Raw genomic sequence first — 57,671 nt, 5'->3', positions numbered from 1 at the left:
ACTTGATAAATGTAAGCAAGTGACTACTTATTTACAGGATAAATCGGACGAAATGGAGGATAACTTTCGGGTACTTGTTCAGTGTCGATTGAAGTTCGAAAAAAGCCGCACTTCACCCGGCTTGATAGCTGTACTTTTTTCTTATCTCTTGATGCCTTTCTGTTTGGGTGCTTCTTTCATTAACCTTTTTACCAAAGGTACGCAGCGTGCCTATGATGAGGCGTGTAAGTATTTCGAAAGTTTGAATGAGAAAGCCATTGTGAATACAAATGTATGCGCTAAGGAGAGTCTTTATATTTCGATAATTAAACGCCTTAATCCTGACTTGAGCAAGTTAATAGCTCCAAAGGGGAATAAGGTTTTAGAACAAAAAGACTGTTGGGCAGGATGGAGCACTCCAAGTCGCGATTTACCGACATGGCCGTTCTCAGTTGTTTACTTAACGGTGCTGTCGATATTACTTTTTTCAGTAGCGGATTTTATCTATGCATGCTTTCCATCCTGGCTTGTGCCATCGGAATCCATCGTGGCAGCTCTACAGGCCCTTTCATTCGCACCTTCTAAATCAATGTTTTATGGTCTTCTCGTCTTATTATTGCCATACTTTTGGGGGCAATTTAGTTTTTTTAAATTTGCCTGTAGCAAGCTGGCTTTTTTATTTTTAGCACCTCTGCTAGGATTGCTTTTACTACATGCCTTACATTATTTAGCTTTTGGCGTAAATGCAGTTTACTACTTAATTGCTGGCTTATACCTAGTGGCCGTTTTGATTTATTGTAGCGGATCTTCGTCTGACACCCCGTTCGGCATATGGCGCGCCAATCGAAGTACAATAAAGATTAAATCCCAATACGGTTCCGAAGATGAAATCTATGGGCTTATTCGCGATGCGCTGGCAGCAGAAATAAATTGGTGGAATGTTGAGATTGAGGATACAAAGATTTTGATCGAATCAAGTCAGCACAGGGATATACCTAGGATTCAAAATAAGATCGAGAAACTACAAAATGAAATTGATATGGAAAATGCTCGATGGAAAGGTCTAAATGAGGTTGATAGATTGGCTGAGATTAAAGCGGTAGAGGAAATAAAGACTCTAAAAAATAAACAAAAAAATGACGACTTAGTCGCTCAAGAATTATTAAATTCAGCTAGGCGTCAGGCTAATGCAGCTGAGGCGTCTGCGAAAAATAAGCAAAAAAATGACGACTTAGTCGCTCAAGAATTATTAAATTCAGCTAGGCGTCAGGCTAATGCAGCTAATGCAGCTGAGGCGTCTGCGAAGGCATCTCCCAAGGCTCGCGAAATGAGATGTATTTACTGTCTTGTCAATGAGATAGGGTCTGCCAAAGGTAGTTGCCATAAAAGCCCGCATGGCAACCACGAGTGGCGCTAAATTCATTTTATCATGCCCCATCTTTATTAAAATGTTTTGGATTATAAGAGATAAACACCTGCTCCAGTAGATTTTACCTCGTCTCTAATCGCTTAAGCCCCCAAAGCTCGCCAAAGGAAACCCAAAAACTACCTATCCTTTTTAAAGGGTCACCCTGTCCCCAAAAACCATATATAATAAAAGTAAATAATTATGAAAAAAATATCATCTCTAAAGTATTTATTTGTCGTCGCGGCCATGACGGGCTCTGCAGTGTTCGGGCAAGGGCACATGGCCAAGCCAAACATCCTATTCATTTTCTCAGACGACCTGTCATACCGCGATTTGAGCAGCTACGGACAAGAGCAGTTTCGGACTCCCAATCTCGACCAGCTGGCGATGAACGGCATCCGCTTCACTCAGGCATATAGCGGTTCGTCGGAATGTGCGCCATCCCGGGGAAGCCTGATGACCGGAATGCACATGGGACATTGCCGCATTAGAGCAAATAGTTCAGTCCGGGGACAGGATCACCTCTTGAGTGAGGATATCACGGTGGCCGAGGTGCTCAAAGGGGCCGGGTACACCACAGGTTTTATCGGCAAGTGGGGCATTGGTTTGCCCGGCACCGAGGGAGCTCCTGACAAGCAGGGATTCGACTTTTCGTACGGATACTACGATCAGGCACGGGCTCATGGCTTCTTCCCTCACTACCTGATGAGAAACGGGAAGCCCGAGCCGATTCCTGAGAATTACGGATTCAACATGAAGCGTGTTAGCACCTACAATGGGCGTCCGGTAGATCGACTCGACGACGTGAAGAACGTATATGACGAGAACGGGAACCTCGTCCCCGACGGTGTCCCGGTCGCCGCTGCGGCAAAATATTCCGAAGACCTATTTCAGGATGAGGCTCTTTCCTTTATTAAAAAGAACCGGGACAAACCTTTCTTCCTCTATTACGCAACCCAACTTCCCCACGGCCCGTGCATCACACCCGATCTTGGAGCCTACAAAGACAAGCCTTGGGACCTGAAACACAAGGAATGGGCAGCCATGCTCGGCCACCTCGACCGCGGCGTTGGAAGGATGCTTGACCTTATGGAGCAGCTTGAGATCCTGGATAACACTATAATCTTCTTCGCCGGTGACAATGGATACAGCCAGTGGGGATACTTCGGTAGATCTCGAAATGAGGATGATTATCTGTTCAAAAACAAAGGTCCATGGCCGAAAGGGAAATTCACCTCCACCCATGAAGGCGGCGTGCGAGTTCCTTTCTTCGTCTATTGGAAGGACAAGATTAAGGCAGGAGAAAATGACCACATCTGCGCCCTGTATGACGTATTGGCAACGCTAGCCGACCTAGCAAGTATCACTCCCCCGAAAAACGATGGGATCAGCTTCGCCCCGATACTGCTCGGCAAACCGGATGAACAAGAGACACATCAATATCTCTATTGGGAGAATGGAACCATGTCACGGCATGCTCAAAGTATTCGCTTGAATCAGTGGTGGGCATACCGGGATCACCCTTCCAAACCGATAGAGCTATATGATATCACTGAGGACTTTGCGTGCAAGAATGATCTAGCAAAAAGCAATCCGGAGCTCATCGACAGAATCAGGCAGATCTTTACCGAAGCCCATATCGACAGTGAGTGGTATGTGAACCCGGGCGAGAGCAAGAAGCAGACATCTGCGAAACGGGACAAAGCAATATCCATGAAAAGCATGCAACGTTCAACCGGGGCAAACACCGCCTACAGAGGACGAACCGAACCAACTCCTGCAGGCGAGGTCCTAAAGGTCGCGCCTAAGGAGTGACCTTAGTTTGTAAAAAAATTAAAAATAAATTGTTGAAGAAAATGGGGACAGCTTAAAAGTATCCTGTCCGCAAAAACTGCAAAAAACCTGGGTTCGCCAAGCTCCTGCTTGGCATTGGTTAAGAGTAGCCTGTCCCCATGGTTAAGAGTAGCCTGGTTAAGAGTAGCCTGTCCCCAAAACTCTCTGGTTAAAAGCCTGTACCCAAAACTCTCCAAACTCTTAGGGTTTTATAATGACTTCAAACTTTGATTTCAGTTCTTGAACTTCGATATCGGAAAATTGTCCTTGATGTATAAAGATTTTTTCCAGAGTAGTGAGTTCCTTTAAAGTATGAGTAGTTCTTACCGCGGAATGACTGAGGTCTAAAATACCTAGTGACATCTCTCTTAATTTATGTAAGTTAGAAATGCCCGTGTGAGAAATATTAAGCTCAATTAGACCGAGATTATGTAAGCTATTAAGTCCAACAATTGCACTGAAACTGACGTTTAAAGAGCGTAGAGGCTGTTTTTTAAAGCAACTAAAATTTTTGATGCCTGTATTAGAGAAATCGGCACTATGGGCAGGGAAGTGCTGGAGGATAAGCGCAGTGCGTATCCAAGGGTTATTGGATAAGTCTAAATGTTTACTCGTGGAGTCATAATGAAAGTTCATTTTCACACTTCCCTTGAAACGCCGGTCAATATTTTTTTTATTGTGCAGTAGGATAACTTGCTTACATAAGTCAATCCGCTCTTGAATAGGAAGACTAGATTCTGACTTGCGATGCGCAATACCGCCAGTTAAATAGTAGATTTTTTGATCTAAGGAACGTTGGTATAATTGCAGAAAATCCGGAAGACTTAGAGCTTGGGTATCATCCTTTTTTATCAAATAGTAATCCTTTGCTAATTGATATAAAAGTTCTTTTGATTGACTCTTCTCGAGGGATTTAAGAGCTGCGCCAAATTGCTCATGAATAATATGCAGAAGCCCCTTGAGTTCCCAAGCATCTATCAAAGCGGGGTCGAGTTGAACCGCACTATCGACAAAATTGAGTGCATCCTCAAAGTTATAAGAACTGAAGGCACTTTGAGCTCTTTTAAAAAATCGTGGGGCAGACTCTTTATTGAATTTTTTGTGGAATTCATTTTCGAGTTTTAGTTTAGATGCTTCGAGTTCTGACTTTTCGGCTTTTTGCAGGGCATTGATTTTTTCGAGCTTGAGGTTATTGACTGCAAACCAAGAAGTGAAAAGACTAATGGCGAGGATTATAATCGCCGCAAAGCTTAAAGTTTTGTGGCGTATTAACCAGAGCTTTATAATTTTAATTAAGGGTGCATTTTCGGCTTTGGTGGCAAAGCCATTGCGATAATTTAAAATTTCTTTTTGAAGGCTAGCTACATTTAAATAGCGTTTTTCGGGGTCGACTTCCATGGCTTTTATGCAAACAGCCTCTAAGGAAGGGGGGATATCGCTATTGATTTCGGAAGCTTTGCGGTAGTTTCCACTCACTGTATTTTGCATAATTTCAGCTACATTACTTCCACCAAAGGGCTTCTCGAAAGTAAGGATTTTGTATAAGACGCAGCCTAAAGAAAAGATATCGGTATAAATGCCCTTTTTGGACTTGGATAGGGATGTTTGTTCAGGTGCCATATAGCAAGGCGTTCCCTTAACTAAGCCATCGAGGGTTAAATCAATATCTTTTGGGTTGAAGGAGTAGCACTCTAAAAGTTCTTCATCACATTCCGCGGCCATGACTTTGGCTAAGCCCCAGTCACATAAAAGCACGTCGCCATATTCACTGATTTGGATATTATCGGGTTTTATGTCGAGGTGGAGGATACCTCGTGAATGAGCGTAGGCTACGGCATCGCAAACTTTAATAAAGATATCTAGTCGGATATTGAGATCCTCGGCTTGTTGAGATTCGCCTGCTTTGACTTGCGAGATCAACTTTTCTAAAGAGGTTCCAGATACAAGCTTCATGGTGAACCATGGCTGTTTATCTTTAAGGCCCAGATCGTAGAGTGGAATGATATTGGGGTGCTGTAAGGCCGCCGTGAGCCTGGCTTCTTTCAAAAAAGCTTCTTTTTGATTGTCACGGGCTTTATTCTTGAGGCTGGCCATGGCGACAGTACGACCCGTTTGAAGATCTCTGCAAGTTTGGATGAGTTTCAAGCCACCTTCATCAATGTATTCAAAATCACAATAACGATCTTCAATGGTGGAAATCATATCTAAAAGAGGGACTGGGTCTAAGTCTTTAAGATCATCAAAAAAACCGACGAGCTTTTTGTCGAATGACTTCACCCTTTTGCTCATAAGAAAATTTTACCCACCCAATTCTTCGTTGAGGCGAGACATTTCTCTTAATAAAACTTTTCGAACACGAGATTTATAGACGCGAACGGAGGACACGCTAATAGCGAATTTTTTTGCGATGAGCGCATTATCATCTTGCTCTAAAGAAAGTTCAAAAACTTCAATTGTACTTGCATTAAATTCACTTTTGATATTCTCCCAGGCCATACTTGAGATATAGCTTTTCCATTCGAGTTCGGCAATTTTGTCAATTTCGGGTTCAGTAATGGATTCCAAGTTATTGAGTAATTCCTCGTGACTAATATTTTGATTTTGGTTTTTTGTAGATCTTTTTCGAAAGTGATTAAAGACAATGCTTTTGATCACTAAGCATAACCAAGTTCTAAAAGTACATTCTCCTTTGCGATACTCATATTTGGGCAAAGATTTCCAGATTTTTAACAGCACATCCTGCAACAAATCTTCGGCAGTATCCTCATCAACATTGAAATTACAGATGACAACATAGATGTAGCCTTCATAATATTTAACAAAATCATCCCACGACTTCTCATCATTGCTGTCAATGAGTTTACATAACAGCGTTTGTCTCGTGTTGTATTCTTTTGACATGTACTTCCCGCATTGATTATTGACTCATAACTTTAATGCTTAGGTCCTAATATTACTATGTTAAACTGACTATTAGCTAGTACCCTGCCCCCAAAACTCTGAGATAAATACCTGATCAAATCGCTTTTATGTTGTAGCTAATCGCGCAAAATCTCAAAGATCACCAAGGGAAAGCCAAAAACACTCATCCTTTTTAAAAAGTAACCTGTCCCCAAAACTCACTATATGGAATATTAAGTTCATATTCTCTAAGAATGGGTTTAAGTTTTTTAACCCAAATCAGGTAGCCTTCGGCACTCAAATGTAAGTCATCACGGGAATAAAACGGTTTATTGATAGAGCCTTTTGAATCGAGGGGAAATTTGCTAAAATCGCGATTGGCCACCATTTTTATTATCGACAATTTGTGGGTTGAGTTTTTTGAGGGCTTTAACGCGCCCATTTTCAGGTTCCCGCCACGGCAAAGCATCTTGTGATCCTCAGGCTTACTTATAATTAATATTCTTCATTAATTGCTAAACCCACTTAAAGCCCCGAACAACACTGTATAATAATTCGAAATTAATGTACAATTATATTAAAACTCAAGAATGATCCCTAATGAAAAAATGGCTGAGGCCAAGAATGCCGCTAGTTAAAAACAACCTAGGCAAGTAGCTCACTCTTTAGAATTAAAAAATAAAACATCGGGGCGGCTACAATTACGTCATTGCTAGTGCATGAATAAATCCAGGATTTTATTAATCATGTTTTTTGATTAATTCAATAGATTTTTCAGCAAAACGCTCGCCTAATTGTTTGTAACCTTCTATGGAATAGTGAAGATTATTTTTCAATTTTCGGCCATTTTCCCCTTTCCCATCATTTAAATCATCTGTGTTTACCCAGGCACTACGTGGGTTAGACTCGGCTACTTCCATTTGAATATCACGAATCATTGTCCAATGAGGAAAGCGTTTATTTGTTAGATCACAATCACTTAATCGTCCAATAACTACATTAAGATCTTTGCGACCTAAATCATTGCTGAGTTGCTCTATTAAACCAATCAAACTCTTCTTATACACGTCTCCATGCTTCGCTTGAGCATCAGCCTCTCCCTGCATCCAAACAAAGGTCACAGAACTAAATTTATGCTTTTTCACAATCGGTAAAATCTTCCTCATCATTCGTTTATAAAGCATACCAGTTGATGTGGGTTTCTCTCCATTTGCAGGCTCCCAGTCCTTATACCAACGACGTATGGGCTGCCCTCCTTGAGCATCATGAATAACAACAACATTCTCTTTTCCAAAAGCTTTCTCTACAGCTGGTATAAAAGCAATATTAGGATCCATATATTTCATATTTGACTGACCCGAGAGTATAAAAAGATGCTTACCTTTGTCGGCAGCATTAACAGAGGATAGACTAATTAGTACGACGAAAATAGCTGTATAGAGAGATTTCATTTTTTATACCTTTCATATTTTATTTATTTGAAATTGTGATGTGATTATATGCGGAATCACTTAAACTTAAGTTGATCAATATCCTGAATTTTTAGACCAGCTAAAGTAGTATGGAGTTCTTATTGGAACTTCAATAAAACCTTGATTTTGAAAACCTTGCCCGACATGCCCATCAATGAATAAACGGTTATTAAGTCCATCATGATAGAGACTATTTGTCAGATTAGCATCTCCTCCATTTAAATAATACTTAAGGTCTGTTTCTCCAAGAAGCATTGCATGTGAAGGCTCCGAAACATTAGTGGTTTTAATCGGAGAATACAGGGCACTTTGGCCTCCCCAACCTGCCCATTGAGGCATTGCATAACCAGTAATATTTGTACTAGTTCCATACACAGGGACATTAAGTGAATCATTACTAGGACATTTAAAGATATTGCTATCAATACTTACCTCAACCTCGCGCATGGGGCCCGTCTCCTCTCGGTCTATGCTTAAATAAGGTGCTAAAGTCCAATACCATGGTCGTGAATGCGCATTAGGAGTATTACCACGAACCTCTGGTAAGAACTGATCATTGTCGAGCTCGTACATAGTCATCGCCAAATGAATTTGCTTAAGTTGGCTCTTGCATACTGTTTGCTTTGCTTTTTTGCGGGCTTTTCCTAAAACGGGCAAGAGTAAGCTGGCCAATATCCCGATAATCGCTACCACCACGAGTAATTCAATTAAAGTAAAAGATTTATTTAAGATAACTCTTTTCTTTTCATTATTTTTGCCACCTAAAATTCTCATAGAAACCTCAATATTAAATTTCAAAAACTTATGTTCCTATGATAGTGAACCCGCAGCATAAGAGCTTGATACAGTAAAATTGTTTTTTTTTGGAAAAATCTCAAAAAGTATCCTGCAAAAAAAACCTGGGTACTTTCCACCTGCTTGGCATTTGCTCACTCCCGTCAAAACCCTGGGTTCGCTTGGCTTACCCAAGTCCTATCTTTTGCGGGAGAAAAGGTGGAATTATGCTTTCATACTGCATTTAGTAGTATCAAGCTTCACAAACTCTGGTTAATTAGTTCCAAAGATCTTTATATAACTATTTCAAAGCCCACGGAGATTCAAAATGCCCATTACCCTTCCACCGATTAGTCGCCGTCAATTCATCAAGAATTCAATCGCTCTGGGTGGCACCGCTTTTATAGCGCCTAGTGCCTTGGCCTCCGCAGAAAGTGAAAGCATCCCCTTAGACCCAAACCGCGTCGCTTTGTTTTCAGACACTCACATCAGTGCCGACCCCAAGCAATCCTACCCAGGAACCAAATGGCCGGGTTCGCCAGTCAAAGATGGCGATCATGAATGGGTGAACATGGCCGATGCTTTTACTCAAGCAGCCAATAGCGTTATTGCTCTCAATCCTCGCCCAGCTCATCTCATCATCAATGGTGATTGCGCTCTCAGCAATGGCAAAGAAGGCGAGTACAAAGAACTCTTCAGGCTCATTGAGCCACTGCGTGCGGCCGGCATCACTGTACATGTCACCATTGGTAATCACGACAATCGCGAGAAGTTGTGGAAATTGCTTCCCTTCCTCAAGAAGCAGCAAATGGGGATTCATGCTGATGTAATTGAACTGCCCCATGCCAACCTCATACTTTTGGATTCAAAAACCCGTTCCTTAGGTGGAAATCAGTTAGCTTGGCTCAGCCAACAACTCGACCAACGTGCGGATAAGCCCGCCCTCATTTTCAGTCACTATAATCCCTATGCTAACCGTGGCGTACGTCCTATCCCAGGCTTGCGTGATGGCAAAGCGCTCTTGAAACTTCTGGCTAAGCGAAAGCACGCAAGGGCCTACATCAATGGACATACTCATGAGTGGCAGCACGATCAACAGGATCATCTCCATATCGTCAATCTACCCGCGGTCGCCTACTACTTTGGCAAAGGTCACGCCAATGCTTGGGTTGATATGAAACTTACAGAAACTTCCGCTGATCTCGAGTTACAATGCATCAACTCCAAACACAAGCAGCATGGTGATCGAAGACAGCTCATTTTAAAAAACATCTAGAATCCAAGGAACTTAGAATGAACTCCATTAAATTATTAGCCCTTACTTTTGCCTACTTGTGCATATTCACAAGCAATCTCACCGCTTCAGAGCCTGACAAATCCCTTACCGTACGCGTTGCTTCTTATAACGTGGAATTCGGCAAAAGCGCCACTCCCGAACAAATTGGCGAAATGTTTAAGCCCTACAATTTGGATATCATCGGTTTTGACGAAGCTCCCGATGGTGATTGGACCGCTCGCGTCGGCAAAGTACTGGGCATGAAGTACAGCTTTGTGGGCAAAATATCTTCGGCCAATCACAAGGATAAATACAAGACGATTCTCAGCCGGACACCATTAGAAAGAAAAGTCGAGCATGATCTAAGTGTTGACCGCAGACGCTGCTGGAATCCTGCATCGGCAGTGAGGGCGGTGACTAAGATTGATGGTGTTGCCATCGCCTTTTACTCACTTCATATCTGTAGTACGCGCGACCGTGAAAAGATTGGGCATGCCTACAAACTTGTCGGCGAAGTTTTACGGAAAGAGACGACGGAGAGGGTGATCGTCGTCGGCGATTTTAACAACAATATTGGCGACGCGGCCATGAATACCTTCAAGAAAGCGGGTTTCAAAGCAACGTGGAAAGACCTAAAGATTGACGTCTCCAAGGAATACACCTACAACGCCTTCGACCCAAAAAAGAATCTCGGGGTCATCGATCACATCCTCTGCAAGACCTCGGCTGGAGCCAAGGTAACAGCGGGCGGCATCATCGAACTCAAAAAGCCCCTATCGGATCACAAACCCATCTGGGCAGAAATCATCTTCCCCCGCGAACTCAAAACTAAAAAGACCTTATAAAAATTCAAAGATATATGAATAATCTATTACTTATTAACATAATGATCATGACTTGCTGCTTTGCGAGTCGCCCTGAAAAACCGAATGTCATCCTGCTCTTGACCGACGACCTCGGCTGGCAAGATGTTAAATGCTACGACATCGATGCGCCCTCGCCAATGGAGACCCCCAACATTGATAAATTGGCAAAAAAGGGTATCCAGTTCTGGCAAGGCTATTCACCCGCACCGAGCTGTGCCCCGTCACGAGCAGCGATCCTCAGTGGAATCCATCCCGCGCGGGCTCAGCAAACACATGTCTCCGGAGGAACTCCTCCAGCTCCCTACCACAAGACTCTGCATCGCATGATGCCTCCTTGGTATAGATCAAGTATGCCTATCGAAACCTACACACTTGCACAAGCACTGCGAGACAATGGCTACACCACCGGCCATAGTGGCAAATGGCATTTGTCTAAGGTTTATGGTGGCTACCCACAGCCACAGGATCACGGTTTTGATTGGAGCCGTAATAACCATGGAATTCTTAAAGCCATGAAACCTCATCGCTTAACGGGCTTTGCCACAAATCAAGCCGACGACCCCTATCGACTTGACGAAAAGGGCTTCTGCACCCACCAGAATAGCGAAGATGCCCTCACTTTTGTACGGGAGAACAAGGAAAAGGCCTTCTTTCTCTATTACGCCACTTTTCTCGTTCACACCCCAGTTCAAACACGTAGTGAACGGCTCCTAAAAAAATATTGTGATAAACTGGGCGTCGAATTACCTGAAAATCCCAAAGAGTGGAAGGGAGAGGGACAGACCAATCCCTTTTACTGTGCCATGGTTGAGGAGCTGGACTATTACGTCGGCAAGCTCTTCGATTATCTCGACACCACCGAGGATCCGCGTTGGCCGGGGCACATGCTAAGCGAAAACACCTATATCATTTTTACCTCCGATAACGGTGGCATGGAAAAAATCCCTGGCGAGATTATCACCGATAACTACCCCCTGCATCGCGGCAAAATTTCGGCCATGGAGGGCGGGGTCCGCGTACCACTCATCATCACCGGCCCTGGAATTACTCCAAAACAGCAATCCGATGTCATGATTAACGGACTCGATTTTTACCCCACCATTCTTTCCTTGACGGGAACTCAGAAACCAAAGGATAAAATCTTCGATGGCTGCGACATTTCCACGCTACTCGCAAAAAATCCTGCGGACCCATTGCTAGTCCAAGAGCAGGATGGCTCCGTTCGCGATACCATGCTTTGGCATTTCCCCAATAGCGTTGCACTCGAAAGTACAATCCGTATCGGCGATTATAAACTGATCCGTAATTATGACCACATCAACAATAAACACGCACCCGAACTAGAGCTCTAACAACTCTACGAAACCCGCGAGGGCAAGCAAGTCCGCGGTGATATTGAAGAATCGAAAAACCTGGCAAAGATCATGCCGGAAAAAGCGCAAGCAATGAATCAGAAACTTACTAAAACTCTAGAGGGGATGAAGGCCAGCTATCCCTATTATAATCCCCATTACAAAAATGATCTGCCGGACAAAGAAAAAGTTCCCACCGTTCTCTCGCATAGCCAGAAGGGCTCCATCGTAGAATGTACTTATCAGGAAAATGGAGCTAGGGTGCTGCGAGCCAATTTGCTCTATACCCTTAATGGTGGCGAGCCTGCAGAAGAATGGTTTCGAACGCCTGCCAAATTGCTCCCCGGCTCGAAGTTAAGCGCCACACTTCCAAAAGGAACAAGTCATTACGTCATTAGCCTCATTGATGAAAATAATTTCCTCGTCTCTTACCCAGAGATCAATAAGCCAACAAACAATAAGCCTACATCACTCAAAGCACTTCGAGTGACTAAGAAAAAAACAAAATCACAATGAAGTGCGTATTAAGAATACTTCTTTCTCGGATAAGTGCCTTAGGTTTGTAGTTCACTCTTTAGAGTGCCAAATAACAAATTTTTCCGCAGGCTAAAAGCTTAAACTACGTTCCTTTTTTTGGTAGGTAGTACACTCTTTAGAGTGCCGACATAGCGTTATGGAGACCATAATAAATCATATCCGGTCGTCGAAGATGGCCAATCGAGTCCCTGCTCTGCAATGCTCAAAATTTCATTGTATTTTTTGTCAAAAAACATCAGCACGCTTTAAAAAATCGGGTTTAGCAGTTCGAGAGAGTACAAGCTCGATAATGACTGGAATAGAAGAAGGATAATATGAAAAAATTTATAAAAATCATCTTGAGTATGGCTTTCGTGCTTACCCTCCTTCCTAAGTTAAACGCACAGTCTGAAAAGCCTAATATTGTCATTATTCTGACGGATGATTTAGGCTATGGCGACGTCTCTTTCTTGAACCCCGAATCCAAAGTGCGGACTCCGCACATGGATGCCCTCGCCAAAGAAGGCGTCTGGGCGAGCGATGCCCACGCGCCCAGCACCGTCTGTAGCCCCAGTCGCTATTCCTTACTCACAGGACGTTATGCCTGGAGAGGATCACTACGTGCGGGCCGCTTGAACCCATGGAAAGAATCGGCAATTGAAAAAGATCGCGTCACACTACCCAAAATACTGAAAGAAAAGGGCTATCATACTGCACTCATCGGCAAATGGCATCTCGGTTTCGAGTGGCCATGGATGGGTGGGGGAAAACCGTCAGAATCCATCATTGGCAAAGGAACGAGTACGGCAAGCTGTGAGATGTTTGATTGGAGCAAGCCTATAAAAGGAGGTCCTCTCGGAGCTGGATTTGATTACTACTTTGGCGATGATGCTCCCAATATGCCTCCCTATGCCTTCATCGAAAACGATCGTTTAACTTGCGAGCCCGTTAATATTGACGGACGAAAACTCATGAAGCAACAAACAATGAGGGGTGGCTATATTCACGGGATTGGTCCAGGTGAAAAAGGATGGCAATTGAACAAAGTCATGCCAACGATCACGGCTAAGGCTATTGACTTTATTGATCAAGAAAGTAAAAAAGAAAAGCCCTTCTTTCTCATGTACGCTCCCACATCACCCCACTCTCCCATTGTCCCCTTGGACAAATATAAAGGAAAGAGTTTAGCCGGTCCCTACGGTGACTTCATCATTCAAACGGATGAGGCTATCGGACAAGTTGTTAAAGCCCTCAAAAATTCTGGAGTTTATGAAAACACCTTATTAATTATCTCTAGTGATAATGGCCCTGCCCCCTTCATGCGTGAACGCATTCAAACTCATGGTCACAATCCCTCTGGACCTCTACGAGGGCTAAAGCGTGACCTGCTTGAAGGTGGTCACCGCGTCCCCTTTATTGCCTCTTGGCCCAAAGGTGAAATCAAGGGAGGAAAAGAAATTGATGCACTACTTTCTCAAACTGACCTCTTTGCCACCATTGCGGGGATCATTGATTACAAGCTCGAAGACAGCATCGCAGAAGATAGCCTCGATATTCTAGCTACACTTCGTTCAAACCAAACTGTACGCCAAGAACTCGTTTACCATGCCTCCAATGGCAAACTCGGACTTCGCCAAGAGAATTGGGCCTACCTCCATCCTAAGGGTATTACTAGCGAACCCGATTGGTTCAAACAAATTTGGAACGGCGACTCAATTGATGGTCCGGCCCTATTATTCGATCTCTCCACTGACCTAGCTCAGCGAAACAATTTGTATAAAAAATTTCCCGAACGCATTCAGCAGATGGAATCCCGTCTAAAGAAAATCCAAAACGGAAAATCCACTCGCTAAACAATTTCAAAAGTAATTAACTAATACCTAAGGAATAAAATGAATAAAATAATCGCGCTACTAAGCTTCTGTTTAGTCTTCTCATCTTGGGGGGATAATACAGCAAGAACTTACGAACTTTGGGAATTAAATCCTCCGCCCAATAATGGCAGAACCAAATGGGAATCAACAAAATCCAGCAAAAGACCCAATTCCTATGATCGAGATTGGGAGCGTTGGTCATACCCTATTGGCAATGGCTACACTGGGGCCAATATTTTTGGGCGCACCGATACAGAACGAATTCAAATTACTGATAAGACGCTCCATAACAGGGGGAAATATAATAAGGGTGGTTTGACTAGCTTTGCGGAAATCAAGCTTGATTTCAGACATCATAAGTTTAGTAAATACCGTCGCTCACTTAACTTGAACGAGGGCATTGCTCATGTTGCTTATAACTACCGTGGCGTCAACTACACGCGTGAGTATTTTGCCTCCTACCCCGATAATGTGATTGTTATTCGTCTTACAGCTGACAAGAAAGCCGCGCTTTCATTTGAGATTCGCCCCGAAATCCCCTACCTCGAACGCAAGGAACGCAGCGGTTCCATCAGCGCCAAAGACGACCTCCTCACTCTGAAAGGTTCCATTGCTTTATTCAGCTGTAATTTTGACGGTCAGATCAAAGTCTTAAACGAGGGCGGCACGCTCAAGGCTAATGCTAAACAGGGAAGCATTGAAGTCAGCAAGGCGGATGCCGTCACTATTCTCATTGCCACTGGCACCAATTACCGTCTCCATGAAGATACTTTCCGCAATACCTCAGCCAAAAAACTCAATCCTAAAGAATTTCCTCATAATGAGGTCTCGGCTCGCATTCAGGCAGCTCAAAACAGAGGATATGAGCAGCTCAAAGAAAGACACCTCAAGGATTATCAGAACTTATTTGGCCGCGTTGCCGTCAATCTTAATTCAAGACCATCAAATGACCCCACACACATCCTCTTAGAAAAATATAAAGCGGGTAAAACGAATAACTGGCTCGAAGAACTGATGTTTCAGTACGGCCGTTACCTACTCATTTCCAGTTCGCGCGAGAAGAGTCTGCCCGCCAACCTACAAGGCGCTTGGAGTCAGGATTATTACACGCCGTGGTCAGGAGGCTTTTGGCATAACATCAATGTGCAGATGAATTACTGGGGGTCGATGAGCACCAACCTCGCCGAGTGCTTCCAATCGTACACTAATTTTTACAAGGCCTACCTGCCCATCGCACGAGAACATGCCACCGACTACGTGCAAAAATACAACCCCAGTCAAGTGACCAAAGGCGGTGATAATGGTTGGATTATTGGCACGGGAGCCAATGCCTATTATATCCCTAGTGCCGGTGGTCATTCCGGTCCGGGCACTGGTGGCTTCACCGCTAAACTTTTGATGGATTATTATCTCTTTACTCAGGATAAGCAATACCTCGAAGAAGTCGCCTACCCAGCCATGCTCTCCTTGAGTAAGTTTTACTCAAAAGTTTTGATCCCCCATGGCGATAAACTTCTCGTCGAGCCTTCCGCCTCACCCGAACAGCTTGCCAAGCCGGAACAAGTCAAAAATATGCCCGGCAAACTCAAAGGTGGAAAATATTACGTCACCGCTGGTTGTACCTTCGATCAAGGCTTTGTCTGGGAAAGTTTTGCCGACACGCTCACACTCGCTGACGCACTAGGTAGCGAAGACCCCTTCCTCGATACCATCCGCGAACAAATTACCAAGCTCGACCCCATCCTCATTGGTGCCGATGGCCAGATCAAAGAATACCGCGAGGAAAATAACTACAGTGATATTGGCGATAAAAAGCACCGCCATATCTCGCACCTTTGCCCCCTTTTCCCGGGCACACTCATCAGTCAGAAATCAGACTGGTTGCAGGCAGCAAGTAAAACCTTGGACCTACGTGGCGATAAAACTACGGGCTGGGCACTGGCACATCGCATGAATAGTCGTGCTCGCCTCGGTGAAGGCGAGAAAGCCCACAAAGTCTACCAACGCTTTATTAAAGAACGCACCGTGCAAAATCTTTGGACCCTTCATCCCCCTTTCCAAATCGATGGTAGCCTCGGCACTATGGCGGGCGTCGCTGAAATGCTTCTGCAGAGCCATGAGGATACGATAAAAATTCTCCCTGCCCTACCAAAAGCTTGGGAAGATGGCCATTTTGATGGCTTAGTGGCGCGTGGTAATTTTGCGATTTCCGCAAAATGGAACAAGGTCAGAGCAAGTGAATTTTCAATTGAATCCAGAAGTGGCGGTCAATGTAGCCTATCCTATCCTGGAATCGGCAATGCAATGATCTCTGATAGTCAAGGCAAGCGGTTGACACTTACTAAAGTGAGTGAAGACCAAATTAACTTCACGACAAAACTTGGCGAAACTTACCAAGTGAAATTTGATCAAGACCTGAGCGCAAGCAGCAATCAAATCGAATTATTTGTCAGTCCACAAGGCAATGACACTTTCGAAGGCACGAGCAAAGACAAAGCCCTTGCATCACTCGCCAAAGCTCGCGACCTCGCTCGCAGCTATGCCGGGAAACAAGCCGTCAGCATACAGCTTGCCGACGGCATTTATTACTTGCCCGAGACTTTGGTTTTTTTTTCCAAGGATTCAGGAACGGCCGAGTTCCCCATTGTTTACCGCGCCGAAAATGAAGGTGGTGCGATCCTGAGTGGCGGCGTCAAACTCGATCTCAAATGGACGGCCTTTAAAGACGGCATCTTTCAGGCTCAAACTCCCGAGAGTTTAGCCATTGATCAGGTATTCATCAATGGCAAGGCTCAGCGCATGGCGCGTTACCCAAACTATGATGCCAAAAAGAAGACGGATGCCTACCAGGGCTATAGTGCCGATGCCTTTTCAAAGGAGCGTGCTAGCAAGTGGGCCGATCCTGCAGGTGGCTATATTCACGCCATGCACGTTCACCGCTGGGGCGGTTATCACTACCGTATCACAGGCAAAGATGCTAAGGGTGAAGTGACCTATGAAGGCGGCTGGCAGAACAATCGTCAGATGGGTATGCACAAGAACTACCGCATGGTTGAGAATATTTTCGAGGAACTCGATGCGCCAGGCGAATGGTTCCACAATGCCAAGACCTCCACACTCTACTACAAACCTGCTCCCGGCGTGGACTTAGCAAAGGCGAAGCTCGAGGTGGTACGCCTTCGTCATCTCGTCGAATTCCAAGGAAGCCAAAAAGCCCCTGTAAAGCATATCAAGCTCCAAGGCTTTACGCTTCGTCACACCGCAAGAACTTTCATGGATTGTAAAGAACCCTTACTGCGCTCGGATTGGGCCATCTACCGCGGCGGTGCCTTCCTACTGACGGGAACCGAGGATGTGAGTATTCTTGATTGCGAATTCGATCAAGTGGGTGGCAATGCGATTTTTGTTAACAACTACAATCGCCGCACGCTCGTTAAAGGCTGCCACATTCACGATGCCGGTGCTAGTGGAGTGTGCTTTGTCGGCGACCCCAAAGCAGTTCGCAACCCGCTTTTTGAGTACAAAGAAGTCAATGACTTATCAAAAATTGATCTCACTCCGGGCCCCAAAACCGATAACTACCCCGCCGACTCAATCGTCGAAGATTGCCTCATTCATGGCATCGGAACAGTTGAAAAGCAACCTGCTGGGGTTCAAATTTCCATGGCACAGGGCATTACGGTGCGCGATGTCTCGATCTACGACTGCGCTCGATCAGGTATAAATATAAGCGAAGGCACCTGGGGTGGACACCTCATCGAAGGCTGCGACGTTTTTGACACGGTTTTAGAAACTCATGATCATGGCTCATTCAATTCTTGGGGACGCGATCGCTTCTGGCACCTTAGAAATGCCCCTGCAGAAAAACTCCCCGAACTCGCCTTACTCGATGCGGTAAAAACTTCTGTGATTCGCAATAGCCGTTGGCGCTGTGACCACGGCTGGGACGTCGATCTCGATGATGGTTCAAGCAACTACAACATCTACAATAACTTGCTCCTTGCAAAAGGTCTCAAATTACGCGAGGGCTTCCGTCGCCATGCATGGAATAATGTCATGGTAAATAATGGTCTGCACCCCCATGTTTGGTATCTAGGCAATGGGGACGAAGTTCACGGCAATATCCTCATGGGCCGACATCGTCCCGCACGTATGAAGCGACCTAACGCCGATGCTGCCCAAGTTGATAAAAACTTCTTTTATGTTGCCAATGAAGCTCCAGTTAAAGCGACTTCAAAAACATTAGGTTGGGACAAAAATTCGCTCTTCGGGGATCCACAATTTATTGATCCAAGCAAGGGGGATTTCCGTGTCAAAGAAGACTCACCCGCTTTTTCTATTGGTTTCAAGAACTTTCCCATGGATCAATTCGGAGTCAAAAAACCTTCACTCAAAAAAATCGCTCGCACGCCAAAACTGCCTAAGGTTTCATCTCCAACAGTTACCACAAAAGAAAAGCCTCAGAAAATAGTTTCTCCTACGGAAAGTTCCTTAGCCGTATTCTTGGGCGCGAGCCTGCAAAACTTAACTGGCGAAGAGTTCTCCGCCTATGGCGTAAGTAAAGAAGTTGGTGGCGTGATCTTAGTTGAGGTACCAAAAAATTCTGAGGCGGCTCGTCATGGTTTCAAAGAAGGCGATGTGATTCAGCAGATTAATGGCAAGGCAACACCCACAATTAAAGCACTGCTGCAAACATACCTGAGCGCAGGAAATAAAGCCCTCAAAATCAAATTTGTACGTCAACAACAAGCTCAAGAAACTCTCATCAAAAAGCAGACTTGGATCGATTTAGAAAGTTCCAAAAACACCGAAGGCTTTAAGCAAATCCCAAAGGCTCATCATTTCACACTCACATCGAATATCAAAACGAATAACGCCCCCCTCACAAGCTTAAGTGATGGTCAACTTCTCCGCAGCTATGGCCCCGTTTTTGCCAATGGTACAAAAAACACCGCCTATAAAATGGATCTCGGCAAAGTGAGAACTCTAACAGCCATTAGCACTTGGTCTTGTGGCTTGGGCAGACGTGGGGCTCAAAACTTCACCCTCTATGCAAGTTCAGCCAATCAAGACCCAGGCTGGGATAGCAGCAAGTGGATGCCTTTAGCAACGATTGATACCCGTGCCTTCAAGGGAAGTGACTTCAATGCCAGCTCACTAAAAGCCACTGATGGTGAATCACTCGGAGAATTCCGTTGGCTCATGTGGAAAGTATCTCCAATTAGCAGCAAGGGTGGTGGTGAGCATAGCGCTTTCCAAGAATTCAATGTGGAATATAAGTAAACTTATCTGTTATGAGGAGAAGGTTTTATATGTTTTTTTAAGCAAGCTGAAGCTTGAACTACGTGCCTTTTTTAGCCCCCTGTTTGCCAAGCAAGTGCTTGGCGATCCCAAAAGACCTTTTTGTCCACATTTTTAATGCACACTGAAGAGGCTATGAAAAAATAAATATAAGCTGATTCAGGGCTGGAAGCCCGACATAATGTAGCGTGTGGCGTGAGCCACACGAACTGACGTGATTAAACGAAGGAGGGCTGAAAGTCCGACACCTACGGGGCACGTAGTCTGCGATTTCCAAGCTGGTTCTTGGCGATCCCAAGAGACCTTTTTGCCCGCATTTTAGGAAAAACAAAGAGACTGTGGAAAAAACATAAGCTGATTCAGGGCTAGAAGCCCGACATAATGTAGCGTGTGGCGTGAGCCACACGATCTGACGTGATTAAACGAAGGAGGGCTCACCTGTGAGTCCGGCATATTATTCCGGACCCAAGCCTGGGCCCTAAATTAATGAAAAAACCGTTTCCATGCCCCTGACGGATCATGCTACATTTTAGCGGGCTCACAAGTGAACCCTAGTAAAAAACGGCGACAGGATCTACGTAGTTCACTCTTCAGAGTACCGTAATGAGGAGAAGGTTTTGGACGCATTTTTCAACAAGCTGAAGCTTGAACTACCTGCCTTTTTTAGCCCCGTGTTTGCCAAGCAAGTGCTTGGCGATCCCAAAAGATCTTTTTGTCCGCATTTTTAATGCACACTGAAGAGGCTGTGAAAAAATAAATATAAGCTGATTCAGGACTGAAATCTCAACAAATTTCAGGTAGTAACGTGCGTCGGACACCCGTACCCAAGAAATAAGAACATAATGTGAGGCATGAGTTTAAAGCAAGCTAAAGCTTGAACCACATAAAAAATAGAAACGCGATGATTACTAATGCTATTATTTTACCACTATAAACTTTTTAAAGCTTATTTGTACGCATCCCACATACTGCCATTAGATCTCCAATAATTAGCACCATAAGGTGCTAAGGTTGCGTTAAAGTCCAAGCTCTCAACATGCCCGTCGACAAAAAGATAGTTCACCTCATAGAAGTCGTGCATCATGCCATCACTTTGTAGTGTTTCAAAATTTCGAAGATCTGTCGCTCTAACTACATTATCGACATTTCTGCCCATTCGGGTGAAGTTACTTGAACGGTTATAGTCAAAAAGCATTATCGATTCATTAGGCACCGTTACATCGCTAAGATTTGCGGCATAACCAAATCCCATGACCCCTTGGCCAGTGAACCATTGTGTATTGGGCTCAGGCGCTGTAAACCGTGAGGTAGCATAGGACATTTCTACATTAGCAGTAGTCGTGTCCTCAAAAAGTGGGCAGCGGTATAATTGACCATAGTCGTCCCCAAAAGTACTTTTAGCGAGAGAGCGCGCAGTTTTTTGCGCGTCTGTTAATGTCTCACGGCCATCATAACCAGAAAGGTGATCATCCCAGCTCACATCAGGATTACCAGAAGGTTTCGGGACATAGCCATCATTATCATCCGTAAACATAAGTAGGGCTGAATTTATTTGCTTTTGATTGCTGGTGCATACGGCAATCCTAGCTTTTTTCCGCGCCTTACTTAAAGTTGGCAGCAAGAAACTGGCCAAAATTCCTATAATGGCCACTACCACCAAAATTTCAATCAGCGTGAAACGCGTAGTCAATCTACGATTGCTCTTCTTTCTAAACTCTATTTTTCTCATAAAATCCTCAGGCTTACTGCAATTAGTATTCTTCTTTAAGTGAATAACCCGCTTAAAACCTGAGATGCTACTGTATAATACTTTTAATTTACTGTATAATTATATTTTCTATTTATTCCTTATTGCTCTACTTGCAATAACTTAAAAACATTTAACTGAGCAGCTACCTGCTTGCTCTGAATAAAAAAGTTTTGCACAGTGTGCTGCGCCTACACCAAGGTTCTTTATGAAAATAACAAAAAGCTCTCGACTTTACCCACTCGATTAAGAAGGACTGAGTTACTTATTAAGCATGCTCTTTTTTAAGTTTTTTGTGACTTTTTCTTCAACGCTGGTGAAACTACTTTTGCTAATGATCAAGCGGTCATTTTTAGCATTTTCACTTTCTAAATATCCAAGGTAAATAAAGGAGTAAATACTCAAACTCAAACTTAAGAAGGCTAGGTTGATTAATTGTCCTTGCGCTAGGCTGCAAAGAGCGATACTGGAAGCTTTAAGCCATTTCAGCAGCATGATTAATAATGCGAAGAACGCAAAGATTACATAAAACCATCCACTGAAAATGACAGGATTAATGCTAAAAACCATCTGAACAATTTCGCTTAAGGCGGCCTCTTGTAGGACTTGGATACACAAAGCTACAGTCACTAGACTTATTGGCAAGACGAGGCATACAGTTAATAGGCTCACCTTAAATTTGTGTAAAGATTTTTTATCGGCTAAATCAAAGATGATCAATTTTTTGCTATACTTGCAAAACAAACTCCAAGAAGAAAGGATAAAGAGTAAAAAAGTTAGAGTCAACAACTCAATGGAGTAGAGAACTAAAGTTTCTTTGATGCTCCAATTAATACTCGCAAAAGGCAAGAACTTATAAATTTGATAAGCCACTAAAGGCACTAAGATAAATTTGGCCCAATGAAGCAACCATTCGCACATCGAGTACAGCTGCAATGATTGCTTCTGACCCTTAATCAATTTATGCCAAGCTAGAAACGCAATGAGACCTAACATGATTATGAAGCCAATAGAATTCAGTAGTGAGAAGTAATACTTTTCAAAAAAATTGTACTCCATTTCTCGACTCTCTTTGAAGAATTTTGGCTTCGTCATTTCCTCTATTGTTCCTACCGCAGGGATTACCATTGAAGCCAGCATGCTTGATTTTTCCATAAAGATTTTTTCGAACTCTTTATCACCGACTTTTTTCTTTTCTTTCCATCCAGCAATCACTTGAGAACAACGACTAAAAAAACCACTTGACTTCGCTAGTTCAGGATTCTCCATCAAGCTTTTATTTTCCGTATATATTCTCCCAAGCGCTCCAATAACTAAAACTTCAATTAGGGTATCTGAATTCTCTAAACGTTGGCGACAAATTTTCTCTAAAAGCCTGATTTCATTCACTTTCCCCCTCTTAACAACGGCTTTACCGAAATTTCTTAGGGAACCCAAGTCAGGCAAAATGAAAGCCGCGGCATGGCCCACATCCTTAATCGACTTTATGAAACTTTTTCTGCCAAAATTTTGGTAAACTTGCATCTCTTCCAAACGAAGCGCATCAAAGTCCGTTTTCTTCACCATTTCTTGCATTTTCTGCATGAGCTTAGCAAATTCTTCTTCCGAACTCACTTCGGCCATTTCTCGATTCACACTCTTTTCTAAATGTTTCCCAAGCCAGAGTGAATCTAAATAAGCATTATTGGGCATTTGCTGACTGAGTTCTTGATAAAGTTCATCACTAAAATCATTCTCCAATTGCCTTAACTTCACTATTTTGGGATCTAAAGCTGATTGCGGAAGCTCACGACTCAGTTCAAAATATTCTCTACCCCCAAAAAATAAGGCTGTGAAAATTGAGAGAGGGACAAATACGTACCAGAGCATCGCCTTCACTTGTGCGCGTTTATTTAAGCGCTTTAAATTCCCCGCGAGTAAACGTTCTTTAACTTCACTCAAAGCACCGAAATCTTTGAAGGCTTGTTCGGAACTTTCTTCTTCACTCATGCCACGCACAATATTGGCATCGTAACTCTCCCACAAGTGACTTTCCAACTCAAACTGCACATCGAGCTGGAGCTCAAGATCACCTTCGAGATCCCGACTGAGTTCCTCTACTTTGCCCCTAATTTCTTTTTCAAAACTCACCGTAAAATCAGTTTGAAGGTTCATTTAAAGGAGAAAAAAGTGTATTGACTGACTCCGAGAACTTTTGCCATTCATTCACTCGCGAAGTCAGTTGTTGCTTTCCCAAGCCAGAAATATGATAATACTTACGACGTCGCTCACCCTCCGGTTTTTGCCATTCGCTTTTAATTAAACCCTCACCTTCCATGCGGTGGAGACAGGGATATAGCGTGCCCTCTTTCCACTGAAATTCACCATTGGTACGCTCGTGAACTTCTTTTATAATTTCGTAACCGTACATCTCTCTTTCGTTGAGCAACTTCAAAACTACGGGTACTGCGATACTTCTTAATAAATCACCTTCGAACATAATAGACTCCTTATACTTTGCCTGTCTAGGTATTAAATTATATACCTAGCCTCACAAAGTATCAAGAGTGGGTTTTATATTTTTGGAAAATTAAATTGATCATCATTAGCCATAAAGCGGGGGATTCTTCCCTCATCTAGAGCAACTCGGAGCCAGCACCGAACCCCGTGAGGCTTGCCACCCTCAACTGGCGGTTCGAGAGCAATCAATTATGAAACGAAATTTGTGATTCCTATCACTCCAATGTAATTTAATACACTTGGAGTTATGGATGAACAGAAAAGAGTTTGAGGATACACGCAATTGGCATAGTAGAGGTTTCATCTCTCACTATGACGCTTGTGATAAGTACCAAATGATCACCTACCGACTAGCCGATAGTTTACCCAATGAAGTACTTAAGCAGCCGGGAGCCCCGCTAAAAAGACTGGGAGCCCCGCATTCCAATGCGGATGAATCTACTCAAAAGAGAAAACTTACTGAATCCCTCCTCGATCAATCATATGGCTCATGCATCCTACAAGACCCAAAAGTAGCTCAACAGCAAATTGAAGCCTGGACATACTTTGACCGTGAACGCTATGAGCTCATTGCCTACGTCGTCATGCCGAATCATGTTCACTTAATGATCAAAACGTATAATGAATGGCCCATCTCCAAACTAGTGCCCTCATGGAAAAAGCATGTAACTTATTATGTCCAAAAAGATAAAGAATTATGGGGAGAATATTCTAAGTCATACTTAATATTTAAAGCAAATTCCACATTGGAACACAAGGATCCCAGTACAAAAGTTTACCTTTGGCAACAAGAATACTGGGATCGTTTTATAAGAGACGAAAACCATTTCCAAAATAGTATTCGTTATATTATGAAAAATCCTATAAAAGCGGGTTTAGCTGATTCCATAGAAGCTTGGCCTTGGAGCGCTGTTTTATAAAAACATCCGCATTGGAATGCGGAGCTCCCAGCTGGAACACTTTTAGATTTTTATCCATCCGCATTGGAATGCGGAGCTCCCAGCTGAAATAATACTATTCGGGGCCAGCCCCGAACCCCGTGAGGGTTGCCACCCTCAACTGGCGATTCGAGAGCAATTAATTTAAGACAGCTGTTTTCCTTTGTGGAAAACTGCAGCAACACTACCCGGAAAAGTTTCGCCGTGGTAAGGCGTCCAAGCTGAACGACTTTTGACTTCTTCGTTTTTGGCCGTCCAAGGTGTGTTAGGATCAATCACTGTGAAAGAACCTACATAACCCTCGGCAACTTTACCGAAAGGTGCATCAATGAACTGATCGAATTGATTGACGAAGTTGCCGGGATTCCACGCTGTCACTTTTGCGACATCCGCAGACGTAAAGCCCTGCTCTTTCATGAGCCAAGTTGTAAAGGCACCGTAGGTATCCAGCTGAGAAGTTCCCGAGACACCGTCGACATCGGCTAAAGCTTCGAAGCCTTCTTTATCTTCGTCTTTCATTTTTTCAAAATTCTCGAGGCAAATGCGATCGAGCTCAGTGATTTCTTCTAAACTTAAAGCCGCAAGGTTGCCAATCTTTTTTCTAATTTCCATAGGTTGATAACGACCGAGTTTTTCACAAATTCTATGGGGAGCATGATCTGTGGCAATGAAATCTACTGTGCCATCGAGCAGGCCCGCGAGTAGGCCTTTACGGTCAATTTCGTCACGGAAAGCAGGGTTCATCTGCAACCAAGGCTTATTATTTTTATCTAAAGATGAGGTATCCCAATAGAGTTGCTGGGGAGTCGTTTCCACTGTCACAGTCACACCGCGTTCTTTCGCCGCGCGAACGAGCTCCAGCCCATCGCCAGTGGAGAAGTGGCAGAGCTTGCCCTTGAGTTCATATTTCTCAATGAGGTAGAGTGCAAAAGCCGTTGCGGTGTTCGCAGCTCCGCGAGGGCGACGCTCACTATGAGTTTCATTCTCTTTTGAAGTCTCGAGAATATAAGGATCTTCGCAGTGGAAACTTACGTAGCAGCCCTTGTAGCGCTTAATCGTTTCTTCTAGTTCTTGCTGAGAATTAAAGAAAAGGTCACCTATAGATGGGCCCATGAAGGCTTTGTAAGGGACTTTTTGCGAAAGGGGGTTTGTGTCTGGACCAATGCCCGCATAAAGCGTGAAGTGAACATCTGTGTCTTTGCAGAGCTCGCATTTTCTTGCGTACTTTTCGTCGTCTACGGGAGCTTCGGGATTATTGGGCATATCCGCAACGTGAACCACACCACCGTGCACTGCTGCTGCAGAAGCCGTCTTGAATGATTCTTTGTAGAGCTGCTTACCGGAAACATCTTCGCGAGCGTGAATGTGAATATCTCCCATGCCCGGAAAAATCATTAGGCTTTCATCAAACTTATGATCTGCCGTACCTAAACCCTTGCCAAGTGCCTCAATATGTCCCTGTTCATTCACTTTTACCTGACCGCAAAACTCGCCATCATGGTTACAAAATCTACCTTCGATAATCATCTTTTAATCCCTTGATTTTTTGCTAATAACTTTAGCTCAACGAAGCCTTGTGACAAGTGAAATAAGAACTTACATAAATCATTTTATTAAAATATAAACGCCACCACTCCTCATCTCATGAGCCTCATTCATTACAAGCTCTCTTTTCTCCTTCCATTGCATCGATATGCGACTCAATGCTACCAAACCCACTAAAGTGATCAAGGGGTTATTGACTTAAATTTGTCACCATTTAGTTCGTCCCAAAACCCACACAAAATTATTACTCAACAGAATATTATCACTAATATTAAAAACTTAAGACATTATTATAAAGTATCTTATGACTTAATATATTTTTATTGAATGGAATTTTCTTATGTACCTATTCAACAAAACATAGGGACATAATATGAAAAAGAAATTTTCACTCATAGAACTTTTAGTGGTCGTAGCCATAATAGGAATTTTAGCTTCTCTCATACTTCCAACTTTAGGTAAAGCTCGTGAGCAGAGTAAAAAAGCACTGTGCAAAAGTAATTTAAAACAACTTGGCCTCACCATGTTCATGTATGCCGATGACAATAATTACAAAGCACCTTTTACTAGCCGTGCATGGGGTGGCAGACAAACCTACGATGATTTTTTATCCGGATATGATGGTCGTGAGCAACTAACAACAGCACAACATGCAGCCGCCATGTTAAGTAGTAATACCTTTGGCGAGGGGTCCACTGACATATATCGCTGTGCCTCAGATGATTCCGCTTGGAAATATGGAGGTAATACCACTGCACTAGGAAGAAGTTATGCCATAACAGAAATGAGAACTAATGATAATAACAAAAGATTCCTTGGCATGTCTCATGGCAACATCACTCGAAGTTTTAGTGAATTAAATAAAGCTAGTAACACCATAATTCTCATGGAATTCCATAACGGTGGAAACATTATGGGTAATGGCTGGAACGATAATAAACGAGCTCAAACTTACAACTCCAATGACCAACAGGGCAACACACCTCATGATAGCAGAGGCAACTTCCTCTTAACTGATGGCCACGTCGAATCCTTGAGTGCTAATCAAACACTGATTAAATCTGATGGTTCAGTCGCAGCCGTAAATAATATTTCAAACACAATGTGGGATGCGAGCCCAAATAGAAATTAAAACACACCAGCTCATACCAAATAAGGGTATTGAAATACACATTCGACCTTTTGCTGAAAACGCAATATTTTTTGACTATAATATTATAAATTATTGATCTATATATATTTATAAAAAATAAATTACACATTTTTTCTAAAAAAAATGTATCAAACTAGAAAATGCTTTGCATCTGATCTATAATGATTAATAGACTAGCAGGATAAAAAGCATGCAAAAAAGTAAATTCACCCTCATTGAGCTACTCGTGGTCGTCGCGATTATTGGCATACTGGCCTCGCTGCTACTTCCCGTTCTCGGCAAAGCTAGAAAAAAATCACACCAAGCCGTCTGTAAAAATAACCTGAAACAACTTGCTATCGCCAGCTTTTCTTATCAAGATGATAATGATGGGCACTTCTCTGCGGGTATTGAAAGCGTTTCTGGCATTAGCTGGGATGATCTCCTAAGCTTATATGATAGCCGTAACCTAAGTATCGCTCAAATGCAGTCAGGCCATGGCGTCAATGGACGGTGGGGAATGAGAGCTGAAGATATGCCTGAAGGTGCAGATCACGGCCCCATGTACCGTTGTCCATCTGATCCCACTGTAAATACTGGTGGTATTCTTCTTAATTACTACCCAACTCAAAACAACAACTCGTCTTCTGCAGGTAATGCCTATAATGGTATATTTGGACTCAAAAGTTGGGATGGAGTTACTGCCGTGTTTTGGTCAAAACGTATAGATGACATCAGTCAAACGTCTCAAACTATTATCTATGCTGAATTACCTGCCAAACTCAATATGGGAACTTCATACGAATGGGGAGGAGTCACTGCCGAAAACATGATGAATTCAACCATCCTTCTCCATAATAATGAATCCAATTATCTTAAAGCCGATGGTTCCGTTGAGTCCATGAGCCCGGTACAATCTTTAGTCAAAAACAATGGCTCGGTTGGCGGCGCATCTGATGTCACTGACACTCAATGGGACAGTTTTAAATAACTGAATATTATTTGCTTGAGAATATTTTAAGTAGTGGTTGGCGAGATGAGAAACGCCTTATCTAATTTTAATATCAAGATGATCTAGCTAACACACCACATGATGCCAAGGCGAACTTCCTCATGGCCGATGGTCATGTAGAGTCTATGGGCACTTACCAATCTTTAAGTAGAGATGATGGCTCTTTGGCCACAAGTTCTGATCTTAGTGGGTCCAAATGGGATGCTTCACGCTGAGATTTAAGCATCGCGGAATATGACTCAAACAAATTCTAGAACCTTTTTTCTGAAAAGATGTATCAAAATTGAAAACATCTTGCTTATGATCTATGAAGATAAAGAAAGATACAGGATAAAAACATGAAAAAAAGTAAATTTACTCTCATAGAGTTACTCGTAATCGTGGCCATTATTGGAATTCTTGCTTCGCTACTGCTTCCAGCTCTAAGCAAAGCACGAGAAACGGCAAAATCAGCCTCCTGCATAAATACCATGAAACAATTGGGCATCTCTTTTATCATGTTTACGGATGACAACGATTCTTATATGCCCACCTCAAACCATGGTTACGAAGGGCGTGTAACATGGGATGATCACCTAGCCGGCTATGATGGTAGGGAATCACTTTCAGGCGCAGCAAAACATGGTGCGACTTTCCCAAAAACTATTTATGGAGATGATTATGCTCAAGCCTACACATGTGCATCAGATCCTGGAATCAGATACTATGGTGACGGTAATACAAATACATCTACTCGTAGTTACTCGATGACTTATATGTATATTGGCGGTTCAATAGGGGAAACAAGCGGATACCTTAAATATCAAGGTGTCGGTGGTAAAACCAACGGTGGCACACCAAAATCTAGAAAGCTCAGTGCCATGGGCAATACCTCTGGGACAATAACTTTAGTTGAAAATCAACACAAAAAGAATCTTTTAGGAAATGGATGGCAACCAACTCAATATGCCCAGTCATACTATAATAAATATAACAATGGCAAGCTTCCCCACCTCAACTCTAAGTCTAACTACCTCATGGCCGATGGCCATGTAGAAAAGTTCAACTTCCTAAATACCTTAATAAAAACTGACGGCACTAGTGCATTGGCATTTATCAATAGTGATATCTCAGATACATACTGGGATGCCTCAAGATAAGCAACTATTTCTCTGGCAGCCAGGTTCGAGAAATAGATTTATTTTTTACAATACCCCAAAGAATGGGCTTTTTTGAAGATCGATCCCAAGCAATGGCTTGGCCATAAAAGCCAAGGTTTTTTTCGGTACGAACAAACTGAAAGTTTTTATTTTCATCAAGCTTCAGGACATGAGCCTGAGCGTGATCATGGCCAGTGGTGTAGAGCTTCCCATCAGCGCCCCACGAGCCTCCCGAGCAGCTCATTTTTCCCCAAGCTGAAATGACTTCACTTGGGAAAACCCAATTTTCTATTTCCAGAAATTTATCCCCTTTGAATTCGTACTTAACAAGCTTGGTATTTTTATTGTTTTTGCCGTATACCGCATAACACATCCACCAGAATCCCTTAGGCCCCTTATCAATCCAAGTTAGCGAACCATGCTTTCGCTCTAATGGAATCGTCTTTTCATGATCAAGTCGCTCACCGCTCACATTCCAAATTTCTACTGTACAATCATTGCGATCTATGGGAAAGCGTGAGTGGGCACAATAGAGTTCCCCATCTATTACTGTCCCACTATTCATATGTTTGAAATGCTTAAATTTTTCACCCGAAGCCTTCCAAATCGCTAGCTTTTTGAGACTTTTTTTCTCATACTTTTCGATACTCGTATTGCTGATTGCATAAAAATAATGGGCATCCACTGCCACGCCCTGACTCGCTTTCACGGGAATCGTCTGCAAAATTTTATTGACTTTGCTTGTCGTTGTTTCTTCAGCATTCAAACTTAAGCAAATCAGTAAGTAAGTAGAAAAGCTTATCAATCGTTTCAACACCTTCATTTTGTCTATCCCCAATCTTTCTTACGATTAACAATGAAAACTTACATCGCAAAGCGATCTTACTTTAAATAGCCCCACATATAATGTGGGATTTAGCAAAAGGCCAAAAATTTGTGTGCCTTTAGGTACACTATTTAAATAGCCTATTAGGTTTCATACCTACAGGCATGGCAGGTAGTTATCCCATCATATGTCTTAGGGGTTTTCCCTAAGCTATTTAAAGTTTAATAGTTTCACCATTAAGTTATATATGCTGTAGATGTACATAATGAGGGCAAGCGTAAAAAATACACCTATTAAATTATGCTAAGTTAAAAAAATTAGCAAAAAACATTCAAACTCATGTGTCCATGAGGACCTAACTAACAATACCTGTCAAAGCAAGGAATTGTAATTAATGTTTTCAAAGTCTCTCATAAGCTCACTCATCTGTTTTTTATCTACTTATCTAGTCGCTAATGAAAAAGTCGATTTTAATAGAGATGTGCGCCCCATACTTTCGGATAAATGCTACGCCTGCCATGGCCCCGATGCCCATGACATAAAAGGTAAGCTCCAACTTCATGATTTTGATCTCGCCACCAAAGAAAGGCACTACACCAGTCGTAGTGGAAAACAGAGAACATTAGATCCCGCCATCATTCCGGGAGATCCCGAAAACAGTTTATTCTGGGAACGTATTATTTCCGATGATTCAGATGAAGTCATGCCACCACCAAAAAGCCATAAAACGCTCTCTAAAAATGAAAAAAATATTTTGAAGCAATGGATTGCATCAGGTGCAAAATACGACAGTCACTGGGCCTTTAAAGAATTAGCTACACACAAATCTCCATCAAGTATCGATCAGCTTGTGAAAGAAAACATTAGCGAATTCCAATTCAATCCGCAGGCTGATAAGCGCACTCTTATTCGCAGGTTAAGTTTTGATCTCACTGGACTGCCACCGAGTCTTGGAGAAGTGAAAAATTTTATTAACGATAAGTCCCCACAGGCATACGAAAATCTAGTTAATCAATATTTAAGTCGCTCAACTTATGGAGAAAATATGGCCGTTTACTGGCTCGATTTAGTTCGTTATGGTGATACCCATGGACTCCATTCCGATGATTACCGAGAAATGTATGCTTACCGCGACTGGGTGATAAAGGCCTTTAACGCCAACATGCCCTTTGATCAGTTTATCACCGAACAGCTCGCGGGGGACCTACTCCCCAAGCCCACAAATGATCAACTCATTGCCAGCGGATTCAACCGCCTGCATATCTCCAATTCTGCGGGCTCCGCACTCAAGGAAGAGCTCTTTGTCAACAATGTCAAAGACCGCACCGATGCCTTTGGCACTGTATTTTTAGGACTAACTCTCGGCTGCGCATCTTGCCATGATCACAAATTTGATCCTCTCACTCAAAAAGAGTATTATCAGTTCTATGCCTTCTTTAATAACCTAGATGGTGCCCCCGACAACAAGCGTCACAAAAGTCCTGCTCCCCGTTTACTCCTACCTTCAAAACAAGAAGCCATGCAATTAAGCAAAGCTAAGAACGCCAAAGACAGAATCAATTTGGAGAAAAAAATTCCATCCACGCCCATAATGAAGGAACGTAAAGAGCTTCGCCCAGCCTTTATCTTAAATCGTGGCGAATACGATAATCCCGGCGAACGCGTTCAACGCAAAACTCCCTCATTCCTCCCTGCAATGGACAAATCATTCCCCGTGGATCGCCTTGGACTTGCTCAATGGCTTACTACTCCAAACCATCCTCTGACAGCTCGCGTTGCCGTCAACCGCTTTTGGCAGCAGTTTTTTGGTCGTGGCCTGGTAAAAACCTCCGAAGACTTTGGTTTTCAGGGAACTTATCCCTCTCACCCGAAACTACTGGATTCCTTAGCACAATCATTTGTTAAGAACAACTGGAATACCAAAGCACTCATCAAACAAATCGTCATGAGTCGCACATACCGGCAATCATCTCAGTCCAGTGTTAGCAAGTACAAAAACGACCCCGATAACCGCCGACTTGAGCGCGGCCCTCGTTTCAGGTTAAATTCAGAAGTTTTACGTGATCAAGCTTTATATATATCCGGTCAACTCAACTCGAAAATGTATGGTCCCAGTGTTAAGCCTCCGCAACCTGATGGACTCTGGAAATCCGTAGCTTTTGCAGGTTCTAACACGGGTAAATTCACTGCTGATAAAGGAGCTAAAATCTACCGCCGCAGTCTGTATACTTTTGTGAAACGCTCCATGCCGAACCCCGTTATGAGCATCTTTAATGCCCCCTCACGAGAGACATGTATTGCTCGTCGCGAAAGAACGAATACACCCATGCAGGCCTTAGTCATCATGAATGAAGAACAGTTTCTCGAAGCTTCAATTAAGCTCGCCCAGCTAAGCTTAAAGCATTCTTCAAAAACCGAAGAGCAGATTGATTTCCTATACGAAACAATGTTTGCCGAACTACCCTCAAAAACGCAGATCAAACTCATTAGCGCAGCCCTAGTTGATTTCAAAAAAGACTTCCAAGCACACACCCAACTAGCCAAACACAAATTAACTGCCGAAGAAGCTGCTCGGGCATTATTAGTCAACAGCCTCATGGGGCTCGATAAATTTAAAACGAAGGAGTGATTCACATGCTAAATCGACGCCAAATAATTCAGTCTGCTCTTGCAGGCGCTCCTTTAATCAACTCACAGCTTTTTGCGGACAGCGCAAAAAAGGCTGGTCCTCATTTTGCTCCCAAAGCAAAAAAAATTATCTACCTCTTCATGGCAGGGGGACCAAGTCAACTGGAGACTTTTGACTATAAACCGCAAATGAAAAAGATGTTCGACAAAGACCTTCCGGACTCCATTCGCCAAGGACAACGCACCACAAATATGACCGCAGGGCAAAGCCGCTTCCCCATCGCGCCATCAGTCTATAATTTCAAACAGCATGGGCAAAACGGCACCTGGGTCAGTGAGTTGCTCCCCAAAACAGCATCAATGATTGATGATCTATGCCTGATTAAATCCATGCATACCGACGCCATCAATCACGACCCCGCCAAAACACTTATTTGCACCGGCAACCAACTGCCCGGCATGGCCAGTCTCGGCGCCTGGCTCAGCTATGGCTTGGGAAGCATCAACCCCAATCTTCCTAATTTCACCGTACTCAACTGCGCTAAATGGTCGGGTAAAGTTAATGTCCAGGGACTATACAGCCGCCTCTGGGGAGCCGGTTTTTTGCCATCACATCATCAAGGCGTAAATTTTCAGGCCATGGGTGACCCCATCCTCTATCTCAGCAATCCAAAAGGCATTTCCCGGAATCAACGCAAAGCCATGATCAATTTGAGTGATTCACTAAATCAGGAGCATTTTAACAAATTTGGTGACCCGGAAATACAAACCACTATGGCTCAGCAGGACATGGCCTTTCGCATGCAGAAATCAATCCCTGCGGTCACGAATATGAGCGCTGAGCCCGATCATGTAAAAGCGCTTTATGGCCCCGAAGTCAATATCCCTGGGACTTTTGCCTATAATGCTCTACAAGCAAGAAAACTGATTGAAGCTGATGTGCGTACCGTACAGATCTTTCATCGTGGTTGGGATCATCATGGTCACCTCCCCAAAAATATGGCTGGACAATGTCGCGATGTGGATCACGCTTGCTACGGCCTTATCCAGGACCTCAAGCAGCGTGGTTTACTGGATGAAACCCTCGTCGTCTGGGGCGGAGAGTTTGGCCGCACCATTTTCAGTCAGGGCAAACTCAGTCAATCTAATTATGGTCGAGATCATCATCCACGCTGTTTCAGTATGTGGATGGCCGGTGCCGGCGTTAAAAAAGGTTTGGTTTACGGAGAAACGGATGACTTTAGTTATAATATCGTCGACAAGCCAGTTCACATCCGCGACCTCAATGCCACAATTCTCCACCTCATGGGACTTGATCATCATAAGCTCTCCTTTCCCTTCCGTGGCCTGGATATGCGACTTACAGGTGTGGAGCCCGCAAAAGTAATTAAAAAAATTATAAATTCTTAAAGCTTCATGTGTCAATGAACAAGCTCATGACAATTCCCCTCAAAGCATAACTTAATAAAAAGGAATTGATCATGGACAGAAGACAATTTATTCGCATCATTGGTGGAACTTCAATTGTAACAGCAGCGGCACCCGCTTATGGCTTTAGCCAATCAAAATTTTCAACTGAAGGTGTTTTACTCGAAGCCTGTCAATTCCAAAAATCCGGTGGCTGGGTTCTCGACACGCAGTTCTATCAACAGATGGGTGGACATCAATTGCTCGCCCATGGCATGGGTATTCCCGTAGAAGATGCGATTACTTCCGTTCAAATTCCGAACTCAGGCCAATATTACATGCACGTTCGCACACGCGATTGGTGCCCTGGCGACTGGGAGGCTCCTGGCCAATTCAAGATCTCGATCAATGGTGCAAAACTCTCACCAACTTTTGGTACTGAAGCCGGTTGGGCCTGGCAAAAAGGCGGTTCAGTAGAACTCAAAAAGGGCGCCAACAAAGTTCAGCTCCACGACCTCACGGGTTTTGAAGGTCGTATTGATGCGATTTACTTTTCTAAGAAAGAAAAACCTCAACTTCCCAATGATGCTAAAGATGTGATTGAGTGGAAAGATGAAGCCTCGGGTCGCAGCAAACTCAAAGTAGAAGAAAAAGATTTTGACCTCGTTGTGGTCGGTGGTGGCATGTCCGGTTGCGGAGCTGCACTAGCTGCAAAAAAAGCTGGGCTCAAAGTAGCTCTCATTCAGGACCGCCCCCTCTTCGGTGGCAATGCGAGTTCTGAAGTTCGTGTTCATACACTTGGTATCAAAGGAAAAAATGAGCCGATGATTAAACTCATTGACACCAAGCACTGGCCCAATGGTCACCATGACGCCATCAAAGACCAAGCCAAACGTGAAAAAAACATGGCGAATAGCGGTGTCGATCTCTTCCCCAATCAAATCGCTATTGGCCTCAGTAAAACTGGTGAAGCCATTAATTCCGTTGATGTTCGCCACACCAAGACGGGAATCATCACGCGCTTTAATGCGCCCGTTTTTGTGGATGCTACGGGTGATGGCTGGCTCGGCTTCTGGTCAGGCGCCGAATTCCGCTATGGTCGCGAAGCGGCTTCTGAATTTAATGAAGCTTGGGATAAACACGGTGATCTCTGGAGCCCGAAAGTGGCGGATAATAAAGTTATGGGAACGAGTGTCCTGTGGAATTCACACAAGGGTAAAAAACCGAGCCGTTTCCCCTCTTTACCATGGGCCAAGCCAGTCGCTAAAAACTCAGCTAAAATACAAGGTGAATGGTTTTGGGAATACTCCAATAATGATCTCAATCAAATTGATGATGCCGAACAGATTCGCGATCATATGTTCCGCGCTATCTACGGCAATTTTTCCAATGCAAAAAAATCTCCCAAGCACGCCCTTCAGGAGCTCAAATTTGTCGCTCATATTGGCGGACGCCGCGAATCCCGTCGTATCATGGGTGATCACATCTACAAAATGAGCGATGCCACCAGTGGTAAATATTTCGACGACACCGTAGTGGAAGAAAAACGTGAGCTCGACACTCACTTCCAACGCAAAGAGAAGGGTGATTCTGCTGACTACCTTTCAAAAGCACTCTTTCACCATACAAAAATGTACTACATCCCCTTCCGTAGTTTTTATTCCAAAGATATCTCGAACCTGATGATGGCAGGGCGTTGCTTTAGCTGCACTCATATTGGCCTTACTGGACCTCGCGTCATGAATACTTGCGCGCAAATGGGTATTGCGACGGGTTATGCCGCTGCTCTTTGTAAAAAGCACAAGTCGACGCCTCGTGAAGTTGGTAAAAGCCATATCAAAGAACTACGTTCACTCATTGGTTATAGCTAAGCTGGGAACGCCAAGCTCCAGCTTGGCATAAATAAAACTTGGGAACGCCAAGCACCAGCTTGGCATTTCACTACGGAGAAAAAATTATATTTCTAGAGTCATCCATCCGCCCGTTGAGGGTCTTGCCAGACAGGCGGATATGTTATTTGCCCATACGGCGAGTATCTCACGGGGTTCGGGGCTGGCCCCGAGAAACATCACGAGGGAGCTCCGCCCCTCATACACCCCGCAAGGACTTGCCTGCCCTTGACCCGGCGAAAATTATAAACAAAGAATCATTTCATGCGTCACTTCGTTAACATTGCCCTCCTCCTTTGCTTTGCGACCCTCGCAATTAGCGGCGTCATGTCTTATGCCCTGCCCTTCGATATCGATACCGCACGGGTTCACATTGTTTTCGGTTTGGCCACCCTCATCCTCATTGGCCTCCACCTCATCGGCAAGGGAAAATATTTTAAAGCGATCTTCTCCTCAAAATCAAAAATCTCCGTTCCCAAAAAGAATTTGGCACTCATTTTTATTGCTTGGCTCGGCTTGCTTTTTGCTTCGCTTAAAAATGCGGAACCCGCAAAAATCATCCTCTCTCAGAGCTACGAATCTCGACGCGCTCACGAAATTGTTCGCCCCAACCCACTCATTCAATCTCTCAGTGATAAAAACAATCACAACACGACGCGACTCAAAGAAAAGAATCAACAAAAAGCCCTCGCCATTCATCTCAACTTTAATCACGAACTCAAGTCCACTACTGCACTTGCGATCTGGGCCGAGTCAAAAGCGGGCACACTAATCGAAACGCTCTACATCAGTCCTGAACTCGCTTATTCAGAAAAAGTGAAATGGAATGGCAAGGAAACTGAACGCCAAAAACTTCTGCCCATCTGGCGCCATCGCTACACCCTACTCACGGGAATTGACCCCGATGGAGAACTGGATCTCGCCAGTGGAGCCACGTCGAATCATAGTTTTTCTCTCGAGAAATACCTCAAGACTGATGGTGATGAATACGCCCTCTTTGTGGAAATAAAAGAGGCTGGTTTTGATTCTGTGATTTATTCCACCTACGTGGATCACAGCGAAAAAAAGAAATATCGCCTTTTAGAAATCACTGGCAATAGCACTCCAACTGAAAATAGTCCCAAGGGCAGTATCAACTACGATACCGAAAACATCAAAAATACTCCTCTTGATTTGGGGCTTATTGAAAGCCTTAACTAAATCTTCACATAAAACGCACGAAAATATATGTGAAATTTCGCACATGTATATTTTATAAAATTTATAAATAATTTTAAATTAACTACTTATGACTTGGAAATAGGCCTTGGCATGGACTTTTCATACATCTCTTTATCTTAAAATTCGGAGACAAAAAAAATGAAAAAGAAATTCAGCCTAATTGAACTGTTAGTCGTCATTGCGATCATTGGTATTCTTGCAAGCATAATCTTACCCGTACTTGGTAATGCTCGTGATTCTGCTATAAGAACTAGCTGTAAAAATAAACTTAAGCAAGCTACGTTAGCCAACTTCATGTATGCAGATGATAATAATCAATATGTTTTCCCGTCTACTAACGGGTCAATCAAATGGAATAAACAACTATTTGAGTCTGGTTATTTATCTAAGAGTGGTTTGAAAACAGATAATCACCCATTTCATTGTCCAAGTGGTGTGACATTCCAATGGAACTACGAAACTAATTATTCTATGAATAAAAATTTAACTCTTGCTTCAGGCTCTAATGTACCTAAAAGTTTGGCATCTACACATTCTTCTAAAACATTATTCATGATTGATGGTTATAATAAAAGCAATGTAATTTGGCCTGCAAACTTAAAAGATGAAAACAAAGTTATAAAAGATACTGCAACAAAACGTATGGCCAGACATGACGGTAAACTCAATATTACTTACGTTGATGGTCACTTAGAATCACTTGATGGAAATCAAGCATTAAGCATTGGGAATAACTCAAATAACTCAAGTCAACTTTGGACTCCATAAAAAGTAGTTCTGTCCCGAAGTGAGAGGCCGCTGAGATGCGGTCTTTTGCTTTTTAATTATATTCAATCAAAGTGTTAATTAGAAGTTAGAAAACTTCTTTGGCTTACGTAGTGATTATTGATAACTCTTGATCAACTCAAACCAAGGCACAACATGACATTGAATAAAACTTTATTAAGTGCAGTAAACTTTTTAATAATATCAGTCAATCTATTAGCTCAAAACCCTCCAAGTTTGGATCAAGGGGTCGATCCTAAGAATCAGTCCAGTAAAGAACAAAAAAAGATCAAATACCTAAAAGCTCCCTACCTCAGCACGAGCCCTAAAGATTTGAACGATGGCATCGCAGTCGGTCAATGGAATAATCCAGGAGTCCAAGAGGCTGCTGAAGCTTTTCTCGCCGAAGACAAGAAAAGTAAATATCAAAATTTAGATAGCCTGCTTATTGCTAAAAACGGCAAGCTCATTTTTGAGATGTACAACCGTCGTGGTCGAGTGAATGGGCCGCATTACACCATGTCAGTCACCAAAACCATGACTTCTGTCTGCCTCGCTAGAGCGATTCAACTGGGCTTACTCTCAATCAGTGATCTCGATAAGCCCGTCATTGATTTCATGCCCGAAATTGACCGTTCAAAAATCCAGGCAGGCGTCGAGAGTATCACTCTACGCGATGCTCTTTTCATGAAATCTGGTCTTCGCTTTAGTCAAAAAAGCACTGTTCTCGCTTTAGAAAGAAAGTACCAAAAACAAGCTTACTTTCAAAAGGTTTTTGAGGCCACCTCACCCATTTCTCAAGCGAGTAAAGAGTATAAGTATTCCGGTTTAGACGCAACGATGATCATGATGATTATTGATATTAAAACTGGCGGCCAAGTACAAAAATGGATTGAAGCTGAAGTGACCAATAAACTGGGAACTGTTTACTGTTGGAACGATAAAAGCAATGCTTTACCTGCTTGTGGTGCAGGTAGTAACTTTACTTCACGCACTCTACTCAAAGTGGCGCAATCCATTCTTGATGGGGGCAAACTCAATGGCAAGCCATGGCTTTCACCAGAATATGTTCAACTCATCGTTGACAGCAAGAAAGGTGATGGTTATTTTTATTACTTCCACAATCGCAAAAAATTTAGTGACGACAAAATCAATTTCATCAGTGGTATTGGTGCTGGTGGTCAATACATGAGTATATTGCCTCACAACAATATCGTTCTTGTCGCCACTTCTCACAATAAAAAAGCTATTGGTGCCCCTCTGAAGGCTCTGGAAGAGCACTTTATAAAACTCTTAATCAAATAAGGCCTCACAATTATGAAAATCACGACTCTTTTCAGCTGTTTATTTTTGCTCTTCTCGACTTATGCAGAAGAAGGCAAATACCTCTTCATCCTCTCAGGTCAATCCAATATGCAGGGAATGAATCAAAAGTTCACTTTTGAGCCTCGCGTTAATCAAGAATTCGGCAAAGAAAATGTACTGATTGTCAAAGAAGCCATTGGTGGGCGCCCCATCCGCATGTGGGTTCACGATTGGAAAGCCGCTCCCTATTGGAAAATTGACCCCAACATTCCCAACACGAAAAATCCGCAGCCAAAAGAAAATGGCGTCATGTACAAAAGCATGATGAAGAAAATTACAAAAGCGACTCAAGGTAAGAAACCTAAAGCAATTGCCTTCTGCTGGATGCAAGGCGAGCGCGATTCCCGTGAACGTCATTCCGCCGTGTATGAACGCAGCCTCAAGGCGCTCTTTTCGCAAATCAAAGCTGATTTTCCCGAAACTCCCATTGTCTTTGTCATCGGTAAACTCAGTGATTTTGGCAAAGATAATAAGCAAGCCCTTTATCCCGAATGGGAGGAAATTATTGCCGCTCAGAAAAAGGTCGCCAAAGACACGCCCAACTGCAAGATCATTGAGACCCACGATCTCAACACTGGTGATTCACCTCCCCACTGGAAAACGAAAGAAATCCGCAAGTACGTCGATGATCTACACATGACAAATGAAGGCTACAAAATCCTCGGCACGCGTTTTGCGGAAGCCGCAATTGAATTGCTTAAAAAACAATAAAAAGATTTCTTAGTCATAAAAACTTTGCTTTTTCATAATAAAAACAAAAGTTTTTGATGATGTCCCATAAAATCGTATTTGTCGGTGAGTAGCTAGGTCACTCACTTAAGTATAGTTGTTTTTGTAACACACATTTACGCTGCATTCGTTAAAGAATAAATTTAAAATAAAACATTAAGGTCATATATGAAAAAAATCCTCAGTCTCTTGCTTATCCTAATTATTGCTTCTCCTCTTATGGCTGCAGACAAAAAAGCCAAGCCCGTAAAAGGTAGCGTCATCAGTATGACTGCCGATTCTATTACAATCAAAATCAAAAAAGAAGAGAAAGCATTCAAAATCACTGCCGATACAAAAATCATCGACAAAGAGGGAAAGAAAGTTGCCGCAGCTGATGCAAAATTTGAAATGGCCATGGTCAAAGCTGACAAAACAGATGCTGGCACTGCCGCTATGATTAAAGAGTTTGCCAAAAAAGCTAAAGCTCCAAAGAAAAAGAAAGAATAAGCTTTTTATTCACCTATTTTCAAGAAGCTCCATGATCGCGATCATGGGGCTTTTTTGTGGTTCAATTTTACTATTAAGCTGCCAAAGAAGGCAGCCACAAGACCACTGAAGGGAAGAGGAAAATCAGAATGAGAATCAAGACCTGCAAAATAATAAAGGGGATCACTCCCTTATAGATGTGCTTGAGTTCGATTTCTTTCGGTGTGACGCCCTTCAAGTAAAACAAAGCGAAACCTACTGGTGGGGTAAGGAAAGATGTTTGCAGTGTGACTGCAACGAGGATGGCAAACCAAATAAGTTCCGCTTGCTCTAGACCTTGCCCAGGCATTTCCAAAGCCATTGCCGAAATGATCGGCGCCACAATGGGGATCATCACCAAAGTAATTTCGATCCAATCCAAAAAGAATCCCAAGAGAAAAATCATTGCGAGAATCGCTAAAATAATTCCCGTATGGCCGAAAGGCAGTGCCATGATATTTTCGCGAATAATTTCATCCCCCTCCAATTCTTTAAGTGTTAAAGAAAAGCAAGCTGCGCCAATGAGAATAGCCATAATGAAGCTCGTAGTTTTCCCCGTCTCCATCACACTGAGGCGAAGAGTTTTGTAGTCGAGTTTTTTACTGCTAAAAGCTAAGATCATTGCGCCAAAGGCGCCAAGCCCACTCGCTTCTGTAGGCGTCGCAATACCAAAGAAAATCGAACCGAGAACCAAGAACATCAGCAACATGGGAGGAATGATTGCCAAGAAGAGCTTTTTTAAATCCCCCTTCTGCAATGGCACGACCTCGCTCTTGTCGACTTTTTGGGCTTTAAAAAATATGTAGACACAATAAGACGCCGTCAGTAATAAACCTGGAAGCACTGCGGCATGAAAGAGGTCGCCCACTGAAACGCCCATTTGATCCGCCAATAAAATCAACATGATACTCGGGGGAATTAAAATCCCTAAGCAACCTGCTGAACAAACCGTGCCGCAGGCCAATTCCTTGCTATAGCCATTTTTCAGCATGGTGGGGATCGACATTAGTGCCAAGAGTACGACTGAGGCGCCAATGATGCCTGTCGATGCGGCCAAGAGCAAGCCTATCAGAGTTACGGCGAGTGCTAGACCTCCACGAACTGAGCTGAAAATCTTTTGAAAAGACTCCATCAAATTTTCTGCTAAGCCCGACTTCTCCAACATGATTCCCATAAAGACAAACATGGGTAAAGCAACGAGAAGACTACTCGACATCAATGAATAAACTCGATTCACCAAGAGCCCCAAATTATTAAAGTCGGCAAAGAAATTGGTTTCAAAATACTTATTGCATATAAGGCAAAGTACTGTGGTCAACATGCCAGTTCCCGCAATCGCAAAAGCAATGCGCACACCAATAAAAATAAATAGTAAAAGAATGCCAAACATGGCAATCAGCATCAACTCTTCAGGATACATCTTTACCTCGCAAGGCGTCGATTAAGCGCAAGATTTTTGCGAGCGCCGCAAAATTAATCAGTAGGCATGCCAAAGGGATCAAAGCTTTGATAAGCCAACGGTATGGCAAGCCACCAGGCGCGCTAGACATCTCACCCACCGCATAGGAACGCTCCACAAAACTGAGGCTATAAAAAAGAATGAGTGAGAAAAAAGGAATCACACAAAACACCATGGTGAGTAACTCAACGCGGTCTTGCCATTTTTTTGCGAACTTCGCAAAGAGCAGGTCCGCTCGCACATGACTATTTTCTACTATCGCGTAAGCCACGCCAGTGAACATCGCAAAAGCGAAAAGGTGCCATTGTAACTCTTCTAAAGAGGCCCAAGTGAAGTTAAAGGCATAGCGCGCCACCACTTGAAAAACAATAAGAAATATAAGAATGAAGTTGGCCCACAAACACAATTCACAAAACTTCTTAAGCGCCGCTTCAATCCACTTGGCCAGCTGAGTCATTTTCGATGTCGCGGAAGGTAGGCGTTATCTTCCCAGAGGGAATAGTTTTTACGAAATTGAGATAAGTCAGTCCAAACTTCATCAAAAAACTTATCTTTAGCTGATTCTTCCTTCACCACTTCTTTCCAAGCTTGCTCGTAGGCCTTGAGCATTTGATCATTCCAACGTTTGATATGCACATCATATTTTTCCACGTTGTCTTTCATCACCTGGAACTGGGTTCCTTCACCTTGAGCCAAAGAATTCATCAGGCTCTCGTTACAGGCCATTTCGATTAGAGCTTTTTGCGACTCGGGCAATTTGTTCCATTTATCTTTGTTTACGATCAACTCGAGCAAAGTGGATTGCTGATGCCAACCGGGGAAGTAATTGTACTTAGCAATTTTATAGAGACCAATTTTTTTGTCGATCGAAGGCATCGAGAATTCAGTTGCGTCAATGACGCCTTTTTCCATGGCGGGATAAATTTCTCCGCCTCCCAAAAGCATGGTGGAAACATCCATTTTCTCCATAACTCGGGCACCTAAGCCAAAGAAGCGCATCTTGAGCCCCTTCAGATCTTCTTGACTATTGATTTCTTTCCTGAACCAACCCGAAGTCTCGGGAGGTAAAACCGTACACAAAAGAACTTTTACATTATAGCCCGCATCATCATACATCTGTTGATAGAGCTTCATGCCATTGCCTTGTTTCATCCAAGCGAGATAAGGTCCTGCTTCTGGTCCGAAAGGCACTGAAGAAAACAAAGGGCCTGCTGGCATCTTTCCTGCCCAAAAACCTGCCGAGCCATAACCCGCATCAACTTTACCTGAACTCACCGCTTCCAAAATAGCCTGTAACCCACCCACATCCTGCGGTTCCATCAGTCGCACCGTGATTGCACCTCCGCTCGAGAGTTCCAAACGATCCGCCATTATCTTGACTGAATCCCCTAAAATGGGCAAAGCACTATTATATGAAGAGGCAATTTTCAGTCGTGTTTTCACCCCGCCATGTGCCGCCTCTTTTTTGCGACGTACGCAAGCGCCAAAAAGCAGACTTCCTACTAACAAAACTATCAATATCTTTTTCATTCTCATCCCAGTTTAACACTTAATAATCAACGCTAAACAAAATGCTTGAAGTCATAAAATCTACAAGCTCTGGATCGACAGCGTCGCACAGACTATCATCACATAGATATAGCGTTAAACAAAAAAACTCCGAAGCCGAAGCCACGGAGTTTTTTAGTAGGTAGCTCACGCTTTCGCGTGTGCCAATTCAATCGAATTGAATTAGAGCTTGGAAGCTACAAGTGCACCCATTTCAGAGCAAGAAAGACATTCTTTACCGTCTTCCATGATATCTGCAGTGCGGTAGCCCTCAGCGAGAACTTTTGCAACTGTTTCTTCAATGAGGTTAGCTTCAGCATCGAGATCGAAGCTATAACGGAGCATCATTGAAACAGAAAGGATAGTTGCGAGTGGGTTAGCTTTGCCAGTACCTGTGATATCTGGAGCCGAACCGTGAATTGGCTCGTAAAGGCTTACTTTACCATCGCCAATTGACGCTGAAGGAAGCATACCGATTGAACCCGTGATCATTGAAGCTTCATCAGAAATGATGTCACCGAAAAGGTTACCCGTCACGATTGTGTCGAACTGACCTGGGTTACGAACGAGCTGCATAGCTGCGTTATCAACATACATTGTGTGGTAGTCCACGTCAGTGTAGTCTTTTGACACTTCTTCAGCGACTTCGTTCCAAAGCTGAGACACGTCGAGAACGTTAGCTTTTTCTACTGAGTGAAGCTTGCTGCCTCGCTTGCGAGCGATTTCGAAAGCAAGCTTTACAATACGCTTAACTTCTGACTCTTTGTAAACCATTGTGTTGTAAGCATAACGCTCGCCGTTTTCGTCAACACCTTCACCGCGTGGCTCACCGAAGTAGATACCACCGATAAGTTCACGAACAACCATGATATCGAGACCGTTACCAATAACAGAATCCTTGAGGAAAGAAGCATCTTTGAGTTCTTCCCAAAGCTTTGCAGGACGGAGGTTAGCGTAGAGACCGAGAGCTTTACGAATACCAAGAAGACCACGCTCAGGACGAATTGACTTGTCGATTTTGTCCCATTTAGGTCCGCCGATCGCGCCCATGAGTACCGCATCAGATGCTAAACATTTATCAATTGTATCTTGTGTGAGAGGCGTATTGTGTGCGTCGATAGAAACGCCACCAATAATTGCTTCTTCCGTAGTGAGATTGTGACCAAACTTTTCACATACTTTTTCAAGTACGACTACGGCTTGTTCAATAATTTCCGGGCCGATACCATCGCCAGGCAATACACAGATTTTTAAATCCATTTTTATTCTCCCATCTGCTTAGCGTATTTGAAAACGTCGCCAGCTTCCATAATGGCTTTAATATCGCCAAGTGGATTGAGATCGTATTCTTTACCTGAAGTCAGATTCTTTAGTTTATTATTATCAAGATTGATTTCGATTTCTTCGCCAGTAGCGATTTCTTCGTTGATTTTTACCGGTGTCTCAGAAGGAACGAGGTAGCCACCATTAACGCTATTACGGAAGTAAATACGCGCAAAAGATTGAGCGACGACGATTTCTGCACCAGCTTCTGCAAGAGCGAAAGGTGCGTGCTCACGTGAAGAGCCACAACCGAAGTTTTCACCCGCGATAATGATATTGTAGTCAGATTCAAAACCTTCACTTACGTAGCGAATGTCACCACCTGGGTAACCCGATTCACCTTCTGGCACACCGAAAAGGGCAAATTTACCGAAGTACTTTTTCTCTTCTGGATTTGAAGGGTCATAAGAAAGATATTTTGCAGGAATGATTTGATCCGTGTCGATATTATCGCCGAGAACAAATGCTTTACCTTTAATAATTGTATTCACGATTAATCCTCTAAATATGAATCAGGTTTTGTGATCACGCCAGTGAGTGCACTAGCTGCCGCAACGTAAGGAGATGCGAGATAAACTTTTGCTTGCATAGAACCCATACGACCAGGGAAGTTACGGTTCGTTGTAGAAACAACGATTTCTTCTGCATGAGTACGCCCAAAAGTATCTTCAGGTCCACCGAGACAGGCTGCACAACCCGGAGGTCCAATACGACAACCCGCTTCAAGGAAAATTTCCATGTAGGTTTTGTCTTTAAACTTGAGTGTATTAAGGTCTTTTTCTACGAAAGTTGTTGAAGGCACGACGAAAGTATCCATGGCCACTTTTTGACCGTACATAATTTCTGCAGCTGCTGCAAAGTCTTCCGTCTTACCACCCGTACAAGAACCGATATAAGCACGAGTCAGATCCGTACCTGCGATCTCGCTAACGCCTTTACGTTTATCTGGAGCTGAAGGAATCGCTACTGTGGGCTCGAGTTCTGAACAATTGATTTCGTAAACGTCTTTGTAGTCTGCATCCGCATCAGCTTTGAAAAGTGTATAAGGAACATCAGTACGCTCTTTAACATAAGCTTCTACTTTTGCATCCGCAGCGATGACGCCATTTTTACCACCAGCTTCAATCGCCATGTTACAGATAGTCATGCGTTCTTCGATAGAGAGTTCATCAATAACTGGACCTTCGAATTCCATAGCACAGTAAGTCGCACCAGAAAAACCAATTTCACCAATCATGTGAAGGATGAGGTCTTTTGCCATCATTGTTTTTGGAAGCTTGCCATTGAGAACAAATTTGATGGTCTCAGGAATTTTTAACCAAGTACGGCCAGTTCCCATTGTGAAAGCAGCATCTGTGTTACCAATACCTGTAGCGAAAGCACCAAGTGCACCGTGAGTACAAGTGTGTGAGTCCGTTCCGAGAATAATTTCACCTGGGCGAACATGCCCTTTTTCAGGAAGAGTCACGTGGCATACACCCATGTAATTATCTGTACCTGGCTGGTAATAATTAGGAATATCTTGCTCTTTAGCAAAGTCTGTGAGGATATCGATGTTACGAAGCGCTCTTTTGTCTTCAGTAAAAATGTAGTGATCAGGAATAATCACGACGTTCTCTTTATCAAAGACTTTGGCGTCAGCACCAAATTTATCTTTAAAGATACCGATTGTACCCGGTCCACAAACATCATGGGTCATCAAGACGTTGACGTCTACCCATACATTCTCGCCTGCTTTCACAGAGTCGCGCCCTGCTGCATTGGCAATAATTTTTTCAGTTAAGGTCATTCCCATGAGGAAGTCTCCGCTTATTTTTTAATAAAAGTCTCTCATGCCTAAAAAATTATTAATTTTTTACTGACATAAATAATAGCCCATAGTTTTAGCACAAGCACATAAAAAAGCAACTCGAATATCGTGGGTAAAAGCCATATTGAATTCTTCTCTAAAGACTTTTAAATCAATGCGCTAATCGCAAACCAGTTGTTCCCTAAATAAATATTTCATAAAAATATTAATTTGTTTTCACTATCTCACTTAGTTTTTCTTGGTTTTGAACTTTTAGACACATAATATTAACTCAAAGGATGTGTAAGTAGGAGACAACATGAAAGATTATGACTGGGCAGAATTAGTAAGCGATATCATTGGGCATTTGCACATGACCCAATCTCAGCTGGCAGAAAAGTGTATGGTGACACAACAAACCATCTCAAACTGGAAGAATGGCTCGAGAAAGCCAGGAATGTATGCACAAGATAAAATCTTTGCGCTGAGCCAACAGGCAAATCTTGAATTGAGTAATTATGTAGAAATCAATAATTGGGAAGAACTCGACCCCAAAGACATGATCCGAACATGCCTCAAAGGCCTCAAACAAGAGCAAAAAAAGATCGCTTTGCATATGCTCCTCACCCTTACCGAAGACTTCCGCCAACAAAACCTCTCGGAGTAAAAAAACACTCCACAAGACAAAATCGTAAGTATAGAGCAATAAACCTCTCTAATTTTTTACACTCAAAGAGAAAAGCTTCTGAGCTCAAATTGACAAAGAAAAAGCACCCGCCTATATTCCCTATTATTACTTGATTCATAAACACACGGGAATGTCAATGGCCGAAAAGAAAGCTCCTGCCGAGTACGACGAAAAACAAATTCAGACGCTTGACCCTTTAGAACACATCCGCAAAAGACCGGGTATGTATATTGGGCGCCTCGGCAACGGCAGTAACCAAAACGACGGCATTTACGTTCTTCTCAAAGAAGTCCTCGATAACTGTATCGACGAATTCATCATGAACCATGGCAACAAAATCGACCTTAAGATTGATACTGAGGCCGGAACTTTTTATACACGTGACTATGGACGAGGTATCCCCCTCGGCGCTGTCGTTGATTGTGTCTCCAAAATGAATACTGGCGGCAAATATGATGGCAATGCCTTCGAATTCTCAGTCGGTCTAAATGGTGTCGGCACAAAAGCCGTCAACGCCTTATCTGCTCATTTTCGAGTCAAGTCTTTCCGCGATGGCAAATTCAAAGAAGCTTGTTTTGAAGAAGGTGTACTCGTAAGTGAAAACGATGGTAAAACTGACGAAGAAAACGGTACCGAAGTCGAATTTTCTCCCTCACGCGAAATTTTCCCTAAGTACAAAATTGATCTCGGCTTTATCGATAGACGTATGTGGGGTTATGCTTACCTCAACCGTGGGCTTAGCCTTTATCTCAACGGCCAAAAATTTTATTCGCGCAATGGCCTGCGCGATTTCATTGAAAAAGAAATCAATGATGAAAAGCTCTACGATATTATTTATCATCGCGATGACCGCTTAGAATTTGGTTTCTGTCACACGGGCAACTACGGCGAAAATTATTACTCCTACGTTAATGGCCAGTACACGAATGATGGCGGCACTCACCAGCAAGCTTTCCGTGAAGGCATCCTCAAAGGCGTCAATGATTATGCTGGGAAAAATTTCGATGGCTCTGATGTACGGGATGGCCTCTTTGGTGCCGTTGCCGTCAAAGTAAAAGAACCCATTTTCGAATCACAAACCAAGAATAAATTAGGCAACACTGAGATCCGTAGTGAGGTTGTGAACAAAGTAAAAGCTTTTGTCACTGATTTCTTGCACAAGAATAAAAATGTTGCCGATCGCCTCTTAGAGAAAGTCACTCTCAATGAGAAGATGCGTAAAAACATCACTGATCTCAAGAAACTCGCTAAAGACAAGCAAAAAAAGGTTTCTTTCAAAATACCGAAATTGCGTGACTGCAAACATCACCTTAACGACAAGTCGACTCTTGGTGAAGAGTCAATGATTTTTATCACTGAGGGTGATTCAGCAACTGGCTCGATGATTTCTTGCCGCGACGTTTTAACTCAAGCACTTTTCCCACTTCGAGGTAAGCCGAAGAATAGTCATAATATGAAGCGAGAATTCGTTTACAAAAACGAAGAACTCTACTTCATGATGAAGGCGATCAATATTGAAGATAGCCTCGACGACTTACGCTATGCCAAAGTTATCATTGCAACGGATGCCGACCAAGATGGTCTTCACATTCGTAATTTACTGCTCACTTATTTTCTCACCTTCTTCGAAGGCCTCGTCACCAACGGCCACCTGTACATACTCGAAACGCCGATTTACCGAGTGCGAAATAAAAAAGAAACGGTTTATTGCTATGACGAAGAAGAAAAAGACGAAGCCGTAGCCAAGCTGGGACGTGGTCATGAGATCACTCGATTCAAAGGTCTCGGGGAAATTTCACCAAACGAATTCGGCCAATTCATTGGTGAGGACATGCGCATCATTCAGGTCAATATTGAAAAAATGAGCGACATCCCCCATGTCCTCGATTTCTTCATGGGCAGTAATACGGGTGATCGCAAACAATTTATTATGGATAACTTGGCTTAATCATGGATACTGACGACACAGCTGACATCATCAAGCCAAACCCGGAACAATACGACCCCCTCGCGGCAAAAATTGGCTTCAGTCCCTTTGCAACTCATTTGAATCGTATGATGACCGGGAACTTCATTGATTATGCTTCTTATGTAATTAAAGATCGCGCCATCCCCGATGTGGATGACGGCCTCAAGCCCGTGCAACGCCGTATCCTTCATACTCTCTTTAAGGCCGATGATGGTAAATTTCACAAAGTTGCCAATATCGTTGGTGCTTGTATGGCTTATCACCCCCACGGTGACAGCTCTATATATGGCGCCCTAGTCACGGTAGCTAACAAAGAATATTTTATTGAGAAACAAGGTAACTTCGGTAATATTCTTACAGGTGACAATGCATCCGCTGCACGTTATATCGAATGTCGACTCTCTCCGCTCGCGAGAGAAACCCTCTTTAACACCGAGACGACTGAATTTGTCGATAGCTATGACGGCAGGAACAAAGAGCCGGTCTGCCTCCCCGCAAAAGTCCCTGCATTACTGATGATGGGTACCGAGGGTATTGCCGTTGGTATGGCGACGCGTATCCTTCCTCACAATTTCAACGAATTGCTCAAAGCGCAAATAAAGATCCTTCGTGGACAACGTTTCGAAATTTATCCCGACTTTCTCTGTGGCGGAATTATGGATATCTCGCAATACGATTTTGGTCGTGGCAAAGTGACTGTTCGCGCCAAAATTGACATTCTGAATAATAAAACCTTAGTGATCAAACAAGTTGCTCCAGGCACCACAACTGAATCACTGATGTCCTCGATTGAAGAAGCCGCCAAAAATGGCAAGATCAAGATCGCTTCTATACAGGACTACACTGCAGAACACGTTGAAATTGAGATCAACCTCCCTCGTGGTGTTCAAGCCGACTGGGCTCTCAATGCCCTCTACGCTTTCACACAATGCGAAGTCAGCCTCAGTCCTAATATCACAGTCATTCAAAGGGGTCGCCCCAAAGAAATTCATGTTGGTGAAGTTTTACATCACAATACCCAAACTCTCGTCAATATACTGCGTTGGGAGTTGCTCAATGAACAGAACAAGCTCAACGAAAAATATCACGACCGCACACTCGAGCGTATTTTTATCGAAGAACGCATCTACAAAAAAATCGAAGAATGTACTAGCCAGTCCGAGGTTTTTGAAGCCGTACGAAGTGGCTTAAAGCCCTTCCTTGACCAACTGCGCCGCGATGTATCTGACGAAGATATCGAACGCCTCTTACGAATCCCCATTCGCCGTATTTCTCTTTTCGATATCAATAAAAATAATAAAGAACTCGAAGAAATCTTAAAGGCCCTCAAAGAAGTGGCTTACAACCTTGAGCACCTCAAGGATTACACCATCAACTTTATCAAAAATTTAATCTCAAAATACGGTAAGCAATACCCTCGCCTCACAGAGATCAAGAGTATCGAAAAAGTTGATGCCAAAGAAATTGCAGTTGCCAATGTAAAACTTGGCTATGATAAAGTCGGTGGCTACATCGGAACTCAAATCAATAATGGTAATCATATCAAATGTACTGAATTTGATCGCATCATCATTCTCACGAAAGATGGTAAATTCAAAGTTACCAACATTTCTGATAAACTCTTTGTTGGTCGCTTCACCGAAATATTTGTCGTTGATAAGGAACAGATCTACTCAGTTATTTATACTGATAAGAAGAGTGGCATCTCCTACCACAAGCGTTGCATGATCAAGAAATTCATCCTCGATAAAGAATATTTACTTTTCCCAAAAGGCAATAAACTCGAACTCATCGACACCAATTATGGCATTGTACTCGACTGCCATTTAGAAGATACGTCACGCTCCAAAGGGGTTACTGCAGAACTCATTTTTGATGATGTTCCGATCCGTTCTGCCACTGCAAAAGGCTTTAAAACTGCCTCGCGTCCCATCACTAAATTCCTCAAGAAAAAACGTGGATCTGAAAGCAAGACGCAAATCGAAGAAGAGCAAAAGCAAGACGAAGAAGAACAAGCTGAAGATGAAGCTAAAAACAAGAATACTTGGAAGGCTCCAAAAATTAATTTCACTCAAGATGAAGTTGACGACGCTGCTGCGGAAAACGCAAAAGCTAAAGCGGCTGAACTTGAAGAACTGGAAGCGAAACGCCTTGCGACTAGCGCAAAGTTTGCGAACTCCGCAAAAACCGAAGCACCTAGTGAGCCCATAGATGAACAGAGTACTGAAGAAAAGCTTGCAGAAGAGGTCGAAACAGAAACTCCGGAAGAAACGGAAGCTGAAGAAACTCCTCAGAAAACCGAATCAGTAGAAGAAGAACCTAAAGCCAACACCGATGTCATGGGCGATGCACCGACTCCTTTTAAGCGTAAAATTGACCCCGATTCAACCTTCACTCTGGAACCTTAATGTATCGTCAGCTTAACTTTCAGAAAACGCACTTAACCCTCCAAAGTTTAAAGCAGCGCATTTCCGAACGTTTCCCTGAATCTAGCCTATTCAAAGTCTGTACTGAATTAGAAGTACTCTCAGCTGAAACAGAAGAGAAAGCTAAACTGATTGCAGAGCCTAATATGACACTGCGCACCATTATTGGCTTCACAATTGCGTCCGCACTCATACTCATTGGCGTCAGCATCAGCATGATGGACTTCAGCTTACAAAAAGTAAGCATCCAGGAATTACTCCCCCTAATTGATGCTGTGCTCAACGAAATTATTATTTTTGGTGCAGCCCTCTTTTTTCTCGTCAGTCTAGAGACTCGCCTCAAGCGTGCCAAAGCCCTCAAAGCTTTACATGAATTTCGTGCCCTTGCCCACGTCATTGATATGCACCAGCTCACCAAAGATAACGAAGACCAAGGTAAAAATACCGCCTCATCACCACTTCGCGGCATGAGTAATCACGAACTCAGTCGCTACCTCGATTATTGCTCAGAAATGCTTTCCCTCACCGGTAAACTGGCCGCCTTTTACGCACAGAATATGCCCGACTCAGAAGTGCTCTCTGCCGTCAACGACGTCGAAGACCTCTGTAATAGCCTGTCCCGCAAAATCTGGCAAAAAATCATGATCATTAAACAGCAGAACTAAAAAGCTCTCAGCAGACTTAAAGACAAGTAGCAGGTTTCAGGCGACCGGCCACAGGTCAAGGAAAGTGGATATGGGTAGGGAAAGCTCCTTGCGGAGCCTCCCCTCCTTCCGAACCGTACGTGCGGATCTCCCGCATACGGCTCTCCGGTCAATGCTTACTCCGAAGAGACTGAGATTCCAATAGCCAAGCCTCTTCCAGTGAAAAGAACCCTAGCTCTGCAAAGTATTTCTTGGTATATTTCCTGTTATCTATAAAGCGATGTGAACCTTTCTTACGATTGTACTTAGCGATAATACTTCGTAACCTTCGACGAAAGAAAGCATCAACTTCGAGCATAGCCCAACGATTTGAGTGTTTGAAGTACTCATACCAACCTTTGAGACTAGGCCTGAGACCTTTAATGATTTCTTCTACCGATTGCCAGTTACAACGCCTCGTATGCTTTCGCACAGTGTCTTTCATTTTAGCCATACTCTGTTTTCTTGGCCACCTATTTATCCTGCCCGTTCTTTTCGAGCGCTCAAAGTGATAACCTAGAAATTCAAAGTACTCATCCTGCTGATTCATGTCGGCAATTCGGGTTTTATCGGGATGGAGGTTCAGACCATGAGCCTTCATCCAACGCTTGATTTTGCGCAAGCCCCGCTTAGCCGATTTCGCATTATTACACATCACCAGAAAGTCATCCGCATACCTTACGATTTCAAAGCCAGCCGCTGTCATCCTGTGGTCGAATTCATTGAGGTAAATATTGGCAAGTAGTGGGCTAATTACGCCTCCTTGCGGAGTCCCTTTCTCGGGATCCCACTCCTTGATCCCATCAAATATTCCTGCTTTGAGGAAAGCTTCTATAAGATCTAGGGTCTTGCCATCGCTTATTTTCTCTTTGACTCGTTCCATGAGTTTGTCGTGCGGTATCATATCAAAGTAACTTTGAATATCCGCATCAATGACGTAGAGCTGTCCCTGCGTAAGTAGATGATGAACACGCCGAAGCGCATCTTTACATCCACGTTGCGGACGAAAACCAAAACTTTGTGTAGAAAAATCCACATCATATATCGGTTCAATAACATTCTTGAGCGCAGTCTGAACAACTCTATCGCGCACGGTCGGTATTCCCAAAGCACGCGTTTTACCATCTGCTTTTGGGATCTCTACCCTGCGAACGCATTGTGGTAGGTAAGTCCCTGCCTGCAGTTGCTTCATCAATTGCTTTGTATTGTGCTCTAGCTCTGATTCGTAACGATCCAAGCTCACCATATCCACCCCGTGACTCCCGCCGTTTGCACGAACAGATTCCCAAGCTTCTATAAGGTTTACTTCTCGCGCTACTTTATCTATTAAGCTATACCATTTCTTACCTTCAACTCTTGTTTCAAGAGTTCCCAGCATCTGATCTGTCCAGACTGAAGTCGAGGCCCACGCACGAATTTCTTCGGTGCGCCCTAAGTGCTCCCATGTATGTTTAGTCATCTCTGACAATTGTTTCACTCCTTCATTCTTTTCTTCTCAGTTTCATCTTCCTACTCTCCTTCGCTCTAACAGCTTTCACCGCCTTCTTCGCTACTATGAGAGCTCTGACTTCTGCATGCCTTATTGCACTGCACATGCAGATCTCCCTAATTAACGTCACACAACCTTCACCGCATTCCGTCTCCAACCACTCTATAGACTTCCTCTACTGCTTTGCTACTCGCTGATATTCAGCATAGAGGATCTTCAGAATTACTCCTTATTATTATTATTTTCATTCCGTTCCAAGCTTCGCCACGCGATCGCAGGCTCGCCAGTACTATAAAGCCGAATCGAGTTCGTCATCCTACGGACTGCTGCTTCGCCTTGCCTTGCTCTCCACCCCGCCTCACGACAACGCAGTTAGGTTCGACTACAACATAATCAGCCTTTGTTGATGAGGACTTTCACCTCACTGATTGTGTGCGCTCTCAGGCGCACTTTCTCTTTGAAATAATCTCGCGAAGGCGCCAAGATACAAAGTTTTGATCATTCTTAGAAAACATTTCACCACAGAGAACTCGGAGTTCACCGAGAAGAGACGACTTTTAGTCATTAAAAATTTATAATTCACCATTCATAATTATCTTTCCCTTACTGCCCGTCGATGGCTAGCAAGCCTCGCAGGGATGGGGACAGCGTCCCTACACTTCCGACTCAATTCTTTCATGGGATCGCTGAGCTCCTGCTCGGCATCAACTCCAGAAAAACTTCCCCGCTCTTTTTCCGCCCGCAGTGGCAGCCGCAACCCGCTGTTAAGCGGAGCTCTCATAAATTGACCAACCCCATTTCATGGCGAACCAATCAATTCAAAACTGCTCTTTATGTCTTTCTTGGCGCCTTGACGTCTTAGCGTCTTAGCGTCTTAGCGTCTTGGTCTGAAATCATCTATTTATTCCAACGAGATTGATACAGGACAATGGTTTTTCGATTCTCTCGCGAAGGCGCCAAGACACAAAGTTTTTGATCAGTACTTATTCTTTTGTATTATCACGCAGAGGCACTGGGACGCAGAGTCAAACAATTCAAAATTATAAATTTCTCTGTATGTATATCTTATGGAACTTGCTCTTATGGTTCTCTCGCGAAGACGCCAAGACACTAAGTTTATATTCAGTATTTTTGTTTTAGGGTTTTCTATAGAGTTCTAAGAAAAAGCTTGACCACAGAGCGCGCTGAGAGCACCGAGAAGAGACAACTTTTAGTCTTTAAAATTAATGGGTTCTAAATCATTCAAAATTTATAATTAACAATTCATAATTACTCTTTATGTCTTTCTTGGCGACTTAGCGTCTTGGCGTGAAATATTATATCTATTTTGTAGTCGGACTAGCACATGGAATTGTCCTTAGGTCTCTCGCGAAGGCCCCAAGACACTAAGTTTTTGTTCAGCCATTATTCTTTAAAATCACTTTTGTATTATCACGCAGAGACGCTGTGGCGCAGAGGTAAACAATTCAAAATTGATATTCTTAACTCTTTTATCATTCAAAATTTATAATTCACCATTCAAAATTGCCCACCTCGTGCGCTTTTGCTTTTGCGAAGTTCGCAAAGTCCCATTCTATTAGGTAATTGATATTTACTTGGAGGTAGGAGTCACTCACACATTACAGTTTTAGCCTTTTCCACAAAAGTGCTTTGGCCACTTTTGATGCGGAGCCTGCCTGTCTTTTAATTTTTAATTCCTGATCCCTCAACTACAAATCATCCAAAGGGCTTCGTGTCCCCGATTGGTTCAAACTCAGCACATGGGTATAAATCTGCGTCGTACTTATATCTTCATGCCCCAACAACTCCTGAATGGTCCTCAAGTCAGTCCCACGCTCCAACAAATGCGTCGCAAAACTATGCCTCAAAGTATGCACCGTACATTGCTTCTTAATTCCTAAGTCTTCACACGTAGCTTTCAAAAACCGACTTAACATTTGACCCGAATTATGATGTCGACGAATAGTTTTTTGACTCGTCATCGGATCAATACTAAGTTTTTCCGATGGGAACAACCAAAACCATGCCCACTTTCTGCCCGCATTAGGGTACTTTTTAATTAAGGCATTTGGAAGAAATACACCAGCAACTTCACTTTCACGATCTATTTCAAATAGTTTACGCACTTCATTCAAATGACAATCTATTTGCTCTTTTAAGTCCCTCGATAACAGAGTTTGCCTATCTTTATTGCCCTTTCCATCTCGTATATTTAATGAGCCTCGGCTAAAATCTAAATCTTTAATTCGTAACCGTAAACATTCACTTTTTCGTAAACCACCCCCGTAAATGAGCTTCATCATCAATTGCTCTTTACCAGTACTCGCACTCAATATCTCTCTAACCTCGTCAACCGTTAGAACCACTGGGAGTCGCACATCTTTTTTAGAGCGTAAACTTCCACTAACATCACCCAAGTCGCACTTCAAAATATATTTAAAAAACAAGACTAAGGCACACAAGGCTTGATTCTGAGTCGATGCTGCAACATTATACCTCATCACTAAATGAGATAAAAAATCTCGCACATAATCACTCTCTTTGTAATGTGTCTTCGCATGAGCTAAATAGCGCTCTACCCATGTAACATAACTCTGAATTGTCCTATACGATTTTTGCTGGAGCCTCATCGCCTTCTCAAACTCGACTAACAAGCCATCAAATTCTTCATTAAAACGAGACTCTAAACGATCTGATTTTATATCTTCTTCACTTTTCCAATCTGAATTATTCGACTCTTCGCCACCACGCCAATACCAATAATATTTCACGGCCTCTTCTGCCTGTTTAATTTGCCAATCTTCGACTCGGCCAAACAAACTCCTCATGTATTGATCCAAGCAAGATTTCTCATAGGGCGAACGTCCTAACTTTCTAGAAAAGTCTGCATATTGAACGACCCACCGCAAATAGTAATCCACAGTTTTTACATAAACACCTTTTTGCTTCAATAAAAAAGCTTTAAATATTTTCATGTTCGACATCATTAATCCTCTTTCTTTCCGTTAAAGAACTAAATAACCAAAATTCACTAAACACAAGTATTTATTAGCTTTTATATGATATCAAATGAAATATGCCTCCGCCGCATTCCCCGACTTATGCATACTACACATAACCCCCGCATTTCCGGTTTATTCATACTCAATAATGCAATAAAATACAACTACTTTTAAGCCCTTTTTTGGCTCTTCATAATACAACCCCCGACTTATGCATACTACACATAACTCCCGTATTCTCGGGTTATGCGTACTGGCTACCACAGATTACTACTTAGCAAAGACTCACTTATTGACTTTAAACATCGTGAATGCATTACAAAACTCACAACATCACTGCTATCTTAAACCATGAAAACTTAACCATCCCCGACAAACTCATCGTACGCACAAA

At 43.1% G+C, this 57,671-nt stretch carries 40 protein-coding genes and 2 pseudogenes (1 of these 42 running past the window's edge); 24 read left to right on the top strand and 18 right to left on the bottom strand.

The window, feature by feature from the left end:
* Together LNTAR_RS20020 and LNTAR_RS20015 are read left to right on the top strand one after the other, a co-directional pair.
* Positions 1–1,396 carry the 3' portion of an SNARE domain-containing protein gene (locus LNTAR_RS20020; protein ID WP_007280584.1) on the top strand. The gene continues 113 nt to the left of window position 1, outside the view, so the window shows 1,396 of its 1,509 coding nt (coding positions 114–1,509); its start codon lies beyond the left edge, outside the window; it ends in the stop codon at positions 1,394–1,396.
* Positions 1,397–1,588: 192 nt separating this feature from the next.
* Entirely contained in the window at positions 1,589–3,202 is a 1,614-nt protein-coding gene (locus tag LNTAR_RS20015) for an arylsulfatase (protein WP_007280583.1), read from the top strand.
* Positions 3,203–3,421: 219 nt separating this feature from the next.
* Here LNTAR_RS20015 and LNTAR_RS20005 read toward each other — a convergent pair whose 3' ends face one another.
* The 5 genes from LNTAR_RS20005 to LNTAR_RS26155 form a co-directional block, all read right to left on the bottom strand.
* Positions 3,422–5,509: a serine/threonine-protein kinase gene (locus LNTAR_RS20005; protein ID WP_083800099.1), complete on the bottom strand. Its 2,088-nt coding sequence runs from the start codon at positions 5,507–5,509 to the stop codon at positions 3,422–3,424.
* A gap of 9 nt (positions 5,510–5,518) precedes the next feature.
* Entirely contained in the window at positions 5,519–6,121 is a 603-nt protein-coding gene (locus LNTAR_RS20000) for an RNA polymerase sigma factor (protein ID WP_007280581.1), read from the bottom strand.
* Positions 6,122–6,314: 193 nt separating this feature from the next.
* Positions 6,315–6,590: a S8e ribosomal protein gene (locus tag LNTAR_RS19995; protein ID WP_007280580.1), complete on the bottom strand. Its 276-nt coding sequence runs from the start codon at positions 6,588–6,590 to the stop codon at positions 6,315–6,317.
* 271 nt (positions 6,591–6,861) lie between these two features.
* Positions 6,862–7,572: a sialate O-acetylesterase gene (locus LNTAR_RS19990; protein ID WP_007280579.1), complete on the bottom strand. Its 711-nt coding sequence runs from the start codon at positions 7,570–7,572 to the stop codon at positions 6,862–6,864.
* A gap of 75 nt (positions 7,573–7,647) precedes the next feature.
* Positions 7,648–8,391 (bottom strand): type II secretion system protein, encoded by a 744-nt coding sequence (locus tag LNTAR_RS26155; protein WP_007280578.1) that lies wholly within the window; start codon positions 8,389–8,391, stop codon positions 7,648–7,650.
* Between the two features lie 304 nt (positions 8,392–8,695).
* Between LNTAR_RS26155 and LNTAR_RS19980 the strand changes: the two genes are divergently transcribed.
* The 5 genes and pseudogenes from LNTAR_RS19980 to LNTAR_RS26785 all read left to right on the top strand — a co-directional run bounded on the left by LNTAR_RS19980 (position 8,696) and on the right by LNTAR_RS26785 (position 19,534).
* Positions 8,696–9,643: a metallophosphoesterase family protein gene (locus tag LNTAR_RS19980; protein WP_007280577.1), complete on the top strand. Its 948-nt coding sequence runs from the start codon at positions 8,696–8,698 to the stop codon at positions 9,641–9,643.
* A 17-nt stretch (positions 9,644–9,660) separates the two neighbouring features.
* Entirely contained in the window at positions 9,661–10,488 is an 828-nt protein-coding gene (locus tag LNTAR_RS19975) for an endonuclease/exonuclease/phosphatase family protein (RefSeq protein ID WP_007280576.1), read from the top strand.
* A 14-nt stretch (positions 10,489–10,502) separates the two neighbouring features.
* Positions 10,503–12,377, top strand: a pseudogene (locus tag LNTAR_RS19970) (sulfatase).
* A gap of 335 nt (positions 12,378–12,712) precedes the next feature.
* Complete coding sequence (locus tag LNTAR_RS19965) at positions 12,713–14,230, top strand: sulfatase family protein (protein WP_007280573.1); 1,518 nt, start codon at positions 12,713–12,715, stop codon at positions 14,228–14,230.
* Positions 14,231–14,269: 39 nt separating this feature from the next.
* The gene (locus LNTAR_RS26785) at positions 14,270–19,534 is read left to right on the top strand and encodes a glycosyl hydrolase family 95 catalytic domain-containing protein (protein ID WP_007280572.1); all 5,265 of its coding nucleotides are present in this window, start codon (positions 14,270–14,272) and stop codon (positions 19,532–19,534) included.
* A 964-nt stretch (positions 19,535–20,498) separates the two neighbouring features.
* Here LNTAR_RS26785 and LNTAR_RS27365 read toward each other — a convergent pair.
* The 3 genes from LNTAR_RS27365 to LNTAR_RS19940 form a co-directional block, all read right to left on the bottom strand.
* The gene (locus tag LNTAR_RS27365) at positions 20,499–21,281 is read right to left on the bottom strand and encodes a type II secretion system protein (RefSeq protein WP_007280571.1); all 783 of its coding nucleotides are present in this window, start codon (positions 21,279–21,281) and stop codon (positions 20,499–20,501) included.
* 279 nt (positions 21,282–21,560) lie between these two features.
* A complete protein-coding gene (locus tag LNTAR_RS19945; RefSeq protein ID WP_007280570.1) occupies positions 21,561–23,453 on the bottom strand; it encodes a permease prefix domain 1-containing protein in 1,893 nt (630 codons plus the stop codon).
* Positions 23,437–23,778, bottom strand: a complete 342-nt coding sequence (locus LNTAR_RS19940) for a PadR family transcriptional regulator (protein ID WP_007280569.1) — start codon at positions 23,776–23,778, stop codon at positions 23,437–23,439. Before LNTAR_RS19940 ends, LNTAR_RS19945 begins: the two co-directional genes overlap by 17 nt.
* A gap of 271 nt (positions 23,779–24,049) precedes the next feature.
* On the opposite strand from LNTAR_RS19940, the gene LNTAR_RS19935 reads away from it, so the two are divergent.
* The gene (locus tag LNTAR_RS19935) at positions 24,050–24,718 is read left to right on the top strand and encodes an REP-associated tyrosine transposase (protein ID WP_007280568.1); all 669 of its coding nucleotides are present in this window, start codon (positions 24,050–24,052) and stop codon (positions 24,716–24,718) included.
* 162 nt (positions 24,719–24,880) lie between these two features.
* Here LNTAR_RS19935 and LNTAR_RS19930 read toward each other — a convergent pair whose 3' ends face one another.
* Positions 24,881–26,263, bottom strand: coding sequence for an amidohydrolase family protein (locus LNTAR_RS19930; RefSeq protein WP_007280567.1), 1,383 nt, complete (start codon positions 26,261–26,263; stop codon positions 24,881–24,883).
* 391 nt (positions 26,264–26,654) lie between these two features.
* On the opposite strand from LNTAR_RS19930, the gene LNTAR_RS26150 reads away from it, so the two are divergent.
* The 4 genes and pseudogenes from LNTAR_RS26150 (at position 26,655) to LNTAR_RS26140 (ending at position 29,564) form a co-directional block, all read left to right on the top strand.
* Positions 26,655–27,413: a type II secretion system protein gene (locus LNTAR_RS26150; RefSeq protein ID WP_007280566.1), complete on the top strand. Its 759-nt coding sequence runs from the start codon at positions 26,655–26,657 to the stop codon at positions 27,411–27,413.
* 211 nt (positions 27,414–27,624) lie between these two features.
* Positions 27,625–28,404: a DUF1559 family PulG-like putative transporter gene (locus LNTAR_RS26145; protein WP_007280565.1), complete on the top strand. Its 780-nt coding sequence runs from the start codon at positions 27,625–27,627 to the stop codon at positions 28,402–28,404.
* Positions 28,405–28,502: 98 nt separating this feature from the next.
* Positions 28,503–28,640 (top strand): annotated as a pseudogene (locus tag LNTAR_RS28300) (H-X9-DG-CTERM domain-containing protein); the annotation flags it as partial.
* A gap of 123 nt (positions 28,641–28,763) precedes the next feature.
* A complete protein-coding gene (locus tag LNTAR_RS26140; RefSeq protein WP_007280563.1) occupies positions 28,764–29,564 on the top strand; it encodes a type II secretion system protein in 801 nt (266 codons plus the stop codon).
* Between the two features lie 4 nt (positions 29,565–29,568).
* Here the strand turns inward: LNTAR_RS26140 and LNTAR_RS19910 are convergent, their stop codons facing one another.
* The gene (locus LNTAR_RS19910) at positions 29,569–30,387 is read right to left on the bottom strand and encodes a hypothetical protein (RefSeq protein ID WP_007280562.1); all 819 of its coding nucleotides are present in this window, start codon (positions 30,385–30,387) and stop codon (positions 29,569–29,571) included.
* A 397-nt stretch (positions 30,388–30,784) separates the two neighbouring features.
* Between LNTAR_RS19910 and LNTAR_RS19905 the strand changes: the two genes are divergently transcribed.
* From LNTAR_RS19905 to LNTAR_RS19870, 8 genes are all read left to right on the top strand, one after another.
* Positions 30,785–33,019: a PSD1 and planctomycete cytochrome C domain-containing protein gene (locus LNTAR_RS19905; RefSeq protein WP_007280561.1), complete on the top strand. Its 2,235-nt coding sequence runs from the start codon at positions 30,785–30,787 to the stop codon at positions 33,017–33,019.
* A 5-nt stretch (positions 33,020–33,024) separates the two neighbouring features.
* Positions 33,025–34,428 carry a DUF1501 domain-containing protein gene (locus tag LNTAR_RS19900; protein WP_007280560.1) on the top strand — a complete coding sequence of 468 codons (1,404 nt, stop codon included), beginning with the start codon at positions 33,025–33,027 and terminating at the stop codon, positions 34,426–34,428.
* Between the two features lie 71 nt (positions 34,429–34,499).
* Positions 34,500–36,296, top strand: coding sequence for an FAD-dependent oxidoreductase (locus LNTAR_RS19895; protein ID WP_007280559.1), 1,797 nt, complete (start codon positions 34,500–34,502; stop codon positions 36,294–36,296).
* Positions 36,297–36,578: 282 nt separating this feature from the next.
* Positions 36,579–37,514 carry a DUF4405 domain-containing protein gene (locus LNTAR_RS19890; RefSeq protein WP_007280558.1) on the top strand — a complete coding sequence of 312 codons (936 nt, stop codon included), beginning with the start codon at positions 36,579–36,581 and terminating at the stop codon, positions 37,512–37,514.
* 159 nt (positions 37,515–37,673) lie between these two features.
* Positions 37,674–38,303 (top strand): type II secretion system protein, encoded by a 630-nt coding sequence (locus tag LNTAR_RS26135; protein ID WP_007280557.1) that lies wholly within the window; start codon positions 37,674–37,676, stop codon positions 38,301–38,303.
* 153 nt (positions 38,304–38,456) lie between these two features.
* Positions 38,457–39,605, top strand: coding sequence for a serine hydrolase domain-containing protein (locus LNTAR_RS19880; RefSeq protein WP_007280556.1), 1,149 nt, complete (start codon positions 38,457–38,459; stop codon positions 39,603–39,605).
* 12 nt (positions 39,606–39,617) lie between these two features.
* Positions 39,618–40,376, top strand: coding sequence for a sialate O-acetylesterase (locus LNTAR_RS19875; protein WP_007280555.1), 759 nt, complete (start codon positions 39,618–39,620; stop codon positions 40,374–40,376).
* A 186-nt stretch (positions 40,377–40,562) separates the two neighbouring features.
* Positions 40,563–40,883 (top strand): hypothetical protein, encoded by a 321-nt coding sequence (locus LNTAR_RS19870; RefSeq protein ID WP_007280554.1) that lies wholly within the window; start codon positions 40,563–40,565, stop codon positions 40,881–40,883.
* A 73-nt stretch (positions 40,884–40,956) separates the two neighbouring features.
* Here the strand turns inward: LNTAR_RS19870 and LNTAR_RS19865 are convergent, their stop codons facing one another.
* The 6 genes from LNTAR_RS19865 to LNTAR_RS19840 all read right to left on the bottom strand — a co-directional run bounded on the left by LNTAR_RS19865 (position 40,957) and on the right by LNTAR_RS19840 (position 47,026).
* Entirely contained in the window at positions 40,957–42,321 is a 1,365-nt protein-coding gene (locus LNTAR_RS19865; protein ID WP_007280553.1) for a TRAP transporter large permease, read from the bottom strand.
* The gene (locus tag LNTAR_RS19860; protein ID WP_007280552.1) at positions 42,311–42,817 is read right to left on the bottom strand and encodes a TRAP transporter small permease subunit; all 507 of its coding nucleotides are present in this window, start codon (positions 42,815–42,817) and stop codon (positions 42,311–42,313) included. Before LNTAR_RS19860 ends, LNTAR_RS19865 begins: the two co-directional genes overlap by 11 nt.
* On the bottom strand, positions 42,814–43,890 hold the full coding sequence (locus LNTAR_RS19855) for a TRAP transporter substrate-binding protein (protein ID WP_007280551.1): 1,077 nt from the start codon (positions 43,888–43,890) through the stop codon (positions 42,814–42,816). The genes LNTAR_RS19860 and LNTAR_RS19855 overlap by 4 nt, the downstream gene beginning before the upstream one ends.
* Positions 43,891–44,091: 201 nt before the next feature.
* Positions 44,092–45,168: a 3-isopropylmalate dehydrogenase gene (gene leuB / locus LNTAR_RS19850; protein ID WP_007280550.1), complete on the bottom strand. Its 1,077-nt coding sequence runs from the start codon at positions 45,166–45,168 to the stop codon at positions 44,092–44,094.
* 2 nt (positions 45,169–45,170) lie between these two features.
* Complete coding sequence (locus tag LNTAR_RS19845) at positions 45,171–45,722, bottom strand: LeuD/DmdB family oxidoreductase small subunit (RefSeq protein ID WP_007280549.1); 552 nt, start codon at positions 45,720–45,722, stop codon at positions 45,171–45,173.
* A 2-nt stretch (positions 45,723–45,724) separates the two neighbouring features.
* Positions 45,725–47,026, bottom strand: a complete 1,302-nt coding sequence (locus LNTAR_RS19840; protein WP_007280548.1) for a 3-isopropylmalate dehydratase large subunit — start codon at positions 47,024–47,026, stop codon at positions 45,725–45,727.
* A gap of 313 nt (positions 47,027–47,339) precedes the next feature.
* Here LNTAR_RS19840 and LNTAR_RS19835 point away from each other — a divergent pair, with 313 nt between their 5' ends.
* The 4 genes from LNTAR_RS19835 (at position 47,340) to LNTAR_RS19820 (ending at position 52,768) form a co-directional block, all read left to right on the top strand.
* Positions 47,340–47,687 (top strand): helix-turn-helix domain-containing protein, encoded by a 348-nt coding sequence (locus LNTAR_RS19835; RefSeq protein WP_007280547.1) that lies wholly within the window; start codon positions 47,340–47,342, stop codon positions 47,685–47,687.
* Positions 47,688–47,844: 157 nt separating this feature from the next.
* Complete coding sequence (locus tag LNTAR_RS19830; RefSeq protein ID WP_007280546.1) at positions 47,845–49,656, top strand: toprim domain-containing protein; 1,812 nt, start codon at positions 47,845–47,847, stop codon at positions 49,654–49,656.
* 2 nt (positions 49,657–49,658) lie between these two features.
* Positions 49,659–52,085 carry a DNA topoisomerase IV subunit A gene (locus tag LNTAR_RS19825; RefSeq protein ID WP_007280545.1) on the top strand — a complete coding sequence of 809 codons (2,427 nt, stop codon included), beginning with the start codon at positions 49,659–49,661 and terminating at the stop codon, positions 52,083–52,085.
* Positions 52,085–52,768, top strand: a complete 684-nt coding sequence (locus LNTAR_RS19820; protein ID WP_007280544.1) for a hypothetical protein — start codon at positions 52,085–52,087, stop codon at positions 52,766–52,768. Before LNTAR_RS19825 ends, LNTAR_RS19820 begins: the two co-directional genes overlap by 1 nt.
* Before the next feature lie 148 nt (positions 52,769–52,916).
* Here the strand turns inward: LNTAR_RS19820 and ltrA are convergent, their stop codons facing one another.
* Together ltrA and LNTAR_RS19810 are read right to left on the bottom strand one after the other, a co-directional pair.
* A complete protein-coding gene (gene ltrA, locus LNTAR_RS19815; RefSeq protein ID WP_007277567.1) occupies positions 52,917–54,245 on the bottom strand; it encodes a group II intron reverse transcriptase/maturase in 1,329 nt (442 codons plus the stop codon).
* A 1,739-nt stretch (positions 54,246–55,984) separates the two neighbouring features.
* Positions 55,985–57,250 (bottom strand): integron integrase, encoded by a 1,266-nt coding sequence (locus tag LNTAR_RS19810; protein WP_337998511.1) that lies wholly within the window; start codon positions 57,248–57,250, stop codon positions 55,985–55,987.
* Positions 57,251–57,671: the final 421 nt, after the last annotated feature.

It is taken from the genome of Lentisphaera araneosa HTCC2155, assembly GCF_000170755.1.
In the GTDB taxonomy this organism is placed as follows: Bacteria; Verrucomicrobiota; Lentisphaeria; order Lentisphaerales; family Lentisphaeraceae; genus Lentisphaera; species Lentisphaera araneosa.
The sequence above is the reverse complement of the archived record's forward strand: the minus strand, read 5'-3'. Positions and strand labels throughout refer to the sequence as shown.

Coding starts and splice junctions, on each gene's coding strand:
- LNTAR_RS19810 (WP_337998511.1), bottom strand. CDS start 57,250: ATGAAAATATTTAAAGCTTTTTTATTGAAGCAAAAAGGTGTTTATGTA.
- LNTAR_RS26135 (WP_007280557.1), top strand. CDS start 37,674: ATGAAAAAGAAATTCAGCCTAATTGAACTGTTAGTCGTCATTGCGATC.
- LNTAR_RS19865 (WP_007280553.1), bottom strand. CDS start 42,321: ATGTATCCTGAAGAGTTGATGCTGATTGCCATGTTTGGCATTCTTTTA.
- LNTAR_RS19855 (WP_007280551.1), bottom strand. CDS start 43,890: ATGAAAAAGATATTGATAGTTTTGTTAGTAGGAAGTCTGCTTTTTGGC.
- LNTAR_RS19840 (WP_007280548.1), bottom strand. CDS start 47,026: ATGGGAATGACCTTAACTGAAAAAATTATTGCCAATGCAGCAGGGCGC.
- LNTAR_RS19825 (WP_007280545.1), top strand. CDS start 49,659: ATGGATACTGACGACACAGCTGACATCATCAAGCCAAACCCGGAACAA.
- LNTAR_RS26140 (WP_007280563.1), top strand. CDS start 28,764: ATGAAAAAAAGTAAATTTACTCTCATAGAGTTACTCGTAATCGTGGCC.
- LNTAR_RS19895 (WP_007280559.1), top strand. CDS start 34,500: ATGGACAGAAGACAATTTATTCGCATCATTGGTGGAACTTCAATTGTA.
- leuB (WP_007280550.1), bottom strand. CDS start 45,168: ATGGATTTAAAAATCTGTGTATTGCCTGGCGATGGTATCGGCCCGGAA.
- LNTAR_RS26150 (WP_007280566.1), top strand. CDS start 26,655: ATGAAAAAGAAATTTTCACTCATAGAACTTTTAGTGGTCGTAGCCATA.
- LNTAR_RS19910 (WP_007280562.1), bottom strand. CDS start 30,387: ATGAAGGTGTTGAAACGATTGATAAGCTTTTCTACTTACTTACTGATT.
- LNTAR_RS19880 (WP_007280556.1), top strand. CDS start 38,457: ATGACATTGAATAAAACTTTATTAAGTGCAGTAAACTTTTTAATAATA.
- LNTAR_RS26785 (WP_007280572.1), top strand. CDS start 14,270: ATGAATAAAATAATCGCGCTACTAAGCTTCTGTTTAGTCTTCTCATCT.
- LNTAR_RS20015 (WP_007280583.1), top strand. CDS start 1,589: ATGAAAAAAATATCATCTCTAAAGTATTTATTTGTCGTCGCGGCCATG.
- LNTAR_RS19875 (WP_007280555.1), top strand. CDS start 39,618: ATGAAAATCACGACTCTTTTCAGCTGTTTATTTTTGCTCTTCTCGACT.
- LNTAR_RS20005 (WP_083800099.1), bottom strand. CDS start 5,509: ATGAGCAAAAGGGTGAAGTCATTCGACAAAAAGCTCGTCGGTTTTTTT.
- LNTAR_RS19930 (WP_007280567.1), bottom strand. CDS start 26,263: ATGATTATCGAAGGTAGATTTTGTAACCATGATGGCGAGTTTTGCGGT.
- LNTAR_RS26145 (WP_007280565.1), top strand. CDS start 27,625: ATGCAAAAAAGTAAATTCACCCTCATTGAGCTACTCGTGGTCGTCGCG.
- LNTAR_RS19900 (WP_007280560.1), top strand. CDS start 33,025: ATGCTAAATCGACGCCAAATAATTCAGTCTGCTCTTGCAGGCGCTCCT.
- LNTAR_RS19830 (WP_007280546.1), top strand. CDS start 47,845: ATGGCCGAAAAGAAAGCTCCTGCCGAGTACGACGAAAAACAAATTCAG.
- LNTAR_RS19860 (WP_007280552.1), bottom strand. CDS start 42,817: ATGACTCAGCTGGCCAAGTGGATTGAAGCGGCGCTTAAGAAGTTTTGT.
- LNTAR_RS19990 (WP_007280579.1), bottom strand. CDS start 7,572: ATGAAATCTCTCTATACAGCTATTTTCGTCGTACTAATTAGTCTATCC.
- LNTAR_RS19965 (WP_007280573.1), top strand. CDS start 12,713: ATGAAAAAATTTATAAAAATCATCTTGAGTATGGCTTTCGTGCTTACC.
- LNTAR_RS27365 (WP_007280571.1), bottom strand. CDS start 21,281: ATGAGAAAAATAGAGTTTAGAAAGAAGAGCAATCGTAGATTGACTACG.
- LNTAR_RS19975 (WP_007280576.1), top strand. CDS start 9,661: ATGAACTCCATTAAATTATTAGCCCTTACTTTTGCCTACTTGTGCATA.
- LNTAR_RS19820 (WP_007280544.1), top strand. CDS start 52,085: ATGTATCGTCAGCTTAACTTTCAGAAAACGCACTTAACCCTCCAAAGT.
- LNTAR_RS19890 (WP_007280558.1), top strand. CDS start 36,579: ATGCGTCACTTCGTTAACATTGCCCTCCTCCTTTGCTTTGCGACCCTC.
- LNTAR_RS19940 (WP_007280569.1), bottom strand. CDS start 23,778: ATGTTCGAAGGTGATTTATTAAGAAGTATCGCAGTACCCGTAGTTTTG.
- LNTAR_RS19935 (WP_007280568.1), top strand. CDS start 24,050: ATGAACAGAAAAGAGTTTGAGGATACACGCAATTGGCATAGTAGAGGT.
- LNTAR_RS19945 (WP_007280570.1), bottom strand. CDS start 23,453: ATGAACCTTCAAACTGATTTTACGGTGAGTTTTGAAAAAGAAATTAGG.
- ltrA (WP_007277567.1), bottom strand. CDS start 54,245: ATGACTAAACATACATGGGAGCACTTAGGGCGCACCGAAGAAATTCGT.
- LNTAR_RS19905 (WP_007280561.1), top strand. CDS start 30,785: ATGTTTTCAAAGTCTCTCATAAGCTCACTCATCTGTTTTTTATCTACT.
- LNTAR_RS19870 (WP_007280554.1), top strand. CDS start 40,563: ATGAAAAAAATCCTCAGTCTCTTGCTTATCCTAATTATTGCTTCTCCT.
- LNTAR_RS19980 (WP_007280577.1), top strand. CDS start 8,696: ATGCCCATTACCCTTCCACCGATTAGTCGCCGTCAATTCATCAAGAAT.
- LNTAR_RS19835 (WP_007280547.1), top strand. CDS start 47,340: ATGAAAGATTATGACTGGGCAGAATTAGTAAGCGATATCATTGGGCAT.
- LNTAR_RS19995 (WP_007280580.1), bottom strand. CDS start 6,590: ATGCTTTGCCGTGGCGGGAACCTGAAAATGGGCGCGTTAAAGCCCTCA.
- LNTAR_RS20000 (WP_007280581.1), bottom strand. CDS start 6,121: ATGTCAAAAGAATACAACACGAGACAAACGCTGTTATGTAAACTCATT.